This window comes from Clostridium sp. AF02-29 (assembly GCF_934835585.1).
Classification (GTDB): Bacteria; Bacillota; Clostridia; order Lachnospirales; family Lachnospiraceae; genus Otoolea; species Otoolea fessa.
Genome location: NZ_CAKVZK010000011.1, coordinates 1 through 57,671, shown reverse-complemented (window position 1 = coordinate 57,671; position 57,671 = coordinate 1). Strand labels below are relative to the sequence as shown.

Annotated in this window: 49 protein-coding genes and 1 riboswitch (1 of these 50 running past the window's edge); of the genes, 6 read left to right on the top strand and 43 right to left on the bottom strand. The window is 50.4% G+C overall.

The window, feature by feature from the left end:
• Positions 1-55, bottom strand: the beginning of a protein-coding gene (locus tag PUQ60_RS04570; RefSeq protein WP_273378925.1) for a glucan-binding protein. The gene continues 1,544 nt to the left of window position 1, outside the view; 55 of the gene's 1,599 nt are visible here — the first part of the coding sequence; it begins with the start codon at positions 53-55; its stop codon lies off the left edge, out of view.
• Between the two features lie 632 nt (positions 56-687).
• Here PUQ60_RS04570 and PUQ60_RS04565 point away from each other — a divergent pair.
• Both PUQ60_RS04565 and PUQ60_RS04560 read left to right on the top strand, forming a co-directional pair.
• Positions 688-2,475: a phosphotransferase gene (locus PUQ60_RS04565; RefSeq protein ID WP_118749653.1), complete on the top strand. Its 1,788-nt coding sequence runs from the start codon at positions 688-690 to the stop codon at positions 2,473-2,475.
• 324 nt (positions 2,476-2,799) lie between these two features.
• A complete protein-coding gene (locus PUQ60_RS04560) occupies positions 2,800-4,170 on the top strand; it encodes a cell wall-binding protein (protein ID WP_273378921.1) in 1,371 nt (456 codons plus the stop codon).
• 113 nt (positions 4,171-4,283) lie between these two features.
• Here PUQ60_RS04560 and PUQ60_RS04555 read toward each other — a convergent pair whose 3' ends face one another.
• From PUQ60_RS04555 to PUQ60_RS04455, 21 genes are all read right to left on the bottom strand, one after another.
• Positions 4,284-6,401 carry a glutamine synthetase III gene (locus PUQ60_RS04555; RefSeq protein ID WP_273378918.1) on the bottom strand — a complete coding sequence of 706 codons (2,118 nt, stop codon included), beginning with the start codon at positions 6,399-6,401 and terminating at the stop codon, positions 4,284-4,286.
• 103 nt (positions 6,402-6,504) lie between these two features.
• Positions 6,505-7,368 carry a class II fructose-1,6-bisphosphate aldolase gene (gene fba / locus PUQ60_RS04550; RefSeq protein WP_022360285.1) on the bottom strand — a complete coding sequence of 288 codons (864 nt, stop codon included), beginning with the start codon at positions 7,366-7,368 and terminating at the stop codon, positions 6,505-6,507.
• Between the two features lie 118 nt (positions 7,369-7,486).
• On the bottom strand, positions 7,487-8,971 hold the full coding sequence (thrC, locus tag PUQ60_RS04545) for a threonine synthase (protein WP_273378915.1): 1,485 nt from the start codon (positions 8,969-8,971) through the stop codon (positions 7,487-7,489).
• A 189-nt stretch (positions 8,972-9,160) separates the two neighbouring features.
• Positions 9,161-10,672 carry an SEL1-like repeat protein gene (locus PUQ60_RS04540; RefSeq protein ID WP_022360287.1) on the bottom strand — a complete coding sequence of 504 codons (1,512 nt, stop codon included), beginning with the start codon at positions 10,670-10,672 and terminating at the stop codon, positions 9,161-9,163.
• Between the two features lie 37 nt (positions 10,673-10,709).
• Complete coding sequence (locus tag PUQ60_RS04535; RefSeq protein ID WP_273378913.1) at positions 10,710-11,591, bottom strand: TPM domain-containing protein; 882 nt, start codon at positions 11,589-11,591, stop codon at positions 10,710-10,712.
• Positions 11,588-12,673, bottom strand: a complete 1,086-nt coding sequence (locus PUQ60_RS04530) for a TFIIB-type zinc ribbon-containing protein (protein WP_273378911.1) — start codon at positions 12,671-12,673, stop codon at positions 11,588-11,590. The genes PUQ60_RS04535 and PUQ60_RS04530 overlap by 4 nt, the downstream gene beginning before the upstream one ends.
• A 5-nt stretch (positions 12,674-12,678) precedes the next feature.
• Positions 12,679-14,001 (bottom strand): SPFH domain-containing protein, encoded by a 1,323-nt coding sequence (locus tag PUQ60_RS04525; RefSeq protein WP_118468366.1) that lies wholly within the window; start codon positions 13,999-14,001, stop codon positions 12,679-12,681.
• Positions 14,002-14,056: 55 nt separating this feature from the next.
• Positions 14,057-14,950: an ABC transporter permease subunit gene (locus tag PUQ60_RS04520; protein ID WP_227589753.1), complete on the bottom strand. Its 894-nt coding sequence runs from the start codon at positions 14,948-14,950 to the stop codon at positions 14,057-14,059.
• A gap of 7 nt (positions 14,951-14,957) precedes the next feature.
• A complete protein-coding gene (locus tag PUQ60_RS04515; RefSeq protein ID WP_107001433.1) occupies positions 14,958-15,920 on the bottom strand; it encodes an ABC transporter ATP-binding protein in 963 nt (320 codons plus the stop codon).
• Entirely contained in the window at positions 15,920-18,376 is a 2,457-nt protein-coding gene (locus PUQ60_RS04510) for a hypothetical protein (RefSeq protein WP_273378905.1), read from the bottom strand. The genes PUQ60_RS04515 and PUQ60_RS04510 overlap by 1 nt, the downstream gene beginning before the upstream one ends.
• A 54-nt stretch (positions 18,377-18,430) precedes the next feature.
• Positions 18,431-19,570: a HAMP domain-containing sensor histidine kinase gene (locus PUQ60_RS04505; protein ID WP_337367366.1), complete on the bottom strand. Its 1,140-nt coding sequence runs from the start codon at positions 19,568-19,570 to the stop codon at positions 18,431-18,433.
• Positions 19,560-20,264, bottom strand: a complete 705-nt coding sequence (locus PUQ60_RS04500) for a response regulator transcription factor (RefSeq protein WP_022360295.1) — start codon at positions 20,262-20,264, stop codon at positions 19,560-19,562. The genes PUQ60_RS04505 and PUQ60_RS04500 overlap by 11 nt, the downstream gene beginning before the upstream one ends.
• A 158-nt stretch (positions 20,265-20,422) precedes the next feature.
• Positions 20,423-22,552 carry an RNA degradosome polyphosphate kinase gene (locus PUQ60_RS04495; protein WP_117796048.1) on the bottom strand — a complete coding sequence of 710 codons (2,130 nt, stop codon included), beginning with the start codon at positions 22,550-22,552 and terminating at the stop codon, positions 20,423-20,425.
• Between the two features lie 2 nt (positions 22,553-22,554).
• Positions 22,555-24,120 carry an HD domain-containing protein gene (locus tag PUQ60_RS04490; RefSeq protein WP_273378899.1) on the bottom strand — a complete coding sequence of 522 codons (1,566 nt, stop codon included), beginning with the start codon at positions 24,118-24,120 and terminating at the stop codon, positions 22,555-22,557.
• A gap of 1 nt (position 24,121) precedes the next feature.
• A complete protein-coding gene (locus PUQ60_RS04485; RefSeq protein WP_273482852.1) occupies positions 24,122-25,420 on the bottom strand; it encodes an ATP-binding protein in 1,299 nt (432 codons plus the stop codon).
• A gap of 105 nt (positions 25,421-25,525) precedes the next feature.
• Positions 25,526-26,650, bottom strand: a complete 1,125-nt coding sequence (locus PUQ60_RS04480) for a bifunctional chorismate mutase/prephenate dehydratase (protein WP_273378896.1) — start codon at positions 26,648-26,650, stop codon at positions 25,526-25,528.
• 3 nt (positions 26,651-26,653) lie between these two features.
• A complete protein-coding gene (locus tag PUQ60_RS04475; RefSeq protein WP_118538551.1) occupies positions 26,654-27,397 on the bottom strand; it encodes a lysophospholipid acyltransferase family protein in 744 nt (247 codons plus the stop codon).
• A gap of 157 nt (positions 27,398-27,554) precedes the next feature.
• Positions 27,555-27,998, bottom strand: coding sequence for a type II secretion system protein (locus PUQ60_RS04470; protein ID WP_273378893.1), 444 nt, complete (start codon positions 27,996-27,998; stop codon positions 27,555-27,557).
• Positions 27,970-28,152, bottom strand: coding sequence for a DUF4250 domain-containing protein (locus PUQ60_RS04465; RefSeq protein ID WP_022360303.1), 183 nt, complete (start codon positions 28,150-28,152; stop codon positions 27,970-27,972). Before PUQ60_RS04465 ends, PUQ60_RS04470 begins: the two co-directional genes overlap by 29 nt.
• 20 nt (positions 28,153-28,172) lie before the next feature.
• A complete protein-coding gene (locus tag PUQ60_RS11450; protein ID WP_337636924.1) occupies positions 28,173-28,508 on the bottom strand; it encodes a hypothetical protein in 336 nt (111 codons plus the stop codon).
• A gap of 67 nt (positions 28,509-28,575) precedes the next feature.
• Positions 28,576-29,529, bottom strand: coding sequence for a hypothetical protein (locus PUQ60_RS04455; RefSeq protein ID WP_273378888.1), 954 nt, complete (start codon positions 29,527-29,529; stop codon positions 28,576-28,578).
• 697 nt (positions 29,530-30,226) lie between these two features.
• Here PUQ60_RS04455 and PUQ60_RS04450 point away from each other — a divergent pair.
• Positions 30,227-31,171: a D-2-hydroxyacid dehydrogenase gene (locus PUQ60_RS04450; RefSeq protein ID WP_022360306.1), complete on the top strand. Its 945-nt coding sequence runs from the start codon at positions 30,227-30,229 to the stop codon at positions 31,169-31,171.
• Between the two features lie 120 nt (positions 31,172-31,291).
• Here the strand turns inward: PUQ60_RS04450 and PUQ60_RS04445 are convergent, their stop codons facing one another.
• From PUQ60_RS04445 to PUQ60_RS04405, 9 genes are all read right to left on the bottom strand, one after another.
• Complete coding sequence (locus PUQ60_RS04445; RefSeq protein ID WP_022360307.1) at positions 31,292-31,726, bottom strand: protease complex subunit PrcB family protein; 435 nt, start codon at positions 31,724-31,726, stop codon at positions 31,292-31,294.
• A gap of 55 nt (positions 31,727-31,781) precedes the next feature.
• A complete protein-coding gene (locus PUQ60_RS04440) occupies positions 31,782-32,924 on the bottom strand; it encodes an ABC transporter ATP-binding protein (RefSeq protein ID WP_118570281.1) in 1,143 nt (380 codons plus the stop codon).
• A gap of 28 nt (positions 32,925-32,952) precedes the next feature.
• A complete protein-coding gene (locus PUQ60_RS04435) occupies positions 32,953-34,029 on the bottom strand; it encodes an iron ABC transporter permease (RefSeq protein WP_337955587.1) in 1,077 nt (358 codons plus the stop codon).
• Between the two features lie 36 nt (positions 34,030-34,065).
• Positions 34,066-35,415 (bottom strand): ABC transporter substrate-binding protein, encoded by a 1,350-nt coding sequence (locus tag PUQ60_RS04430; RefSeq protein ID WP_273378883.1) that lies wholly within the window; start codon positions 35,413-35,415, stop codon positions 34,066-34,068.
• On the bottom strand, positions 35,412-36,206 hold the full coding sequence (locus PUQ60_RS04425) for a sirohydrochlorin cobaltochelatase (protein WP_118481931.1): 795 nt from the start codon (positions 36,204-36,206) through the stop codon (positions 35,412-35,414). The genes PUQ60_RS04430 and PUQ60_RS04425 overlap by 4 nt, the downstream gene beginning before the upstream one ends.
• A gap of 219 nt (positions 36,207-36,425) precedes the next feature.
• Complete coding sequence (gene spoIIID / locus PUQ60_RS04420) at positions 36,426-36,707, bottom strand: sporulation transcriptional regulator SpoIIID (RefSeq protein WP_022360312.1); 282 nt, start codon at positions 36,705-36,707, stop codon at positions 36,426-36,428.
• An 88-nt stretch (positions 36,708-36,795) separates the two neighbouring features.
• On the bottom strand, positions 36,796-37,275 hold the full coding sequence (locus PUQ60_RS04415) for an acyl-CoA thioesterase (protein WP_022360313.1): 480 nt from the start codon (positions 37,273-37,275) through the stop codon (positions 36,796-36,798).
• A 244-nt stretch (positions 37,276-37,519) separates the two neighbouring features.
• Entirely contained in the window at positions 37,520-38,734 is a 1,215-nt protein-coding gene (locus tag PUQ60_RS04410; protein WP_022360314.1) for a cytidylate kinase-like family protein, read from the bottom strand.
• Between the two features lie 13 nt (positions 38,735-38,747).
• Complete coding sequence (locus PUQ60_RS04405; RefSeq protein ID WP_243022798.1) at positions 38,748-40,193, bottom strand: sodium:proton antiporter; 1,446 nt, start codon at positions 40,191-40,193, stop codon at positions 38,748-38,750.
• A gap of 798 nt (positions 40,194-40,991) precedes the next feature.
• On the opposite strand from PUQ60_RS04405, the gene PUQ60_RS04400 reads away from it, so the two are divergent.
• The 3 genes from PUQ60_RS04400 to PUQ60_RS04390 all read left to right on the top strand — a co-directional run bounded on the left by PUQ60_RS04400 (position 40,992) and on the right by PUQ60_RS04390 (position 43,979).
• Positions 40,992-41,885, top strand: a complete 894-nt coding sequence (locus PUQ60_RS04400; RefSeq protein ID WP_273378879.1) for a glycyl-radical enzyme activating protein — start codon at positions 40,992-40,994, stop codon at positions 41,883-41,885.
• Between the two features lie 252 nt (positions 41,886-42,137).
• A complete protein-coding gene (locus PUQ60_RS04395; protein WP_273378877.1) occupies positions 42,138-43,673 on the top strand; it encodes a BCCT family transporter in 1,536 nt (511 codons plus the stop codon).
• 48 nt (positions 43,674-43,721) lie between these two features.
• Positions 43,722-43,979, top strand: a complete 258-nt coding sequence (locus PUQ60_RS04390) for a DUF4177 domain-containing protein (RefSeq protein WP_022360320.1) — start codon at positions 43,722-43,724, stop codon at positions 43,977-43,979.
• A 56-nt stretch (positions 43,980-44,035) separates the two neighbouring features.
• On the opposite strand, the gene PUQ60_RS04385 is transcribed toward PUQ60_RS04390, so the two are convergent.
• The 12 genes from PUQ60_RS04385 to PUQ60_RS04330 form a co-directional block, all read right to left on the bottom strand.
• On the bottom strand, positions 44,036-46,294 hold the full coding sequence (locus PUQ60_RS04385; RefSeq protein ID WP_273378873.1) for an excinuclease ABC subunit UvrA: 2,259 nt from the start codon (positions 46,292-46,294) through the stop codon (positions 44,036-44,038).
• 146 nt (positions 46,295-46,440) lie between these two features.
• Entirely contained in the window at positions 46,441-47,034 is a 594-nt protein-coding gene (locus PUQ60_RS04380; RefSeq protein WP_107001407.1) for a TetR/AcrR family transcriptional regulator, read from the bottom strand.
• A 204-nt stretch (positions 47,035-47,238) separates the two neighbouring features.
• Positions 47,239-47,994, bottom strand: coding sequence for a HesA/MoeB/ThiF family protein (locus tag PUQ60_RS04375; RefSeq protein WP_182434540.1), 756 nt, complete (start codon positions 47,992-47,994; stop codon positions 47,239-47,241).
• Positions 47,995-48,014: 20 nt separating this feature from the next.
• A complete protein-coding gene (thiS, locus tag PUQ60_RS04370; protein WP_022360324.1) occupies positions 48,015-48,212 on the bottom strand; it encodes a sulfur carrier protein ThiS in 198 nt (65 codons plus the stop codon).
• Positions 48,213-48,251: 39 nt separating this feature from the next.
• Positions 48,252-50,462 (bottom strand): aldehyde ferredoxin oxidoreductase C-terminal domain-containing protein, encoded by a 2,211-nt coding sequence (locus tag PUQ60_RS04365; protein WP_273378866.1) that lies wholly within the window; start codon positions 50,460-50,462, stop codon positions 48,252-48,254.
• Positions 50,463-50,477: 15 nt separating this feature from the next.
• Positions 50,478-50,864: a 4Fe-4S binding protein gene (locus PUQ60_RS04360; RefSeq protein WP_022360326.1), complete on the bottom strand. Its 387-nt coding sequence runs from the start codon at positions 50,862-50,864 to the stop codon at positions 50,478-50,480.
• A complete protein-coding gene (locus tag PUQ60_RS04355) occupies positions 50,864-51,316 on the bottom strand; it encodes a hypothetical protein (protein ID WP_273378862.1) in 453 nt (150 codons plus the stop codon). Before PUQ60_RS04355 ends, PUQ60_RS04360 begins: the two co-directional genes overlap by 1 nt.
• Positions 51,317-51,329: 13 nt before the next feature.
• On the bottom strand, positions 51,330-53,237 hold the full coding sequence (locus tag PUQ60_RS04350) for a molybdopterin biosynthesis protein (RefSeq protein ID WP_273378860.1): 1,908 nt from the start codon (positions 53,235-53,237) through the stop codon (positions 51,330-51,332).
• Between the two features lie 74 nt (positions 53,238-53,311).
• On the bottom strand, positions 53,312-54,541 hold the full coding sequence (gene glp / locus PUQ60_RS04345; RefSeq protein WP_273378857.1) for a gephyrin-like molybdotransferase Glp: 1,230 nt from the start codon (positions 54,539-54,541) through the stop codon (positions 53,312-53,314).
• Between the two features lie 249 nt (positions 54,542-54,790).
• A riboswitch (molybdenum cofactor riboswitch) is annotated at positions 54,791-54,931 on the bottom strand.
• Between the two features lie 142 nt (positions 54,932-55,073).
• Positions 55,074-55,784 carry an ABC transporter ATP-binding protein gene (locus tag PUQ60_RS04340; protein WP_273378855.1) on the bottom strand — a complete coding sequence of 237 codons (711 nt, stop codon included), beginning with the start codon at positions 55,782-55,784 and terminating at the stop codon, positions 55,074-55,076.
• Positions 55,771-56,454, bottom strand: a complete 684-nt coding sequence (locus PUQ60_RS04335) for an ABC transporter permease (RefSeq protein ID WP_022360331.1) — start codon at positions 56,452-56,454, stop codon at positions 55,771-55,773. The genes PUQ60_RS04340 and PUQ60_RS04335 overlap by 14 nt, the downstream gene beginning before the upstream one ends.
• Before the next feature lie 209 nt (positions 56,455-56,663).
• On the bottom strand, positions 56,664-57,584 hold the full coding sequence (locus PUQ60_RS04330; RefSeq protein ID WP_022360332.1) for a substrate-binding domain-containing protein: 921 nt from the start codon (positions 57,582-57,584) through the stop codon (positions 56,664-56,666).
• Positions 57,585-57,671 lie beyond the last annotated feature (87 nt).

Genomic DNA, 57,671 nt, shown 5'->3' with positions numbered 1-57,671 from the left:
TAGCGAGTAAAGCTGCTGCAGAAAGTACTGCAACTAATTTAGTCTGCTTTCTCATAATTAATGCACTCTCCTTTTTACTTTTTGAAATATTTTTCTCGAAATCCTAACTGCATTACCAGGTCATTATACTTCGGATATGGAAAATTATCAATAGTTTTTTTACAGAATTTCCAACTTTTTATTTTGAAGTGGAATATTGTCTGTATTTCCTATGTTTCTCTTCCCTGTGAAGTACTGCCTTTCTCCGATACACCCACATTATAATACACGTTTTTCCAAAATACCATAACATTTATCTGTGCATTTTCTTACGGATTTTTTACGAAAATTCTTTATAGTTTCGTAATTGTATTTATATTTGTACAATCCTGTTTTGACCGCCAAAATGCCTGTATTTCCAGTATTTTTTACGTTTCTTATTTCCCACAGACCACCTTATCAAGCCTTTCGTCACTGTTCACGCATACGTGCCCAGTAACAGTCTTTATTCTCCCCCCCCCGCAGCATTGCTTTTTTCGTTTACTTTCTCTGTGTTTATGCTATAATGTTCATATATCACTTTTAATTTTATTTTTTGAACATACAACAGCTAGAACCTATTTTCACTCTTATCCATCTATAATGATGACGAAATACGTGAATATATAAGAGAAAAATAAAAGAATTTAATAATTCAGGAGGTTTTATATGGATCGCTATGGACTGATCTGCCGGAGTTTCTATGAGAATCCGGATGTGACCCAGCGGGAGCTTGCTTCGATTTTGAATCTTTCCCTGGGGACTGTGAATAAATTGCTTGGGGACTGCCTGGAGGAGGCATTTCTCATGACGGATATGGATACGGGGAAATATCTGCTGACCGAACAGGGGCTTAAGTATCTGGAACAATTTAAAGTGGATGGCGCCGTCATTACCGCCGCCGGGTTTGGCTCCCGGTTTGTGCCGCTGACGTTTGAGACGCCGAAGGGGCTTCTGGAAGTGTTTGGCGAGCGGATGATTGAGCGTCAGATCAAGCAGCTCCATGAAGCGGGGATCACGGATATCACAATTATCGTCGGTTATTTAAAGGAAAAGTTTGAATATCTGATCGACAAATATCAGGTCAAACTCCTCTATAACCCGGAGTACGCCACCAAAAATAATCTGGCTACGATCTACCATGCCCGCGAGCTGTTCCGCGGTCGCAATATGTATCTGCTTGTCTCGGACAACTGGATTCGAAATAATATGTACCATAAGTATGAGTGCGGCGCGTGGTACTCTTCCGTTTACATGGATGGTGAAACGTCAGAGTGGTGTCTTTCTTCTAATAAAAAGGGACGTATCACATCGGTGCAGGTCGGTGGGCATGATTCCTGGGTCATGTATGGACCTGCGTTCCTCTCGCGTGATTTTTCCAACCAGCTGATTCCGCTCATTGAGGAAGCCTATCATCAGCCTGGCACAGAACAATGGTACTGGGAACAGGTTGTCGTCGATCATATCAAAGAACTGGATTTTTCGATGAACTGCCAGCCGGCGGATCAGGTCTATGAGTTTGAAAACCTGGAAGAACTGCGCCTGTTTGATCCGAAATATCAGAATCATTCGGACAATGCCGCCATGCAGCTGGTCGCACACGTTTTCAATGTAAAAGAGGAAGCGATACACAACATCCGCTGTCTCAAATCTGGTATGACAAACCAGTCGTTCCTGTTTGAACTGGATGGAAAACATTATATCTGCCGCATTCCGGGTCCGGGAACAGAATTTCTGATTAACCGGAAAGAGGAGGAGGCTGTTTACAAGGCGGTCACACCGCTTGGCATTACCGAACATATTTTGTATTTTGACGGAAAAACCGGCTACAAGATCGCCCAGTATTATGAGGGCGCTCGGAATGCGGATGCAAAGAACCCGCAGGAGATGGCCGCCTGCATGGAGATGCTGCGGAAGCTGCATCATTCCGGCGTGACGGTTCCGCACACGTTCCGCATCCGGGAACGGATTGATTTTTATGAGAGGATCTGCCGCGGACATGAGGAAATGCTGTTCGAGGACTACCCAGCGGTCCGCGCCCGGATGAATGAACTGATGGATCGGCTGGATACACTGGAACGTCCTTGCTGCCTCTCCCATATTGACTCGGTTGCGGACAATTTCCTGTTTCTGCCGGACGGCTCCCTGCGTCTGATCGACTGGGAGTATGCAGGCATGTGCGATCCGCTCATTGATATTGCGATGTGCAGTATTTATTCATATTATTCACAGGAAGAGCTTGACCACCTTCTGGAAGAATACCTCCAGCACGCCCCATCGGACGAGGAACGCTTTGTCACGTATGCCTATGCGGCGCTCGGCGGTTTCCTGTGGGCGCTCTGGGCGGTCTTCAAGAGTATGGAAGGGCGCGAATTTGGCGATTACACGATCGTGATGTACCGGTATGCGAAAAATTATTATCGAAAAATTGTTTCCGAGGGCTTGTTAAAATTGTAATATTTCCGTTAGGTATTTTACATTTTTCTATGTTATACTTATAAAGTAATTTGATATGATACCAGGGTCAAAAGGTCAGAAGTTCGACGCAAGCTTGCTTGCAGGAGAATTTTTGACCTTGGGACCCGCCAAAAACATGAGTAAGTAGCCATTTTTCAAAGAAAAATGAGCGAATTACGAATGTTTTTGAAGATTGCGGGAGCATATAGTGCGGAGCAATCTGGTATCAGAGGGGTCAAAATGCTTTTTGCCCCCAACATCTTTGATATTAATTTCTACTGTAATCATAGATAACGATAAATCACATTGCAAGGGGGATACGCGATGCGGAAAAGATATGCAAAACTGCTTGGGCTTGCCTGCCTGATCGGTGCCATGGGGCTGCTTCCTTCTTCCCAGAGCCGTGCGGCCGGATGGCTGAAGGACGGAAACTACTGGTACTACATGACCGACGACGGTCAGAAGCATACCGGATGGGTACATATCGGAGAGAAATATTATTATATGGATGATTCGACCGGCAAGATGGTGACCGGTTGGCGTCAGGATTCATCCACTTCCGCCTGGTATTATTTCAACCAGAGCGGCGAGATGATGACCAAATGGCAGAAAATCAACAACTACTGGTACTATTTTAACCAGTACGGTGTGATGCAGAAGGGCTGGCTCCAGCTTGATACGGTCTGGTATTACCTGGGTGAGGATGGACGGATGTTTACCAACTGGCAGAAGATGGACAACGGCACCTGGTACTATTTCGGCACGGACGGGGCGATGCGGACTGGCTGGCAGAAGGTAAACAGCACCTGGTATTATCTCGACGAAAATGGAAAACTGCTGACCGGTTGGCAGCTCATCAAAAATGAATACTACTATCTCCATGAGGGCAAGATGCTGACCGGATGGCTCAATGACAGCAACGGAAACACCTACTACATGGACAAGACAGACGGCAATATGAGCCGCGGATGGAAGCAGATCGACGGCACCTGGTACTATTTCAATGAGTACGGACACCGCCAGAAAGGCTGGATTAAGGTATCCGGCACCTACTATTATCTGGATGAGAACGGTAAGATGGCTTCGAACACAACCCGGACGATTGATTCGGTGAAATACACCTTTGCCAAGAGCGGTGCGTGCCAGAATCCACCGTCCAGTCTCTCCGGCATGAGCGACAGCTATTTTGACCCAAGTGCTTCACAGGGAACAGGGACTTCGTCTGGCAGTTCTTCTTCAAGCAGCACTTCGGGGCCAGGCGGAACGGCTTCGAACAATTCCAATTCAGGGACCTCCAGTTCAGGTAACACCAACAATTCGAATCGTTCCGATCCTTCGACCAGTTTTACTGCACCGGGAAGTTCCAACAGCTCCAGCTCGTCAAATGGTTCTTCGTCGGGCACAACCGTTCCGATTCCTGGAAGCGGCTACAGCAGCTCCACTTCCACGCCGGGCGGGACTTCCAGTTCGTCAGGCTCTTCGAAAAACCAGACAAGCAGCAGTTCCACCAGCGATACCGGCAATGTACCAAGCCGCATCTACAGCAACGGCACGACTTACACCGCACCGACGACATCAAGCTCCAGCTCGTCAGGCTCTTCGTCAAATTCGTCCGATAAACGGATTAACGGATTTACCTCCAATCAGGGCGATACGATTCAGGAGGGACAGACGCAGGGTCCTGGACGGAAATAAACCGTATTTGCAAAATATATAAGTGTTGTTAAAAAAAGATTTTGACCAACGATTCATAGCCTATATCGATGGTCAAAATCTTTTTAATTAAAATCATACCTTCTAAAAGCTGCCTACACCTCAAACACCAAATCCCCATAACTCGGGAACGGCCATAACTCTTTATCTACCAGCATTTCCAGCTCGTCTGCCGGTTTACGGAGAGCTACCATCGCCGGGCATACCTCATGCAGATAGGCAAATGCTTTTTCTTTGTTATCCTTGATCGCAGATGCCTTTGCCAGGATATCTTTGAGTGCCGCCAATGCCACCTTCATCTCTGAGAGTTTATCAGAGGTCTCTAAAAGCAGTTCTTTCTGGACACTGACATCGGCTTCCTCACAGGCAGTCCGTACGGCTGTCAGGGAGGAAGCAAGCTGGGTCGTATATTTGACAACCGCCGGGATGATCTGCTTGCCCGCCATGTCGATCATCGTCTTTGCCTCGATGTTGACGGTCTTGGAATATGCCTCATACTCAATCTCGGCGCGGGATTCCAGCTCGGTCCGGGTGTACACGCCAAATTCTTCAAAGAGCTTGATCGCTTTCTCTGTCCGGATTGCCTCGACAGAATCGATACCTGCTTTCAGGTTCGGGAGTCCACGGCGCTCTGCCTCTTTAACCCATTCCTCAGAATAACCATTTCCGCTGAAAATGATGCGGCGGTGCTCTGCAAACAGGCGCTTGATCATGTCATGGACTGCGCTGTCAAAATCATCGCTGTTTTCCAATTCGTCCGCAGCCTCTTTAAACGCCTCTGCCACGATCGTGTTGAGCACGACGTTCGGGGATGAAACAGAATCCGAAGAACCAACCATACGGAACTCGAATTTATTACCGGTAAACGCAAACGGTGAAGTACGGTTGCGGTCGGTTGCATCCTTGACGAAATCCGGAAGTGTCGCTACTCCCGTCTGAAGTACCTCGCCCTGCTTAGAATGTGCGGCTTCGCCCGTGCTGCACAGCTGATCGATAACATCCTCCAGCTGCTCGCCCAGGAAAATAGAGATGATCGCTGGCGGCGCCTCTGCCGCACCCAGACGATGATCGTTGCCCGGAATCGCGGTGGACTCGCGCAGCAGATCCGCGTGTCTGTCAACTGCTTTCATGATGCACGCCAGAACCAGAAGGAACTGTACATTTTCGTGCGGCGTCTCGCCCGGATTCATCATGTTGATGCCGTCGTCGCTCGTCAGGGACCAGTTGTTGTGCTTACCGGAACCATTGATTCCATCAAATGGTTTCTCATGCAGCAGACAGGTCAGACCGTGATGTCCTGCGACACGCTTCATCGCCTCCATGACCATCTGGTTGTGATCGACTGCCAGATTGACCTGACAATAGGTTGGTGCCAATTCATGCTGTGCTGGTGCAACTTCGTTGTGCTGTGTCTTTGCACTGACACCCAGACGCCACAGTGTCTCATTTAACTCTTTCATGAATGCACCGACTCTCGGACGGATGCTTCCAAAATAGTGATCATCCATCTCCTGCCCTTTCGGCGGCATCGCGCCAAACAGGGTACGACCGGTGTAGATCAGGTCTTTTCTCTGTAAATATTTGTTCTTATCAACCAGAAAATACTCCTGCTCCGGTCCCACATACGGAATCACCCGGTGGGAAGTCGTATTTCCAAACAGGCGGAGAATCCGGAGTGCCTGCTCGTTGATTGCCTGCATGGAACGCAACAGCGGTGTCTTCTTATCCAGTGCTTCGCCGCGGTACGAACAGAATGCGGTCGGTATGTAGAGTGTCACGCCCAGCGTATCTTCACGCAGAAATGCCGGGGAAGTACAATCCCAGGTTGTATAGCCGCGTGCCTCAAAGGTGGAACGAAGTCCGCCCGACGGAAACGAGGATGCATCCGGCTCGCCCTTAATCAGCTCTTTACCGGAAAACTCCATGATAACGCGTCCGTTGGAATCCGGTACGGAGATAAACGCATCATGTTTTTCTGCCGTAATGCCGGTCAGCGGCTGGAACCAATGGGAATAATGCGTCGCACCGCGCTCGATCGCCCAGTCTTTCATCGCGTGTGCGACAACATCTGCGATGGACGGATCCAGCTCAGCTCCGTCTTCAATGGTTTTCTTCAGTTTTTTGTAAACACTTTTCGGAAGGCGTTCCTGCATCGCCTTGTCATTAAACACATTTTTTCCGAAAATTTCCGGTACGTTGATAATCTCGCTCATTCAATCCCTCACATTAATATGAAAACAGACCGGACCGCCGGTATGTATATCCGCGTTGCGAAATGTACATCCCTGCAGTCCGGTCATGAACCTTACTTATTCATCAGGCTTTTCCGATAGAACCGAACAGTTCCATCTTTGTCTTAACCGTCTCTTTGATCGCCTCAAAACCAGGTGCAAGAAGTTTACGCGGGTCAAATCCTTTGCCCTGCTGATCCTTACCAGCCTCGATATACTGGCGGGTTGCCTCTGCAAATGCCAGCTGGCACTCAGTATTTACATTAATCTTCGCTACACCTAAAGAAATGGCTTTCTTGATCATATCTTCCGGAATACCGGTACCACCGTGAAGAACCAGCGGCATATCGCCTACTTTTTCTTTTACGGCTGCCAGCGTCTCAAAGCTTAAGCCTGGCCAGTTTGCCGGATATTTGCCGTGGATATTGCCGATACCTGCTGCCAGCATATCAACTCCGAGGTCTGCAATCGCCTTGCACTCGTTCGGATCTGCACATTCGCCCATACCGATCACGCCGTCTTCCTCGCCGCCGATGGAACCAACCTCAGCCTCCAGGGAAATACCTTTCTCCGCGCAGACTTTGACTAATTCTTTGGTTTTCTCTACGTTCTCGGCGATCGGATAATGGGAGCCGTCAAACATGATGGAAGAAAATCCAGCATCGATACATTTGTAGCAGCCCTCGTAGGTGCCGTGATCCAGATGCAGCGCAACCGGAACCGTGATGTTCAGCTCTTCGATCATCGCTTTTACCATCGCAGATACTGTCTTAAAGCCAGTCATATACTTGCCTGCGCCCTCTGAAACACCTAAGATAACCGGTGAGTTCTGCTCCTGTGCCGTCAGTAAAATCGCTTTGGTCCATTCAAGATTGTTGATGTTGAACTGACCAACCGCATATTTTCCATCTCTTGCCTTCTGAAGCATTTCCTTCGCACTAACTAACATATACAAACCTCCTCGTTGTCTCTTTTTGATCTAACCAGAGTCTATTATATACCATAATTCAGTATTTGCCTAGCCTGTCAAAAAAATAACAGGCAATTATTTTAATATTTTGTAACTTTTACTGTAAAATCTCCGAAACAGTCTTCTCCATCTCCTCCGGATTGCACTGGCGGTTGTGACGGATCTCTGCCTTGCGGATCTCCTCGATCGCCTGCGGGATCTTCACGCCGGATGCTTTCTCCATCTCGTCGATAAGCTCGAACTCGCCCTTGCCTTCTTCGCTGCCGAAGATTGCCTCCATGACGCTGCGGGAGAATTTATATGGGCTTGCCGTCGATGCGATAACTGTCTTCTTGGTATCGCCTGTCTCCTTCACATAGTTATGGTATACGCAGGATGCAACGCCGGTATGCGTATCGATCATATAACCGGTCTCATCGTAGAGACGCTTGATCTCGGCTGCATTTGCCGCCTGATCGGCATAACCGCCGACAAAATCTGCCATGCGCGCACGCATCTCACCGGTAACCGAATATTTGCCATCTTTCGAAAGCTCTTCCATGCGTTTCTTGGTCTCCTCCGCATCGCAGCCGGTGGAGAGATAAATCAGACGTTCCAGGTTGCTGGAAATCAGAATATCCATCGACGGGGAAGAGGTCAGGATGAATGGACGGTTCTTGTCATATACGCCTGTCTTAAAGAAGTCGTACAGAACTTTATTGTCATTGGACGCGCAGATCAGCTTGTCGATCGGCACACCCATCTGTTTTGCAAAATAAGCCGCTAAGATATTGCCGAAGTTTCCGGTCGGAACGGTTACATTGATCTTCTCACCGTTCTCGATCTCGCCATTTTCAAGCAGTTTTGCATACGCATATACATAGTATACAACCTGTGGTACGAGACGACCGATGTTGATGGAGTTTGCGGAAGAGAGCTGATAGCCTCTGCCTGCTAATTCTTTGGCAAATTCTTTGTCACCGAAGATTTTCTTGACACCGCTCTGTGCATCATCAAAGTTTCCGGAAATACCGACAACGCTTGTGTTCGCGCCCTTCTGGGTCAGCATCTGCAGCTCCTGCACACGGCTGACGCCGTCCTTCGGGTAAAATACGATAATTCTGGTTCCCTCAACGTCTGCAAAACCAGCCATCGCTGCCTTTCCGGTATCGCCGGAGGTTGCGGTCAGGATCACGATCGTGTTCTCCGCATGGTTCTTCTTCGCCGATACGATCATCAGATGCGGCAGGATCGAGAGCGCCATATCCTTGAAGGCAATCGTGCTTCCGTGGAACAGCTCCAGATAATATGCTCCGTCTGCTTTGACAAGCGGCGCAATCTCTTCCGTATCAAACTTACTGTCGTAAGCGCGCTCGATACAGGTTTTCAGCTCTTCCTCCGTGAAATCAGTCAGGAACTGCTTCATAACTGCATAAGCTACTTCCTGATATGTTTTATGGGATAATTCTTCCAGGCTGCAATCTAACGCCGGGATATGATCCGGCATGAACAGGCCGCCGTCTGCTGCCAGTCCCTTTAAGATCGCCATCGAAGCCGTTACGTTGTTTTCACCGCCACGGGTACTGCTGTAATTGATTGCCATGATTTTCATCCTCTCTTTTTATCTTTCCCCGTCGTCCCCATCTTTGCAAAGGATGCCGGAGTCAAACTTTCTGCCATGTAAGTGTTCTGTGTGGTTTTGCAGTTCTCCCGCAAAGTTACGGAACCCCCTGCTCACTTTAGTTAAAAATTCTATCATACTTTATGGCACAGCGCAAGAAAAATTCCCCCCTTAATACGTGATCTTCCAGCGCCCAAACAATCCCTTCTTAAAATGGGAAAACCGCCGTGAAGCACTCTCATTTCCCATCTCGATCGCCTTCTGGTAGCACTGTGCCGCCCGCTCGAGATCTTCCGGGGATTCATTTTTCCGTTCGTAGATAAATCCAAGCTCATAGAGTGCATATCCGTCACATTCCGTCTGTGCCGCCCGCTCAAAAAGCTCCTTCGCCTTATTTTCATCGGCGGTGCAGCCTTCTCCCTTCATATAGAGATAGCCTAACTTGGATGCAGACTGCAGACTTCCGGCTTCTTCGCACCGGTTCAGCCACTCAAATGCTTTTGCATAATCGCGGTCTACTCCCTCTTCGCCCTGGAAATACAGGCATCCAAGAATCTCCATGCACTCTGGATTTCCCTGCGAAGCGCCTTTTTCGTACCAGGAAACTGCCTGCTTCATATCAATCTCGCCGTTCAGACCATCCCGATAGATATTTCCAAGCGCCAGACTTGCCTGTCCGTCCGTCTCGATCCCAGCTGCCTCCCGCAGAAGTTTTTCTGCCCGGACAGTGTCCTGCTCGTCGGACGGGCGCAAATACAGGCGGGCTAACGGAAGCGCCGCCTCTTTGATGCCTGCCGCATATGCTTTTCCATACCAGTAAAACGCTTTTTCATCATCACGCTCCACCAGTTCATCCTGATAGAACAGATTTCCAAGTTCTTCAAAGCTCTCCGCCTCGTTCCGCGCCGCGGCTCCTTCCAGCGCCTGGACGGCCGCCTGGATATCGCGCTCTGTGCCCTGTCCGTTTAAATACATCTGCCCCAGATACAGCATGGCGCGGGAAGACCCCTGCTTTGCCGCCGCATAGTCATATTGGAATGCAGCTTCCCAGTCTTCTTCCTGGCGGTAATGTTCCCCCATCTGGAAGAGTCCCCAGACCTCCCCGCTGGCGGCGCACTGATTCGCCCAGCGAAGTGCCTCTTTTTCATCTTTTTCCCGGTATGTACCATTCTGGCAGCATTTTCCCATCTTAACCATCGCCGGGATAATGCCGCCGTCCGCCGCCCGTTCGTACCAGAAGAGGCACTGCTCGCGGGCGCTCTCAGTCTGCGGCATATAATCGGCCAGATCTTCCCACTCAACTGCCTCGCCCATCTGCCACGCGGCATAGACATCGCCCATCTCAGCGGCATCCCGCACCTGACGGTAACTTTCCTCGATGGAATAACGTGCCGACTGCTTCATCTGTTCGTCATACTGACCGGCGCGCAGCGCTCCTAACACTGCCCGGGCACTTCCCGCCGAAGCCCCCCGCAGGTAACATTCATACGCTTTTTTCTCATTGAACCCGACAGCCCCGTCCCCCCAGCTGTAACAGTGTCCTAAAAAGAACCATGCTTCTGCATCGCCCGCATATGCCGCCTCTTCCAGCCAGGTAACTCCCTGGGCGTACATCGCATCGTTACACTGTTTCCAGATCTGGTCTGCACCTTTCTCACATAAGCCTGTCATCAGGATTGTCATATATCATTCATCCGCCTTCCACACGAAATTGTATCAATTAAAACTTTCTGCCTCCGCCGCCGTGCATCCTTCCGCTGCTGCCCTGATGTATGGTCGTCCTTCCAGCCGAACCGGCCGAAGCGCCCGGACCCGGATTTTTCGGAATCCGTCTGGTCACTACCGACCGGTTTACAAACTGCTCCTCATTTTGGACAAAATGCAGCGCACTGTCCGCCCGGTATGCCATATGGAAACCCAGCGACTGACGGTGTTCTTTCTGCATCTTATACTGGCGCATCACCGAAAAGCACGGGAGTGCCGCCACGATTGCAGCCGCGACCGCCGCAAACAGCACCTCATACCATTCCAGGGAATGTTTTTTCTCCTCGCGCACCTGCGTATACTGTCCCGCCGGAACGCCCATCTCCAGATAATTTTCGATGCTGTCGATCGCCCCCAGCGCGCCTTCCGCATAGTTTCCATCCGCCACGCTGTCATATGCCGCATCCAGCACCTTCTCTACCCGCGCATCCGTCAGCACTTTCATCGCATACCCGGTGGTAGAAACGTATATCTCCCGGTTGTCCATATCGATCGAAAGCAGAATACCACTCGCATCGTCCCCGACGCCCAGTCCGTGAGTGTCATAAAAATCATCGGCATAGCTTTCCGCCGATTCTCCCTGTGCGTCCTCGACTGTCAGTACCGCCAGATCGGCATCCTGTGAATCACGCACCTCATCGATCCGTGTCTCCAGCTCCTGCACTTCTTCCGCACTGAACAGTCCCGCCTCGTCGAAGACGCGCGTGCCTTCCGCCGCCCATATAGGGCTGACCTGTGAAAATGAAATAAATGCTGCAACAAAGAAGCATATAAAACCTTTCAGCCGTCCATATTTCTTCTTTTTCTGTGTGACTCCCGCATTTTGATTCTCTATCATATCAGGTATCCTCCCAGCAGCAAAAGTACAAACACAGGAATGAAAATCGTCAAAAACAGGCGCACCAGTTTTTTCGAATCAACCGGCAGGACGCCGCAGACCTTTCCATTTTCCCCATTCATCGCAAAATAGTACATCTGACCGCTCTTCGGATCCGGATAGGTCATCATCCACACCGGAAGCATGGCATAGTTCCATTTTTCCCCCGTGATGGTCTCCCGATGGTTCCGAATATCCACATGATCGTAGCCGGAGACGCTATTTTGCAGGGATTCTCTCGTATACTGCTTGATCTCCTGCTCAATCTCCTGTGTAAATTCTTCCTTTTCCCGGTCGCGCCGCTCCGCTCTAAATCCCAGAAAATAGCCTGCCTGAAACGGGCGCAGCTTCTTCATATCAAACGGAAGCACGGTCTCGGCAAGGCTGCGGTCCGCCTGCTTTAACGCGTTGCGCGCCACATCCTTGATAGGAAGCTCCGCCTTTTTCTCCAGATGGTAACGGCTCGTCTCGATATACTCGATCTCCCCCGCCACCGTCACGCGTTTCCGCAGCGCCTCCGCCTGCATCTCACCGGATACCTGACAGCTATACATCCAATATGGATAATAAATTCCCTCCAGATAGTCCATCTGACGCGGCGAGTAGAAATCATCCGGCACATACTTTTTCTTCTGAATCCAGTTTTTAAAGATTTCTTTTGCCTTTTTCTTGTCGATCTCAAACGGAATCAGACCGTCCGGGCGGTATTTACCGTCCAGACTTCCCGAAAGAACCACCGGATTGTGACAGTAACAGCAGTACGTGGACGCCGTCGTCTCCTGTGCCACAATCTCCGCGCCGCAGCTCGGGCAGGTATAGAGAACCATCTTGGACTCCGCCTGCTTCTGGCTCTCTATCTTTTCCGCTTCCGGCATTTCACCCGGCTTCGAAGCTTCCTCTGACTTTCTGGCTGCCTCTTCCATCTCTTTCAACGTCTCTTCCGTAAACGCTGAGAGGCAGTATTCACATTTAAATTTCTGCGTCTTCGGATCAAACACCAGCCCGCCGCCGCAGTTTGGACACTTATATGATTGTATCTCCATACGCCCTATGACCTCGGTTTTCCGCATTCAGAACAAAACTTACCTGTATTGACCGTTCCGCAGCTGCAGGTCCACGGACCGGCTGGTCTTGGCTTGCCGCACTCGGAGCAGAACTTTCCGTGGTTGACATTGCCGCACTCACAAGTCCAGGATTCCGCCGGAGCTGCCGCACTGCCCTGAGGCGGTGCATTCTGTCCTGCCGGTTGTGCATAACCGCCCTGTGGTGCCGCATCCATCTGTCCCGGCTGCTGTGCATAACCACCCTGCGGCGCTCTATTCGCCTGCCCCGGCGCATAACCGCCCTGCGGTGCCGCATATCCCTGCCGCGCCGCCTGCTGCATCTGCATCTGCTGCAGGTTGGACGCCGATGCGGCGCCCATAAATCCGCCGCCGAAGTTCATGCCGGCGCCCATTCCCATGAAGCCTGCCATCGCACCGCTTCCGTTGGAACCGGCTGCCTCAAAGCCGCGTGCCATCGCGCCCTGTACATACCCCTCGCGCACCGACGGGTCGCCGAGCATCGCGCCCTGATTCCGCATATTGATGAGTTTCTGCGATTCTTCATCATAGGAAATGCTGGCGATACCGACTGACTGGATCTCCATGCCACGCAGACGGTTCCACTCTTCATCCAGCGTCTCCGCCATATATCGTCCCAGTTCCCTGCCTTTGGAGGCTACAAAGGAAATCCGCACGCCATCCGCCGACATCTGGTTGATCGAGGTCTGCAGCGCTTCCAGGAACTCCGCTAAATACTGCTCATTGATGGAATCAATCTCCACCTGATCCTGATTTTTCGGAATAGCCTCCGCATAAAATTTCAATGGATCCGTGATCTTGATGGAGTAAGTTCCATGTGCGCGCAGAAACAGCTCGGAATTATAGAATAAATCAAAATAGTTGATCGGCGTCCGTGTGCCGAACTTGATTCCCTTGATCTCCTGGAGATTAATATAGTAGACCTTCTGTGCATACGGCGTCTGTCCGCCATAGCGCACACGGTTGAAGGATTCTTTCAGCGCATCGCCGAACTGTCCGTTAAACAGAGACGGCAGGGATGAATTCTGCACTGTATAATAACCCTCTTCCGCTGTATAATCAACGACCTTACCGCCGTCCACCAGCATCATAAACTGATTCGGGTACACATGGATCACAGAACCATTGGACACCGTTTCCGGCGTTCTCTTCCGGTTCTCCCCGCGGCGTGTCTGCACACCCGCTGAAAATACGGTCTGTTCCCCCATATTTTCCGGTTCAATCACTTCCAGCCACTGATCTGCCAGCCCGCCGCCGACCGCGTGTGCCGCTGCTCTGATAATTCCCATACTCTCTGCCTCCTTGTCCAAATTCATAGTCTCTCTGTTTTTCTGCTTTTTCTATCTATCGGTTATCCTTCCCTTTATTTTTCCCATGCCGATTCCATTTTCCCGGCGTGATCGCCCAGACTGCTGCCGCGATCAGCACCATCGCCAGTATACACTGCAAAATCAGGCTGCACGCCGTCCAGTGTGCTGTGATCGCATTGTCTGGAAATACGCCGAACAGCGGCTCGAACCATTTTCTCATGTCACCGCTTCCCGCCTGTCCGTTAATTACATTATAAAACGAGACAGCCGGATTGAAAAGAAAGAGATAGCGTAAAATGCCGGAACTTGCCATTTCCGATGCATTGAGATTAGATGCATACGAATTTGCCGCCCGGAGCGCCATCCGGTATGCAAACAGATTGACTGCCATCGTTCCCGCCGTCAGCGCCACCACCGTCACATAGGAGCAGACGGTCGATACCGTCGAGCGGCGCAGCACCGATGAATAAAAGATCCCGATACTGCCCGTTAAAATTGCCACAACGCCGTGGCACAGGAACAGCATCCCGATGTCCTGCAGCGTAACGCCCCCGTAGACAAATACGAGCGCCTGTACCGGAAGTGCCGAGACCGCCAGCACCAGCATCGTCACCAGCGAGGACGCCAGTTTTCCAAGCACCATGTCACGCGGCTCCATCGTGGTCGTCAGCATCAGTTCCAGCGTCTGGCGTTCCCGCTCGCCGCTGATACTGCTGGCAGTCAGCGCCGGCATGATGAAAAGCAGCATGATAAATTCGATCGAGGAGACGAACGTGTAGAGATCCAGAAACTGCGAATACTGGATCTCCGCCGTCGTCCTGACCTGTTCCGCCACCGAATACATATTAAACAGCGCCACCGCCGCCAGAATACTGTTAAAAACAAACAGAATCGCCATCATGCGAATGCTGCGGCTTCCGACTGTCATTTCCCTCCTAAATACCGGATTCCATCTCATGTTTCAGCACCGCCCTCTCTTCTTCATGTCCTGTGATCTGCATAAACAGTGATTCCAGGCTTCCCTTCTCGCGCATAAAGCTGCTGACCATCACATCCGCATCGATAAGCTGCTGCAAAAGCAGCGCCTCATCCTGCCGATCCCCCAAAAAGCCCAGCTTGATCTCATCCCCCTGCACCGCGATCGTCTGCACGCAAGGATGGCTTTTCAGGATCGCAAGCGCCTTTTCTTTCTGACTGAAAATCGAGATCAGAAGCGGATTGGACGAGTTGATCCGCGCAAAAATCTGATCCATGCTGCCCTGCAGGACCGTTCTTCCCTGCTCAATGATGCCGATCGAGGTACAAAGCTCTGACAATTCCGATAAAATATGGGAGCTGACGAGCAGCGTTTTTCCCTGATCGCGCAGTTCTTTCAGAATCGCCGTATACTCCACCCGGGTGCGCGGATCCAGCCCGGAAGCCGGTTCATCCAGGATCAGAAGATCCGGATCGTGGATGAGCGCCCGCGCCAGACAGAGGCGCTGCTTCATACCTCTCGAAAGCCCGTCCACGAAAAAGTCCTCTTTATCTTCCAGCCGCACCTGTTCCAGAAGCGTATGGCAGCGCGTCCGCGCCTGCAGCCCCGTAATTCCGTAGCAGGATGCAAAAAATTCCATATATTCCGATACTTTCAGGTTATCATATACTCCGAAGAAATCCGGCACATAGCCGATCCGCCGCCGGAGTTCTTTTCCGTCTGAGTAAACATCCAGTCCGCCGATCTCCACCTCGCCCTCATCGGGAACGAGAAGTCCCGCAAGAATCTTGAGCGTCGTCGTCTTGCCTGCCCCATTGGGACCCACGAATCCAAAGAGTTCCCCGTCCGCGACCTCCAGATTCAGCCCATCCAGCGCTTGAAAATTGCCATATCGTTTTCTGAGGTTTTTAATCGTCAGCATCACTCTCTCCTCCCTACGACATAGATTCTTGGAAGCTGGCTTTCCCAGCCATACTCTCCCGTCTGTTCCGGCACATATTTGACGGTCAATGTGTTCGACGGAGACAGGTACGGCGAAAGCTCCTTTGCCGAATACTCTGATTTCAGCTCGATCCGGTCATTGCGCCCGGTCTCATAGTTATAGAAATACATGCTTCCGGAGAAGGATGACATATACGGATAGAGCGGATTTTCCGAAAATCGCGGTGACAGAGTCTCAAACGTAAGCTTTTCAATGACAAGGTCACTTCCCAGCGAATATTCGACCGTCGCAGCCTCCGCTGTTTCCCCGCTATACATTGTGTTGTACGCCGCCTCATAATTTCCGGCGAGCACCGTTGGATCTTCCTCAAGCGCCGAACAGTAAAGTTTTCCGTCTTTTTCACGGTTCAGCGGGATTGACTCGGTCACCATGCAAAATCCTTCCCGAAGTGTCCTCGCATCCGCCAGAAAATCTTCCTCTCCCTGGAGCTTCCGGGTTGAAAATGCCACCAGGCACGCCTCAGACGGATTGCGCCCCGCGCCGGAATCCAGATAAAAGCTCAAAAGTCTCGTCCGCTCCTGCGCCTTTAAATAGTCCGGATCCTCAATCTCCGCTTTCTCATACTGATCTGCCCCGGTTACCATCTGTGCTGCCGCATACGAATAGCTGACCGGATAATTGCAGGTTTCCTTTCCATCCAGAGAAACCGTCTGCCCAGGCTCTAAACTTCCCAGCAGCACCGCTTTCCCATTGATGAGCAGAGCCGCATTCTCCAGCGGTTCCTCAAAACAGTTTTTTACCGTTCCCGACACCACGCCGTCAAAATAGGAAATATTTCCCTGAACGCCCATCGAGTCCGTTTTCTCCAGCTCACGACGCAGGGTAAACAGATTCGGTGAAAATGCGACCGTATCCCGCATTTTAATTTCGACCCGTTCCGGCTGATAAACAAAGTTTGTATGATACTCTTCCTCACCGGTAAAGCGCACCGCCGAAACCGCATCGTAATAGTAACTGCGCGTCATCGGGCGCACCTCATAGCCCGGCTTTAAGCTCACCGAATACGGCTTGTTATAAGGGCTTCGGATGTTCATATAAGTGGCTTCTTCCGCCTCTTCTCCCGAGGTATCCAGAATCGACGCATACGTCACAAACGGCTCCCGGAAGCGTGTCTTTACGCCCAGCGCATAAATAATGCCAGTAAACAAAAACGCCCCCAGTGTCACCGCCGGCAGATAATACCGGTAAATTCCTCGCCTTTTTAAGTAGAAATAGATGCCCGGACCGATCAAAAGCAGATAGACCACCACGATCACCGTATATGCCGCAACCTTCGGAAGCCGCCCCGCATTGCCGGTGTTGACCAGCCCCTGTACGCTGAAATACGAGCCCGAATAACCGTAGTAATCCTCCTGTGCCAGCTCGTCCACGGTATCACTTCCCAGCACCAGCGTATACAGCTTTTCAAATGAGGATGGATTGGTCAGACACAAATCGCTGATCGCATCCATCGAAAAGGCAGCTGCCACGATCCGCCCCTGTTTGCAGTTCGTATGGGATAACAGCGGGAACACTTCCCCCGCCAGCAGAGTGCTGCCGTTCTTCAGGTTCACATCGACGCATTCTGCCTGGATCTCCCCCGTCTGCTCGCCCGGTGCCGTCTCCCCGCCCAGACTGACCGGAACGGTTACCGCATCCAGATACGGCGGCTCCAGCACCTTCTCTGCAAACCTGCCATAATTTCTCGCACAATCCACACCGCCGCCAAAGAGGATCGTACCGCCGTCTTCCACCCAGCGCCGCAGCGCCTCATACTGGACATCGCTGAGCGAATCCAGGTCAAATCCAGACACAATTACCAGATCCAGCGGATCGTAACCCAGCCGGTCATCCGGTGCCTGCTCGGCATCCAGAAAAACCGCCCGCGTCCGAAGCGTCCCATATCGGATGCCCGCGCCGTCTAAATAAGAAAGTGCCTCCGGCGTATCCGTCAAAATTCCGATATAACTCTCCGCAACGTCCTCCTCAGAACCAAGTTTCAGACGTTTCCGGATGACCGTTTTCCCGTTTACATCCTGTACCGATACAAACATCTGATCCGCCCGCACACCCAGCGGGATATAATATTCTTGTTCAAACTTCTCCCCCGCTGCCAACGATAACGGATAGGAATACTGGTACGCCTCCAGACTGGACTGCGCGGTCAGAAACTCCAGCGTTCCCTCAAACGGCGCTGTATCATTATTCAGAAGGACCGTTACCCGAAGGTAACGGTCGCTCTTTGCCGTATTGTCAAATCCATAGGAAACATCCATCGACAGCGGCGCATCTGCTTCCTTCTGTGAGGCATATGCGTACCCTGCAGGAAGGCAGAATAGTGCCATCCATCCGATCAATATCGCAAAAAAGAACTGTATTCCCCTCTTTTTCTGCATCCTTTCTCTCCCTATCTTTCTAATGTACTATCGGATTCTTTCCCACACTCGCCTTTACGGCATCTGGAAATTTTCCCTGTTGATGTCAAAATTCGTCCGCAGGCGCACCGTAAACACCGTTCCATTCAGATCGCTCGTTACCTGAATCGTGCCGCCGTGCATATCGACGATATTTTTGGCGATCGCCAGACCTAACCCTGTGCCGCCCGTGTTGGTCGATCGCGACTGTTCCACGCGGTAGAATTTATTAAATAAAAGAGGCAGCTCGTCCGCCGGAATCACGTAGCCGTAGTTCGTCACCGAGACGGTCACGACCTCTTCCTCCGCATGAATCTGCACCAGCACCCGTTTTCCGTCCGCACCATACTTGATCGCGTTATTGATCAGGTTGTCAAAGAGGCGCGCCAGAAGATTTCCGTCTGCCGTGATAACCTTGCCCGGGACATTGCTCTGCAGCTCGTAGGAGAGGTTTTTGTCCTTGAAGCTCGGATAAAACTCCTCCAACAGCTGGCTGAGCAGTTTAACGATGTCCACCTTCGACACGTGCATTGCCACTTTTCCATAATTCATTTTAGTAAAACCAAACAAATCTTCGATCAGTTTTTCCAGACGTTTCGATTTTGCATAGGCAATATCAATATATTTTTTCTGCATTTCTGCAGGAATCTCCACCTTGCCGGACAGAAGTTCAAGATAGCCGATGATCGAGGTCAGCGGTGTCCGCAGATCGTGTGCCACATTGGTAATCAACTCGTTCTTCGTGCGCTCCGCCTCGCGCTCCTTGTCCATCAGATTCCGGATATCCCCGACCATCTTATTTAAATTGACCGCCATCGCCGTAAACTCGTCGTCGCCCCGCACCTCGATCGCCGTATTCAAATCGCCCTCGGAAATATTCTGAATCGCGGACGAGATCCGGCTGATATAGCGCATGGACCGCTCCTGGAGGGCAAAAAAAGTGACTGAGAAGATCGCGATGCCCGACAGAAGATAGACAAATGCCATCAGTGTCTCTGTCTCCGTCAGGCGCAGGAAAAAAGAATCCCGGTACCGCGTCTCCCGCAGATAGCTGCTGATCATCGAAACATTGGCAATCAGAAACACCTCCACCAGGCATGCCACCACGGTGCTGTAAACGATGTTCATGACCATCCGTGTCCGGAATCGGCGACTCATATCTTTTTTATTTTTCAATTTTGTATCCTACCCCCCAGACCGTTGTAATGATCTTGTTCTGTCGGGTGTCCTCCTTCATCTTGCCGCGAAGCCGTCTGATATGTACCATAACCGTGTTATTTGCCTCGTAGACTTTCTCATTCCACACCTTCTCAAAGATTTCATCGGTGCTGAAGACCCGCCCCGGATTGGATGCCAGCAGATACAGAATGTCAAATTCGATCGGCGTCAGCTTGATCTCCTCGCCGTACACCGTCACTTTATGATTATCTTTGTTGATCGTGAGTCCCTTGATCGAGATCTCATTTTTAACCTGGTTTCCTGCACCGCTCTGCGGATTTAACTGCGTGTAGCGGCGAAGCTGTGATTTGACGCGCGCCGTCAGCTCCAGAGGGTTAAATGGTTTCGTCACGTAATCATCCGCGCCGGTTCCCAGTCCCAGAATCTTATCCAGATCCGCTGAGCGCGCGCTCAGCATGATGATCGGGATATTGTTCGTCTCCCGGATCTTGCGGCACATCTCCAGACCATCCATCCCCGGCATCATGATATCGAGAAGCACCAGATGAATCGTCTCCTTCTCCAGAATCTCCAATCCCTCTAACGCATTGGATGCTTTATATACTTTATAACCATCACTGACCAGATAAATCTCCACCAGATCGGCAATCTCTTTCTCATCATCCACCACCAGAACGTGTATTTCAGACATAAAAAAACCTCCCTCATATGTAATGCAGGTTCCCGGTATCTCTATGCGAAATACCAGACGAATATACCTGTTTCCAGTTTACCATATGGGGAGGATTTATGCTTTAAAAATTTATTACATTTTTGGAGAATTTTGCTTATCTGCGAACTGCAATTTCTTTATTGTTCCAGCGGAATAAACACCCTCATCGCCGCCGGATCCTGCTTTTTTCCAGCTTCCTTCGCCGCCTGTACTGCCTCCGCACAGAAGGTATCCTGCGCGCAGACCGGCTCTTTGCCGCGGCGGTTGCGTTTAGCGTAGGTTCCGTCCGGTCTCAGGTACTGCGCCTTGACATTGTCGGCAAGCTGTACCTCTAAGATGTGACAGATGCGTGCTTTCAGCTTCTCATCCTCAACCGGGAAGAGAATCTCCACACGACGGTCGAGGTTTCGCGGCATCCAGTCGGCACTTCCCATGAAAATCTGCGGTTCACCGTCGTTCTCGAAGTAGAAAATACGGCTGTGCTCAAGGAAATTTCCAACGATCGAGCAGACCGTTATATTCTCGCTTAATCCCGGAATCCCGGCGCGCAGACAGCAGATGCCGCGGACGATGAGTTGTATTTTTACCCCCGCATTGGACGCCTCGTAAAGACTCGCAATGATCTCACGGTCGCACAGGGAGTTCATCTTTGCCACGATCCGCGCTGGAATACCTTCGCGGGCGTTGCGCGTTTCCCGCTGGATCAGGCGCAGAAAACGTCCGCGCAGCCACAGCGGCGCCAGCGACAGCTTGTTCCAGCCAAGCGGCTCCGAATAACCCGACAGCATGTTAAAGACTGCAGTCGCATCCTCACCGATCAGCGGATCACAGGTTAAAAGACCGCAGTCGGTGTAGAGTTTTGCCGTCGAATCGTTGTAATTTCCAGTTCCCAGATGGACGTAGCGGCGGATGCCCTCTTCCTCGCGGCGCACCACCAGCGTGATCTTACTGTGTGTTTTCAGCCCCAGCAGACCGTAGATAACGTGGCAGCCGGCTTTTTCCAGCATCTTCGCCCAGAGAATATTGTTTTCCTCGTCAAAACGGGCTTTCAGCTCAACCAGAACCGACACCTGTTTTCCATTGTCCGCCGCTTCGGCGAGCGCCGCGATAATCGGGGAGTTGCCACTGACACGATAGAGTGTCTGCTTGATCGCCAGCACCTCTGGGTCGCGGGCAGCTTTCTTGATAAAATTGACGACCGGCTCAAAAGTCTCAAACGGGTGGGTCAGCAATATATCGCCTTTGCGGATATTGGCAAAAATATCATCCTCATTCATCAGCGCCGGAACCGGCTGCGGCGTGTACGGCGGTGTCTTAAATTCATCAAAGCCCGGCAGACCGAACACCTTCATGAGGACGGTCAGATCAAGCGGTCCGTCAATCTCATAGATCGCGTGCCCGCCAACGTGCAGCTCCTTTTTGAGGATGTCTAAGAGGCGCTTGTCCGCCTTTTTCTCGATATCCAGGCGGATAACCTCGCCCCACTGGCGTTTCTTGAGCTTCTGCTCGATCTCCTTGAGCAGATCCTCCGCCTCATCCTCGTCGATACTCAGATCGGCATTTCGCATGACACGGAACGGATGACAGCTGATAATATCATAATTTAAAAACAATTTGTCGATGTTCCGCTCAATGACTTCTTCCAGATAAATGATAGATTTGCCCTCCTGGCACGGCAGCTCCACCACGCGTGGAAGCCCGCCCGGCACGCAGACCATCGCAAATTCCAGCTCGCCGTCTCCCTTTTTCTTGCGGACCAGCGCGGCGATATTTAACGATTTATTGTGAATAAGCGGGAACGGGCGGGAGGAATCAACCGCCATCGGCGTGAGGACCGGGTAGACCGATTCCTCAAAATACCGATCAACGTACACCGCTTCTTCCTTCGTAAGCTTCTCATGCTCGGTGACCACGCGCAGACCGTGCTGTTTTAAGAGCGGCAGGAGCATCCGATTGTAGGTCCGGTACTGATTCTCAACCAGCTCATGCGTTTTTCCATCGATCGCATCCAGCTGTTCCTGTGCCGTCATACCCGCAATATCCCGCTTCGTATAATTGGCGTGAACCATGTCCTTGAGGGATGCCACGCGGACCATGAAAAACTCATCCAGGTTCGACGCCGTGATGCTTAAAAATTTCAGGCGTTCAAACAGTGGGGTCGTCTTATCGCGCGCCTCACCCAGAATCCGGTAGTTAAATTCCAGCCAGCTCAGTTCACGGTTTACATAATTTTCAGGTTCTCCGTATTTCAACACTGCATCCGACATCCTTATACCCCTCTTTTCTGCCTGAGTACAGGCCGTATTCCAAAGACTTCCTCAAAGAAATCTGCCTTCTGGTCAAATGAATACTGCTCCAGCACGATACTCTCCGGACAGTCCGTCGTAATCACCAGACTGCCGTTCCGCACAGCGATGCGGCTGTCGCTCAGCTTCTGGCGGTGGCTGCGGTCCATCGAATTGGCCAGACGCAAAATTGCCGTCAGCTTCGCAATCAGGATCGTCAGCTCTCTCCGGGAGGTTCCAAGCCCCGCATACTGGGACAGATCCGACTCCAGGATGACCTCATCGTAGGCATATTCCTGAATGTTGTAGCGCACGATATTGGCTACAACCTCGCGCTCCAGATGGGAAATTCCGATGATCTCCGTATCCATGATGATCTGGTACGAGCTTTCCGAACCGCGCGTGATGCTGACAAACTTGCCGCAGTCATGCAGGGTCGCTGCGATCTTTAAAAGCAGGCGTTCCCGCGCTCCCAGACCATGGTATTTTTTCGTTGCATCAAAGATCATCTCCGCCGACCGCTCTACCTCGCGCACATGTGCGCCGTGGCAGCGGTAGCGCTTCGCCATCTGGCGCGCCGTTGAGAGAATATCTGCCTCAAAATCATGATGGAAGCGGACCAGACGGTTTTCCTGTGCGTACTCTGCCGCGATACCATCGCAGAGTGTCGTCCCCGGTGCCCAGATATAGGAAGCACCCGTCATGTCTAATACCTTCCGGTAGAGAATCGCACTTGGAATCAGCACTTCTGCGTAATCCTGCGGCAGCTCATAGCGCTCCTGAATCTCCTCCGAGGACATTCCAATCAGCTTCTCGCAGAACACGCCAAATTCCTTTGCCGTGAACCGCGCCCCGCCTTTTTCATGCATACCGCGGCTGATCATATAGTTCATTGTCTCGCCGGTCGCAATCAGCGTCTCGATCTGATGCTCTTTTAAAAATATCTTCCGGAATGTGTATAATTCATTTTCTACCAGCTCGTCGATGATCGCCGGGATCTTCCGGTAATCGACGCGCCAGTGTGCTGACATTTCGCTTAAGCGCAGCACGCCGAGCAGAAGGTTCTGCGTCGATACCAGTACCTCCTCATTAAAGAGGGAGATCTGGGTGCTTCCGAATCCGACATCCATTAGCGCCGCGCCGTTTTTCACGGTGCGCTGGAATTCTTCCTCCCTGGCTGCAACGGCTTTATAACTCTTAAAACGAAGCTCCGAGTTGTTCATCGTGCGGACCCGGAGTCCGGTACGCACCAGAATCCGGTCCAATACCATCTGGCTGTTCCGCGCCTCCCGAAGCGCACTGCTCGCAAATGCCCGGTAATCCGATACCCGGTATGTTTTCATCACTTCCCGGAACTTATTCAGGACCTCGCACATTTCCTCCACGATCTCGTGGCTCAAACGTCCGTCATTGTACGTGTCTTTGCCAAGCGCCAGCGCATGGCGCACATGATCAATCTCGCGGATTCCGGCGGAAGCAGAAATCTCGAAAATTCCCAGCTCCAGTTCGAAGGAACCCACATCAATAGCGGCAAAGGTTTTAACGGTCATATTACTTGATCTCTCCTTTCAGCTTGCTGCGTAAGTTTGCAATAAACTGGGTGGCAGTACGTCCGGACAGCCCGCCGTGGCTTAACTCCCACTTGTTGGCTTCCAGAAGCAGATCTGCCTCCGGCATATGGATGTGGTATTTGTCTGCCAGTACGCGGACGATGTTCTGGAATTCTTTCTTGTCCGGTGAGCCATAGTAGATCGTGACGCCAAAACGCGCAACCAGGGACAGTTTTTCCTGCACCGTATCGTTGGAGTGCAGATCGTCGTCCAGCTCGCGCTTATCGCTGAATTTTTCGCGGATTAAGTGACGGCGGTTCGATGTCGCATAAATCAGGACATTCTGCGGCTTAATGCCGAGACCACCCTCAATGATTGCTTTCAGATATTTATATTCCAGCTCATATTCCTCAAAGGAAAGATCGTCCATATAAATGATAAATTTGTAGTTGCGGTCTTTGATCTGCTCCAGGACATCTGACAGTCCGCGGAACTGGTGCTTGTACACCTCGATCATGCGGAGTCCGCGGTCATAATACTGATTTAAGATCGCCTTGATACTGGATGATTTACCAGTACCGCTGTCACCGAAAAGCAGGCAATTGTTTGCCGCGCGCCCCTCGATAAATGCCTCGGTATTCTCAATCAGCTTGGCTTTCTGCAGCTCATAGCCGACCAGATCGTTCAGCTCGATATGTTCCACGCGCGTGATCGGCTCGATATCGACCTGCTTTGCCTCGTCATCCATGATAATATGGAATGCTTTGTTAAGACCAAACTTGCCGACACCAAATTCTTTATAAAATTCGGTCACGATATCCTGAAATTCCTGATCACTCTCCGCATTCTCCAGTGAAACCGATAATTCAACGATCCGGTCGCGGATGCGGTGGTTGAACGCCTTGCTGTTTTCCAGCGCATTTTCGTAATGCTTCATCTCCGACCAGATGCCGTTTTCAGCCTCGTCCAGACGGGCAATATCCAGGGAAAAAAGCTCTCTGACCTGTGCAAAATCGTGACGGGCAAGCTCGCTTAAGCTGCCACCGACCGGTCCGATGATCTCGCAGGATGTGCTGTAGGCATTTTCATTGTTTGCCATGCAGAACGCCAGGAAACAATGCCACAGGTTTCCGCGGAATCCATAGGTCACTGCCAGATCGATGAGCTGGCTCGCGCATGCATACGCATCCGGGCGTGCCCCGCCTTCCTCTGGTTTTAAGAGGCTGCACATATCGTCAAATAACTGCTGATACCGCAGGTTGCGGTATAAAATCATCGTATTTTTTCTTCTTTCTTCCATCATTTTGCCTTTCCGGTTACCATCACATTCTTTTGCGGCACTTTCGGTTCCAAAAATGCCTCCCGCGGACAGTAACCCATTTCATCTTGTCCTAAGCTAAAGAGTCTAGTAATTTCCTAATATTTTTACATTTTTCGCTTCGCGCATGATTCCGTACAGTGCATTCTGCACACCGGCATCCTCCAGGTTTCCCTCGATGTCCACGAAGAAGCGGTACTGCCAACTCTCCTCCGGGATCGGGCGGGACTCGATCATCCGCATATTGACATCATTGAAAATAAAATTGCCGAGCATGCTGTACAGCGTACCGCTGCGGTGCGGCAGCTCGAAGCAGAGGCTGATTTTCTCCGCGCCCGCCTGATAGACGCGCTCCTTCGCCAGAATCAGGAAACGGGTCGTGTTGTCCGGACAGTTGTTGATCGGACCTGCCAGCTTTTTGAGTCCGTAAATCTCTCCTGCTACCTCACCTGCGACTGCCGCCTGTGACGGATCCTTCTCATCGCGTACCTTCTGTGCCGCCACAGCATTATTTTCCATGCTTAGCTGCTGCCAGTCGTGCTGGTTTAAGAAGTCGCTGCTCTGCATCAGCGCCTGCGGATGTGCATAAACACGCTTCACATCGGAAAGTTCCGCATCCGGTGTGCCAAGCAGGTAGTGGTGTACCGGCAGAAATGTCTCCGCCACAATCACATTGTCGTATTTTAAAAGCAGATCATAGTTGTCCGTCACGGCACCGGCGGAAGAATTTTCAATCGGGAGCACCGCAAAATCAGCTTTTCCCTCCTGAATCTCCACCATCATATCCTCGAACCGGCGTACATGATGGATATCCGCGTCTTTTCCAAAGAACTGCAGCGCCGCCGCATGACCGTAAGCGCCCTCTAATCCCTGGAACACCACGCGTTTTCCGGCTGTTTCAAGCTTCTCCACCTTATGGAAGCCCAGATCCGGACCGCCGACGCGCCCTGCGATCGTCTGATACTGATACCGGCGGCTCAGCGTCATCATCTGCAAAAACAGCTCGGCAACCGCCTGCTTGTTGAACTCGCCCTCTGCCATCGCCTGAACTGACTCGATCTTCTGTTTCTCACGTTCGGCATCGTAAACCGCCTTTCCGGTCGCGATCTTATACTCTGCCACCTCGCTGCAAAGGCGCATTCTCTCCTCAAATAACTTTTCTATCTGGGTGTCAATCTGATCCAGACGCCCTCTTATCTCCAGCAAATCCATCTCTTAGTTGTTCTCCTTTTCCATCTCTGAAAGCATCCCTGCGATCTTTTCTCTCGTATATGCGCCGACAAACTTCCGGTTCTCCGGATCCAGCTCTTTCACGATGAACGGCTCGCCGAACTCAATCACGACATGGCTCGGACAAATAAGCGGAATATGCTTCTCAAAGACCTCCGCTGTTCCCTTGATCGCCACTGGAACAACCGGACAGCCAGATTTCTCTGCAATCTTTAAGCTTCCCTCTTTAAATGGAAGTAGATCGGAAAGCTGTTCATTTTTATTGCGGGTTCCCTCCGGAAAAATCCAGACAGAAACGCCGCGGCGCACCTTCTCGATCCCCGCCAGAATCGTTTTTAAACCTTCTTTTATATTATTCCGATCTAAAAACAGACAGTTGACATTGAGCATCCATTTTGACAAGAGCGGAATCTTCTCCATCTCTTTCTTTGCCACAAATCCCATCAGTCCCGGAACCGTCGTATAGCCGACCAGGATATCAAAATAGCTCCGGTGGTTTCCAACATAGAGCACCGGGCGATCCTGCGGAATATTTTCATATCCGCGCACCTCTACCGTCACACCTGCCATTTTGAGCAGTTTTTCAAAAATATTACGCACCATCTGGGTGCTTTCTTCCTCCACTGCGACCGGATCTACCTGTCCCTGTTTATCCATACGGTGCAATGTGCCGATGGAACCAACAAGGAAGCTGACGATCGTTCCTACTATCTTTATCGCGCGAAACATACTGATACCTCTCTTTTCTCTTGTATCTGTCCGAAACCGTCTGGTTTTTATCCTGCTATTTTCATTTCCAGACAGACAGCTTTACTGTCTCATTATATAGAAAGAAGCAGGGTTTTACAAGACTTTCCTTGTAAGACATCCTGCCTCTCTCTATTATCTATGGATTCACAATCTCCGTCTTTCCGCTGGTCAGCGCTTCCACCTCGATTCCACCTATCTCGCACAAGATTCCCCCATAGCTTTCCAGTGTATCGCTGTAATACACGCTGTAGATAGACACATCCTCAGAAATCTCTCCATCCAGATAGTTTTCCAGCGGATTTTCTCCCCGATCCCGGAAAGAACCACCCAGATCCATCATCAGCTCCCAGCTTTCCGGATGAATGTCCTGCTCATCCAAATCATGCAGATACATCCAGAGCGCCGTGCATAGAATCCTCGCCTCGGCTTTCGCCCGCACTTCCTTCGCTTTCTGTACCTGTCCGGACATGATCGGGATCGAAACTGCAACGAGAATCGACACAATCCCGGTCACAATCAGCAGCTCTGCCAGCGTAAAGCCTGACCGTGCCCTAGCGGAACTGGTTCTTTTCTCTGTCATAGGTATATCCCACCGCCTGCAGCTTCTTCTCAAGCTCCGACCGTTCTGTATCAAACGCACTGCATAATTCATCTAAATCCGGGTAAAAATCTCTGAGCTGTGTGTTCACAAAGCTCAGGCACATAATCGGATCGTTCGGTATTTTTCCTGCCATCTTTTTCCCTTTCTGTCCTTTTATTCATACTCAAACGTAACTGTCACATAGTAACCGCGGTCATTTTCCTCGATCGCCTTTACCACGCCGTGATCGGCGGGAATCCGATCATTCAGCTTAAAAAGCCCCGACATCGCCACCGCCGGTTCAATCATATAATTGACATTAAACGGCGTCACCGACTCCGTCACCTCTACTGTCTGTCCGACTTCTACCAGTCCCGGACGTTCCATTTTAAATACAACATCTCTTGTCACGCCGTTTTTCCTCTTCTTTCTGGTCTGATCCCCGATTCTGGCTGCCGGCATATCCTCCCATCGTGCCTCTGATTTCAAAATTTTTTTTACACGAACCATAACCGCCAGCTTACCAGTTTTCTAGTATACGGCACTTTTTTCCTTTTATCAACTGCGCCCACATAACCTACCGTTCGTTTTTTTCACGCGCCATCCGCCGCAGCTGCCGAAATCCAAGCCATGCCAGTAAAAGCAGCAGCAGACTTACACTGATCGTCAGTCCGTAGTGAATCCACCGTCTCCAGAACGGAAGCGGGAGGTTTTCCACCGGCGCAGTCTCTATTTCCACCAGAGTTCCCGGATCCGCTTCTATTTCTGTCATCTCTTCCACATCCGGTTCCGCTTTTTCATACTCCATCCGCCTCCGGTAACGCTCATATGCCGGAAGTCTGACCGTTCCCCCGTACACTGCCCGGCAGTCCCATACGCGGCGTTTTGCCTGTACCGCCGCATTGCGGCACCAGATGCCAGCCTCATCCTGATAAGCATCTCCCTCCCAGCTTGCCGACTCAATCTGCACCTCATCCTCCGATAGCCCTGCACTTGCAAGCAGTTCTTCCCTGCACGCCTCCAACGGCGGCACTTTTTCATCATGCATCACGACAGTTCCACCCAGCCGGTATGTGTCCGCCCCGTATTCGTGAAATACGACCGAAATCTCAAATCCATCCTGCCAGTGTTCGTTCTCATAAGAGGTTCTTTTCAGATCCAGCATAACCGATACCGTCTTCCGGCTCTCCCGATCCTCCACCTCCATCGGCGCTCTCGCCGGGATCTCCTGTTCCCGCGTCACGGATGGATAGACCATCTCCCCCGAAACCTCCCGCGTTCTGCCGCGCACCGGCACCGCCTCTATCTCTGTCCCCACAAGCCGATAGGTAATTTCCCCCTCTTCCAGATATTCTTCCGGCGCTTCTGGTATCTCAGCCTCTTTCAAATAGGAAGAAGAATAACGGATCCGCCGTTCTCCCACCTTATCTTCCTGTGCGTAAGCCTGTCCGCCGGTGCCCTGCAGGCACAGCAGCACAAATGTCAGCACTGCCAGCCTCCAGCCATATCTTCTGTCTTCTCTTTTCCCCATACATTCTCCCTTTCTGCCATTCCCCGGCAAATGTCTCCTGCCAGCCGAACCGCATTCTTTCGTAAGCACGTTCTAAATTTCCGTACTCCTCTCTCAACCTTCTCCATCCTTTCTAAAATTGTTATTGTTCACGCATACGTGCCACGTAACGGAATTTGCCGTGGCTTCGCATTAAATGAACAGTAACCTGAAATTTTCTGTCCTGAGTTTAAATCAGCATAAAATACCGCATCACACACAAATATCATTCAAGATATAAGATGCCATGTTTTCTAAATGCCGATATGATACTTATATTCAGCACCACGAAATCATATGACTGCTTTTTTGTTTCATAGGACGCAGTTTCCCCTGAAACAAAAAATGCATTATGAAATTTCATAAATACCCGGATATTTCTGTGAATCACAGATGCCCTCTTTGCGGGCAGAATCATCGAATGCCGTCCGGAACCGGACTTTGAACTGCATCGTACCTTTATTATAGTCTGCCCTATCTCAAAATACAATTTATAAATCGCCCTCGCGGTATTTTCTACAAAAACACCTTTTTATCCAGCATTTACTTATAAGTGTTATACAAAAAATCGAATACGAGTTTCTTTTTGGTACGGCAAAATGACTTGACTGGACAGCAGATTTTAGGTATACTTGCATATAGGTACATTTTACAAAATAAGAGCGGAGGAAATTAAACTATGAAGTGTCTTATCATTGACAAAGTATACGCTGGTATTGCTGAAGAACTCAGCAAATACATGGAAGTTAAAACTGCAGAGAATCTGCCGTCCACCAAGGATCAGTTATTAGCTGAAATCGGTGACGTAGACGTTCTGATCATGCGTGTAGATCCGAAGATCGATCAGGAGATCATCGACGCTGCTAAGAACCTGAAGGTTATCGGCGTTTGCTCCGTTGGTCTGAACCACATTGATATGGACTATGCAAAATCCAAAGGAATCCAGATCTTCAACGCACCGGGCTTAAACGCTAACGCAGTTGCAGAGCTGACCATTTCCAAAATGTTAGATATCTCCCGTGGTACTTTCACAGCTAACTACGATGTAAAAGTAAAACACGAGTGGAACAAATATAAATTCGAAGGTCGTGAGCTTCGCGGCAAGACTCTGGGCGTTATGGGCTTCGGTCGTATCGGTAAGAGAGTCGGCGAACTTGGCCGTGCATTTGGTATGACTGTCGTTGCTTACGATCCATTCCTGAAACCGGAAGATTTCGAGAAAGAGCATGCAACTGGCATGTCCGTAGACGAGATGTTAAAGGTAGCTGATTTCGTATCTATCCACGTACCGCTGACACCAGAGACAAAGGATCTGTTCAACGCTAAGTCCATCGCTGAGATGAAGGATGATGCAGTTGTTCTGAACATGAGCCGTGGTGGTATCGTAAACGAGAAAGACATGTACGAGGCTCTGAAAGCTGGCAAGATCGGCGGCTACGCAGCAGACGTTATGGAGAACGAGCTGGCTGGCAGCGGTCTGACAGGTGATGATACATTCGCAAGCCCGCTGTTCGAGTGCGACAACTTCATCGTTTCCCCGCACATCGGTGCTCAGTCCGTAGATGCTTCCAGAGACATCGGACTTCACATCATTTCCAAGGTAAAAGAGGCTCTTTCCCTGTAATCAGGAAACCAGTCTTATACTCATATAGGAAATCCTGCGGAAATCGTTCTGCAGAAACTGCATAAAGACAGGAACCGGATGATACTCTCGCCGGTTCCTGTTTTTTTGTTTCATAGGAAACTACTGGAATACCACTGGTTCCTCCAGCAGTTCCGTCCGCAGCACAATATACGGATACGACGGCTCTTCCCCGGTCGGCTCGCTTCTCTCCGGTCCTTTTAACTCGGTCTTGACGATGATCGAATTGTCCGTCAGGTACAACTCCGGAACCGTAATGCTGTAGCCGCCGGTCTCCTGCTTGCCGTACCCGGCAGCTATGTAGAGGTCATTTCCGCTTGTGTAAGTCAGGCGGAAGGAATCGTTCTTCTTTTCTTCTATGATCTGCGCCAGCTCCTGCGGCGTCTCATCGGGACCTATGACGGCAAATTCCAGATCCCGCAATTTTTCTGCCTGTTTTTCACCGCCGCATGCAACCGCATAGACCCCCGCCAGAAAGATTCCCATCACAGCCATAAGGCTTAGAAGCCATTTTTTCCTGCTTTTCTTACTTTTCATCAAATAAAAAACCTCCCGCTCCCCTGCACGCAGCCACGCGGCAAAATGCTTTGATTTACTGCATTTTATGAAGCGGAAGGTTGTGATATTCAATCTTTTTTCCTTTTTCCCTGGCATACGCCAGCAGCCGGTCGTTCGCCGCCGCCCAGCCCCCATACTGCCTGCGGCACGCTATCACGCACTGGCACGCATCCAGACATTCTCTGGCTTCTTGTTCCTTTTCCTCTGATATTTCTTCAAATGCGGGGACTGCAATCAATCTGGACGCCAATGTACAAGCCGCCGGATAATCTAAGTCGGCTTCCGATACGATCCCTGCCGCAAACGTGGTTCCAGCTCTCTGAAGCTGCCAGAAGACAGCGCGCCCGCTTCCTCCTCCTGCCAGCACAAACACCTCTGGTGCCCCCTCCGGACGTGGAAGCTCCATACTGCCGCCTGTCTGACGGAAGCGCCCTTCCTCGACCTGGAAAAGCTCGGAAAGATGTTCCGGAGTCAGCATCTCTTCCGGGCGTCCAAACTGACTTTCCTGCCCCGGGCTGACGCACAGCACCCAGTCAGAGACGCGCTCGGCCAGATCAAGTTCATGAATGGATAAAATGACTGCCACCTTCTTGCGGCGCGCCAGCTCCTGCAAGACCGACATAAATTCCAGCTTATAACGGATATCCAGATAGGAAGTCGGCTCATCGAGAAGCAGCAGTTCCGGCTCCTGACAGAGCGCCCGCGCCAGCATCACCCGCTGCCGCTGACCGTCGCTGAGCGTCTGGAAGTCCCGCTCCCGAAGCTCTGATACCTGCACTGCCTCCATCGCCTCATCAACTGCCTTCCAGTCCTCCTCCGAGAGGACACCAAACCGCCCCGTGTACGGATAACGCCCGGCTGCCACAACATCCCGGCAGGTCATCCACTCTGCATGGACCTTTTCCGTAAACATGACCGCCATCCGCCGTGCGCGCTCCGTTCCCTTCATTCCCAGAAGGTCCGCGCCGTCCAGGTAAACCGCACCTCCCAGAGGGGGAAGCTGCGCGGCGACACTCTTTAAAATGGTCGATTTTCCGGCTCCATTCGGTCCGACTAAAGTCAGGATCTCACCCTTCTTTATCCCGATCCGGACTGGATTTAAGATCTGTTTTCCACCGTATCCAACCTGTAAGTCCTCTGTATAAAAGTAGATCTTCTCCTCAGTTTCTGGATTCATGGTATTTTCTCCTCTGCTGCTCTATGCTTCAGGTGCTCTTTCGATGTTTCCGCATCATCACAAAAATCACGACCGGCGCACCGAAGACAGCTGTTACCGTGCTGATGCTCAATTCCGTCGGGGCAAAGACCGTCCGCGCCAGCCAGTCGCTGAACAGGCAGAACACGCTTCCGCCCAGGAAACAGCCCGGAATCAGCACCAGCGGTCTTGTATCGGCAAACAGCCAGCGGATCAGATGCGGAACCGCGATTCCCACAAAGGAAACCGGACCGGCAAATGCCGCTACGCAGCCAGATAAGATGCTGGACAAAATCACCATAAAGAAACGCAGATGTGCGACATTGACTCCCATACTTTTCGCATACGTCTCCCCCATCTGGTATGCGCCGATCGGTTTGGATAACAGAAACACCGCTGCCGCTGAGACAAAGGTCACGCCCACCATGACTGCCACATTTTCCCAGGTCATACCAGAAAAACTTCCGCGCGACCAGTTATGCAGGTTGACAATATCCGCATCGCTGGCGAAGGTCACAACAAAATCCGTGATTGCCGAGCAAATATAGCCGATCATCACGCCCCCGACGATCAGCATTGCCATCTGTTCCATTTTCCGCGCGACCAGGAGCACAAACAGCATAGAGAGAAGCGCTCCGGCAAATGCCGCTGCCACCAGCATCCCCGAATTGATCGTAATATTCCATTCCAGAAATCCGACCATCACAAGTGCCACCAAAAGTTTTGAACCGGAAGAAATTCCCAGCACAAAGGGACCCGCGATCGGATTGTGGAAAAAGGTCTGTAACAGATACCCTGACAGTGCCAGCGCCCCGCCAAGGATCAGCGCCGCCAGCGCGCGCGGCAGACGGATCTCCCAGATGATCGTCCACGCCATTCCACGCAGCTTAGGCTCCCGCAGTTCCTGTAAAAATTCCATGATCGGAACCGATACACTGCCTGAACAGATACTCCAGATAAGCGACAGGAGCAGCAGCATAATCAGAAGCAGAAATGCGCCTGCGATCCGCACCTGTCTGCCTGCCTGCGCCAGGTTTCTTTGTCCTTTTTCCTGTTTTTGTCTGTTTGCTACTGATACTGAACGCATCGTTTCTCCTATCTATCTTTATTACACTTTCCTTCCTCACGACTGCAATTTATACAGATATGTCCCATCTTCCTGGCTTCCGCTGAAAATCGCATGGATATCTTCCAGCATTGCTCCAACCGACATGGATTCCTGATAGAGATTCTTCGTCGTGCACCAGACATTTCCCGCCTGTACCGCCTTGAAATCCTTGAGAACCGGCGCTTTTGCCAAAAGCTCCGAAATTGAGTGAATCTCCCCGTCGATTGTACTGTTATAAATCAGATAATCGGATTCTTTCGCGGCTGCATAAAATTCTTCCATCTGCATATTGACGGTCGAAGACCGCTTTCCGTCATCCCCCAGATGCCCGAATATGTATCTGCCGCCCGCTAATTCTATCATTTTCGGTATATAATCAGAGGAACGGCGCACGTTCACGCTGCCCTGGTTCGTAATATAGAAAAATGCCGCCGACGGCTTTTCCGCCTGTGCCGTCTGTTCTGTTTTTACGCTCCCGCCTGCGTTCTCCGCATCCGAACCTTCTTCTGTAACACGCTGCAACGCCGCTTCCTGCTTTGCAAATGCCGCTTCCGCCTCTTTTTCTTTTCCGGTCAGCACTCCATACAGGCGGATCCATTCCGTCCGCCCCAGCGGATGTGCTTCGTAGCTGGAATGATCCACAAGCACCGGGATTCCGAAGCTTTCCAGCTTTTCTTTTACCTCCGGCGAATGGAGAATCATCGTATTTTCTATTGCCAGACCGCAGCCCTCCGAGACGATCCGCTCATAATCCGGTTCGCTGTACTTGCCTGCGTAGAGAATTGACCCATTCTCCATCGCCTCCTTTGCCTCCGGGATGTACCAGCCCGACGCATCGGTTCCCGAAAACCGGATATCCGGGAGCGCTCCCAGCATCCGGAACATATCCATGGTCGCGGTCGCTACCAGATAAATCTGTTTGACCGGGCGCTTAAGCACCTGGATCGAATCTGGAAGATCTTCCGGCACCTTTCCGCCCTCTGGAATCAGAAGAAAACGGCTTCCATCCGCAACCGAAACTGCTTCGTACTGCATCCCGTCCGCATCCTCATAGGTATCGACCGCAAACTGGGTCGCATAGGCAAGCTCCATCCGCGATTTCCAGGTCAGGGACGCACTGATCGCCTCACCCGGCTGTGGAAGTGATGCCTCCGCCACCTGTGCATCCACGTTTTCTGCCGGCTGGGACACTTTCGAACCTTTACCCGCCTCATTGGATGTCTCACTGGCAGATGTAGACGACGCTGCCGCCACCGCACTCTTTCCCGTATTTCCGCAGCCACTCAAGAGCAGCACCCCCATAAGCGACAGCCCTGCCAGCCTAAGTAACTTTTTCTTTCCCGTTATCCATCCTATTTTCTTCATTTTTCCCACTCTGCCTCTCTCACGTGCGCCACATACAGCTTCCGGATCGCCTCAACCTCTCCCAGTCCCCGGATGCGGCATTCCACCTGGTATCCGGCGCGTTCCAGGCGGCTCTTCCAGGAATCCTCCTCTTCACCTGCCATATCCTGATTCGCATGGTCGCCTGCAACCACCATGAGCGGCTGCAGCACTGCCCTCTGATAGTGTTTCTGCGCGCCCAATTTCTCGATCACCGCCTGTAAATCCGGCTGCGCCTCCACGGTTCCGATGTAATAATTTGCATAGCCGCCCGCGATCATCCTATCCTGCATCTTCTGATACACCTGATTGGAAGCCGCGTCTGTCCCATGCCCCATCAGACAGAGTGCCGTTTTTCCATCGTCATATCCGCCCAGTTCTCCTGCCATCGCCCGGATTACCGCATCCAGATCCGCTTCACTGGCAAGAAGCGGTGCTCCCAGCGCCAGCCGTTCAAAACGCCCCTGATTCGCTTCCACTTCCGCTTTTACATCCATGTATTCAAATCCATCCATCAGATGGGTCGGCTGCACAATCAGACTTTTAATCCCATCGGCTGCTGCCCGGTCAAGTGCCTCCTTCAAATTGTCGATCGACCGTTGATCCCGCTTTTTCAATTTATCAATGATCCTCTGGCTGGTAAATGCCCGGCGCACCTCATATGCCGGAAATGCCTCCGCCACTGCACGCTCAACCGCTCCGATCGTCTTTTCTCGGCTGTCATTGTAGCTTGTCCCGAAGCTGACTACCAGGATTGCCTGTCTTGGTTCCATCTATCCATTCTTCCTCTTTGTTTTTTATCTTTCAATTCAGAATTTTCCCGTTCCTCCTACGCTGCCATATGCCTGAATCTGGCTGACATATAGCTTTATGGATCGAAGCTACTATAGCATATTTTGAAATAGTTTGCAATGAAGCAGAAAAAATGGCACTCCGCCCGTCCAGGCGGAATGCCCCTTTTTCTGCTTTCAGCTCCAATTTTACCAGCTTTTCTATTCCTCGTCCCGGCTGCACGCGCGCAGCTGGTGCTCATGCTCATATTTTTCTTTCGTCGCCATCCCGCCCCGGATATGGCGTTCCGCTTTGTTGATGTCCAGTACCACACGCGCCCGGGATGCAAGCGGCGGATTGATATGGGAAAGGCGCTCGGCCACATCTTTATGCACGGTAGATTTACTGATCCCAAATTTCCGGGCCGCCTGTCGCACTGTCGCATTGTAGTCTATGATGTAATTAGCGATCGCAACCGCCCGTTCCTCGATATATTCCTTCATGGGAGTTCCCCTGAGAACGTTTTTTACATCTTATTACATCTGTTTCCGGTTTATGCAAATTCCCTTTCCCAAACAAAAACACTGCCGATTAGTAGTTCTCCGCACGGCGGTGTTTCCGCAAGTCGTTTCTCTTCACGCCAGCTTCCCACTCTGCCTTCTCCTCATCGGTCTCAACAAGCAGTCCCGGAACTTCCATCGGATGCTCGTTTTCATCCAGCGCTACCATAACCACATAAGCGGTATTAACCAGTTTACGCGCGCCGCTTAAAGACTCTACGAATGTATCGACGCGCACTTCCATGGAGGTTCTGCCGACATAAGTCAGCTTACCCTCGATAATCAGGGTATTGTTCAGGTGGACTGCCTCTTTGAACTGCAGGTTATCAACCGATGCAGTTGTCGGATTGCAGTGCGCGTGGCGGCGCGCAACAACGGTCGCTACAATGTCGATCCATTCCATCAGCTGACCGCCAAACAAACGACCAGCACCATTTAAGTGACTATTTAATACAAGCTGTGTCTGGATAACAGCTGAATCCGCTACGCGGCGCATCATTCTTTCTTCCATAATTTATTTCTCCTTTCGAGAAGGATGCCTCTTCCAATCTCCCGCTTTCGAAGGACTTCCCTGTGATATGGTACCTAGTATACTGGCTTTCCCTCAAATTTGCAAGTATTCCGCCGCAAAAATTCTGAATCTTTTTAGTTATACATCCTATTGGCAGTAAACTATAAATGTTAAAAAACGACCGAAGAATCTGGGAGCAGCGTCTGTTGTCTTTCGCTGACTCCCATCATCTTCAGCCGTTCTCTTATTTATCCTCTTCCCGCGCCGTGATCATCCGATAGATGAAATCCACGGTTCCATCGATACCGTAGCTGGCACTGTTGATACAGAGATCATAGTTGTTGGAATGTCCCCAGTTTCGGTTTGTATAGTAATGATAGTACTGGCTATGGACATGATCCAGATGCTTTAACATATGGCGTGCCTGCTTGACCGTCAGGGAGCTATCAATCTCCATCGCACGTTTGATACGCTGCTCAAACGGCGCCGTGATGTAGATACTGATATGCGGGATGTTGTTATTTGCCATGATAGCATCTCCGCATCGTCCCAGAATAACAAAATCTTCCTTCTTCGCCATGTCAACCAGAAGGTCGCTCTCGTTGAAGAAGACCGCATCACGCTTCGGCAATCCGTGGAAACGGCTGAACTCGCGCATGCGCTGGCGCAGGGTCAGATGGCGCTCCGGGATGAATGCCTCACTCGGGTTTACATTGGCATCCTGATCGTGCGCCGGCTCTTTCTTGATTCCCGGCTTGATTCCGTAGCTGACAGAATCCTGTATAGAATCTTTCTGAGCCTCAAGACGTTTCAGAACCGCTTCAAAGATCTCCGCGTCGTAGAAATTGATTTTCAACTTATCTGCCAGCTTAAATCCGATATTTACACCGCCGCTTCCGTAGGTCCAGCTGATACATACGATCAGGTGGTCATTTTCGGAGAAACGGTTTTTCAGGTTAAATGTATTCAGCTTCGCCAGCTCTGCGTTGATAACGTCGCCGCTCGCGAAACTGGTCGGCAGACTCATGACTTCGGTCAGAATCCGGTTGTACTCGGTCATGACGAGCTTCCGCTCTTCCTTATTCTCGATGGTACGCGCCATGTTTCCGATCAGGGCAATCTCACTTCGAACCAGGTTACCCTGCGGGCGTGTCAGCATCAGATGAGTCAGCTCATCCACGCAGCGCTTCCGGTCACGGTTGAAAACACGTCCCAGAGAAGAACCTAACTGTGCATAAACCTCCGCATCCAGATCGTAAATACTCTCCGCCAGTTCACGGATTCGTTTTTCATCTCTTCCAGGCACCGTGCTGCCCGGCTTCTTCCCTGCTGAATCCTTTTCGGCTGCATTTTCCGCACCCGTTACTTCATTCGCATACTGGGCGCTGTCCTTTTCAAGCGCCTGCTGCGTCTGATTTTCCATATTATCTGTATTGGTATGTTCCTGATTGTTGCTCATCGTCACTCACCCCCTATAAAAAGAATAACAGCATATCAAGTGCAAAGACCGGAACCAGAATACCGAGCGACCAGAGCAGATATCCGAAGAAGGACGGCATACGCACACCGTTTTCATCCGCAATCGACTTAACCATGAAGTTCGGTGCATTTCCGATGTAGGTGTTCGCACCCATAAATACCGCACCACAGGAGATCGCCATCAGCATCTTGATCGGAACCGTTCCTAACGTCGTCACCATGCCCTCCGTAAATCCAAGCGCACCTGCCGTTGTTAAAAATACCAGATAGGTCGGCGTGTTATCCAGGAAGCTGGACAGCAGACCGGTCGCCCAGAACATTTCAAATGGCTCGGAGATGCCCAGGTTCGCGCCATTTGCTTTCAGAATCATCAGGGCTGGCTGCATCGTGATGAAAATACCGATAAACAGAACTGCAACCTCCTGAATCGCGCCCCAGGTAAAGTGGTTCTCACGGCGGATCTCAACCTTCGTGGTCTTGAAGGACAGGAAGGCCGCCACCAGAATGATCACAATCTCAATGATGGCCGGATAGCTTAATTCTACCTCTCCAAACAGGTGGATGCCAAGCACCTTTCCGGCTGCATCCTGGAACTGCGGCATGGACGGTAAGGTACCGCTTAAAATAACGGCTGCCACGATCATAACCAGGAAAATCAGGTTGTGCGCGCCGCGCAGCTTCACTTCGGTACCCGGTTTGCTGATATCCGGTTTCAGACCGCTCGCGATATCCTGACGATATGCCCTCTTATCAATAAAATAGAAGATTGTCAGCAGCACCAGCATATTGAAGAATAAGATCGGCGCCAGATGTAAGCTCCAGAAGAACGGTACGCCGCGCATGAAGCCCATCAGCAGAGGCGGGTCACCGATCGGGGTCAGACATCCGCCGATGTTGGATACAAGGAAAATAAAGAAGATAATGATATGACGTTTCTTCTTTCTCCATGCATTCATCTTGACAACCGGACGAATCATCAGCATACTGGCACCGGTCGTACCGATCCAGCTTGAAAGCAGGGTTCCCAGTGCCAGTAATCCCACATTGACACGCGGAGAACCTGCCAGGTCACCGGACATCGTGATATTACCGGCAACGCAGAAAAGTCCAAATAACAAAATAATAAAGGTCAAATAGTCATTGACCAGGCATTCCAGAACCGTTTCCAGTGCTGTCCCCGCACTGTAACGCATCGCAAACGGAATGATAAAAAGAATTGACCAAAGAGCAACCGCATGAGGCTGGTGCTCTTCCCACCATTCTGCCTTCACAAGCGGCAGAATCGCAATACAGAGAAGCAGTCCCGCAAATGGAATACACATCCAGAGCGGCACAGAGGATGCCGATGCACCGCCTTCCTGTTCTGCTGCCAGAGCCGTCATCGGATTTGCCATCAAAAATAATCCCAGGCTCGCGCAAAACGCACTCAATCTTTTCACCTTCGTAACCTCCCAACTTTTTTCTTTTTTGTTTTACATTTTCCATTTCAGCCACTCATTATAACAAGTTTATTTCCTAAATACAACCGTGTTTTTCACGTTGTAAGCGTGATTTTCCGTGAATTTTTCGTTAAAAGTACCTTATATTAATTCTTATTAATAAGTGTTGTAAGCCTGTGCTCATAACATAAACAAATACCTCTTTTGTGTATAGAAATTATGTATAATACTGTAATTTCACAAATGATATATTTAATTCTACTATGAAACAAAAAACCGCCCGCCGATATCCCGACAGACGCTTCCTACATTCACATATAACTTTTTCTTGAAATATACTCTCTTTCCAGAGTTCATATTTCAATTCCATATCTTCCCCGCCATCTTCCATCTTTTTCCTGCAGCTGTTTTCGCGCTTCATTTTAAGCCAGCCGCCCGATCTCTCGCGGTATTCCTTCGTGGTTTCTTTTTCGATATGTGCCAGTTGGCAAATCTGCCGCTGTATAACCTGCTCTTTCGCAGCGTTCACACATATTCTCTCTCGAACCTGTTTTATTATAACGCTTATTTGTAAAATTTATTCCCGTTTTTTTGTCAAATCTTTGTAAAAAAATCAAGCAGCAAATTGGAGAAACTGTCTCATTTACTTTTTATCTCCTTTATGCTATAGTTAGCCTGTATTTTGCATTCAGATGTATTACGAATCCATTCGGAATTCCGGTGCCGTTCCGTGCCGGAATACTCAATGTCTTATCGTGTTTTATAAATATCAGAAGGATTTTCAGGAGTATTGTATTCATGCAGGCGAATATATTTAAGATCAAACGAAATGAATTGGCTGACGGTTCCGGGCTGCGGACTACAATTTATTTTAAAGGATGCCCCCTGCGCTGTGTCTGGTGTTCAACACCGCAGGCGCATGAGCGCCCGACCCGGATTCTCTGGGACAGCAAGCACTGTCTCTACTGCAATCTCTGTGTCAGCGAATGTCCCACCGGAAGTCTGGCATTTTCAGACAACCGTCTCACCTTTACCCCGGACACCTGTACATTCTGCCGTGCCTGTACGGATCACTGTCCGTCCCGAATGCTTCATTTCGTCGGTCAGATGATGAATATGGATGAAATCATGGAAAAAATTCTTGCCGACCGGGAGCTCTATGGAAATGGCGGCGTCATTCTCTCCGGCGGCGATCCGCTGATGCAGCCGGAAGCAGCCACCGCTGTCCTGAAAAAATGTAAAGAACACGGCATCCGCACCGCGATTGAGACGACCGCTTTCGCCAAACCGCTGGCTTTCTCCCGCTTCATCGCCAACGCGGACATGATTATCATCGATTTAAAACATTATTCTGAAAAGAAATATGTCCAGTTCACCGGTGTCTCAAATCATTCGATTCTGGAAAATCTGGACTTTGCCATCGCTATCGGCAAAAAAGTGGCGGCCCGCATTACCATTACCCCCGGCATCAACGACACGCTCATCGATGCCCGCAGGTATGCCCACCTTTTGTCTGAGCACCACATCAGACATGTAATTCTGCTCTCCTATTCAAATCTGGGGATCATTAAATATGAAAAATACACACAATCTCCGGCTCTTGCCCGCGAGCAGACCTTCTCCGGCCAGGATATGGAGAATTATGCGAACATGCTGCGCGGACTGGGGTTTGATGTGCAGATTGAGCAGTAGGGAGGCGGCAGGATTTTTCCATTGCCGCCTCCCATACATTTTTCTATCGATTCGTTACCGTTCACGCATACGTGCCCAGTAACGGAATTTGCCGCATTTTTACATCGATTCCCCTTTTTTCCCAATTTTTCATTGCTTTTTTTCCCTCCCAATGCTATAATGTGTTCAATATCTAATTTGTTTATCAAAAAATGAACACGAATCATTTGCAAAAATCCTCATTTTTACAAATGAATTAAAAGGAGGTTTCCCATGCAAAATCCACAATCCCAAACAGTGCCAGAGCCGAAACGCCTGGACTGGACCACGATGGTCGTCCCATTTCTTCTTATTATAATACTCTGTCTCTGCTTTCTGGCTGCGCCGGATGCATCCAAGGCAGTGTTGGAAAATCTCCGGGGCTTTCTCGGGGAAAACTTCGGTGTCGGCTATCTTGCCATCGGACTCGGCATCTTTCTTCTGTCAATCTACATCGCCTTTTCCCGCTACGGAACCATCCGGCTCGGAAAACCGGATGAGAAGCCGCTCTATTCCAATTTTGCCTGGGGTTCGATGATGTTTACCTCCGGACTTGCGGCGGACATTCTCTTTTACTCCCTGTGTGAGTGGGTTCTCTACGCCAATGACCCGCATCTGGCAGAAATGGGCAGTATTCAGGACTGGGCGAGCACATACCCGCTCTTTCACTGGGGTCCGATCCCGTGGAGCTTCTATGTCGTGCTCGCCGCTGCCTTTGGCTTCATGCTTCATGTGCGCGGCTGCCATAAACAGAAATACTCCGAAGCCTGCCGCCCGATCCTCGGAAAACACACAGACGGACTTGCCGGAACCCTGATTGATCTGATGGCGGTCTTCGCACTGCTGGCCGGCACAACCACGACTTTTACGCTGGCGACCCCTCTGATGAGCCAGATCGTCTCCGAACTCTTCGGATTCAGCGACACCCGCCTCATCACCATCGCGATTCTGGCAGTCACCTGCCTGGTATACACCGTTTCCGTCGTGAGCGGCATGAAGGGCATCCAGAAGCTCGCGGCGTCCTGCGTCTACCTCTTCTTCGCTCTTCTGGCATATGTGCTGCTGTTTGGCGGTGAAGCACGCTATATCATTGAAACCGGCTTTTCCTCCATCGGAAATCTGGTACAGAACTTTATCGGACTGTCCACCTACACCGACCCACAGCGCACCACCTCATTTCCGCAGACATGGACAATGTTCTACTGGGCATACTGGATGGTCTGGTGCGTCGCTGCCCCGTTCTTCATCGGAACCATCTCTCGTGGACGCACGATCCGGCAGACAATCCTCGGCGGCTACGTGTTCGGGCTTGGCGGCACGTTTGTGAGCTTTATTATCCTCGGAAACTACAGCCTGGGACTCCAGGTGTTCGGAAAACTGGATGTCATGGGACTTTATGCCGCCAGTGGCGACCTCTATTCCACAATCACTGCCATCATCCGCACGCTTCCGCTCGCCCCGATGGTCCTCGTTCTGCTCGCGGCGGCGATGATCGCCTTCTATGCCACCAGCTTTGACGCGATCGTACTGGTTGCCTCCGCCTACTCCTACAAGAACCTGACAAGCGAGGACGAACCGCACATGGCGATCAAAACCTTCTGGTCCCTGAGCCTGATTCTACTGCCGATGGTCCTCATTTTCAGTGATAATTCAATGGCAAACCTGCAGACCGTGTCCATCATTGCAGCATTTCCGATCGCGTTTATCATTCTCCTGATCGTGGCAGCGTTTTTTAAGGATGCGAAGAAATATCTTTCCAGGGAAATATAATTGTGATATCATTAAGTCAGTTTAAATATGCAAAGGAGGAGTAGCATTATGGCATGGGATGATGTTGCAGGAAAAGCTGCAGGAAATAATGGGGACAAATATGTTGTTTTACAGGTTGTTTTAACAGAAAAACTACTTGGCACTGGTTCAGGCACAGCTAGTCTTACTAATCTGCAATCAGAAATTAATAAACAAGCGGCCAAAGGATACCGGCTTCACACGATCTCAACAACATCTTCTGGCTCCAAGGGTTTTCTTGGCGGCGATAAAATTCAAGCTACCATGGTATTTGAACGAATTGATTGAGTGTTGTTAAAAATATCCCGAATGCACTTTCCGATGCATTCGAGATATTTTTTTATCTATAAGCTCTCCCGCAGATACTCCCGCGTCACACTCCGCTCCGCTTCCAGCATCTCCTTCGGTGTCCCGGCAAAGAGCAGACTGCCGCCTGCGAGTCCGCCGCCCGGTCCAAGCTCCACGATATAGTCGGCGTCCTTCATCACATCCAGGCTGTGCTCGATGATAAACAGCGTATTGCCCTGATCGGTCATCCGGTTGAAAAGCTTCATCAGACGGCGGATATCGTCGAGATGCAGCCCGTCAGTCGGCTCATCCAGAATAAATATCTGTCCCCGCTCATCCAGCTTGCTCGCCAGCTTCACACGCTGCAGCTCACCGCCGGAAAGCGTCGTCATCGACTGATTCAGATGCAGGTAACCGAGTCCGACCTGTACCAGCGTATCGAGTTTCTTCACAAAATCCGCATCTTCAAAGAACTGGATCGCCTGACGGACGGTCATATCCATGACTTCCGCAATATTCTTTCCCTTGTACTGATATTTCAGCACTTCCTCCGAATACCGCGTTCCGTGGCAGACCTCGCAGACCGTCTCGATCGAGTCCATATATGCCATATCCGATATAATCACACCTTTACCCTGACACGCCGGGCAGGCGCCCTTGGAATTGAAACTGAAATATGCCTGTGCGACATGGTTCGCTTTCGCAAAAAGCGCCCGGATCGCATCCGCGATATCCAGATACGTCGCCGGGGTCGAACGCAGATTGATACCGATATCCTTCTGCCGGATCGAGATCACCTCGCCTGGATACTGGCTCATAAAATATTCCATCAGGGAGCTTTTTCCCGAACCAGCCACACCGGCGATGACCGTCATCACGCCAAGCGGCAGTTTTACGCTCAGATCTTTTAAGTTATGAAGCTTCGCGTGCTCGACCTGATACCATCCGGTCGGCTTGCGGTACTCCATCTTCATCGGCGTTTTCGTCCGCAGCATCCGCCCGGTCACAGTGTCCGCTTTCAAAAGGTTCTCGTAGCTTCCCTGATACATAATCTGTCCACCGTTTATGCCCGCTTCCGGTCCCATATCCACAATGTGATCCGCCAGCGCAATGACTTCCCGGTGGTGTTCCACAATCATCACGGTATTTCCGTGCTCTTTCAGCTTGATCAGAGAATTTTTAAGATTCTGGATATCGCGCGAATGCAGTCCGACGCTTGGCTCATCAAGCACATACATCATATCGGTAAGCGGCGAATTGATGTAACGCGCGATCTTGATACGCTGCGCCTCGCCGCCGGAGAGAGTGTCTGTTCCACGGCTTAAAGAAAGATAGCTGAGTCCGATCTCAATCAGCGCATTCATCCGCTTCAGGATCTCGGTCTTGATATCGCGCGCCAGCGGATCATCGATCTGGCGGATAAACTCTGCCGCCTCCGGGATCGGCATATCCGAAACCTCGCAGATATTTTTTCCGTTAATCAGGCAGCTCCGGATCTTCGCATTCAGTCTCGCCCCGTGGCACTCCGGACACGTAAAGGTGCTGACAATGCGATCCAGCTCTTTCTTATGAAGCTGTCCTTCCTTAGATGTAATGATACTGCGGTACATACGCGGATAAATGCCCTCATACTTCGCGGATTTCGGCCAGTTTGCCGGCGGGTTTTTCAGGCGGATCTGCGGCGAATAGAGAAATAAATCCATCTCCTCCTTCGAATAATCCTTGATCTTCTTGTCCAAATCAAACAGACCGCTGTACGCGTACCGCTTCCACCGCCATGCGCCGGTTGTGAACGCCGGCCACTGGATAACGCCCTCATCGTTTAGGCATTTATCAAAATCCACCAGCTTGTGGATGTCCAGCTCCGTCACAACGCCCAGGCCCTCACAGCGCTCACACTTGCCGCTCGGATGGTTGAAGGAAAAGCTGTCCGAATAGCCGACAAACGGTTTGCCCACACGTGAGAAGAGCAGGCGCAGCAGCGCATAGATATCGGTGTATGTGCCGACCGTTGAGCGGGAGTTTGCCACCGGCTTTTTCTGATCGATCACGATCGTGACCGGAAGATTCTCCATGCGCTCAACCTCCGGACGACCATATTTCGGCAGAAACTGCTGGACAAAACTTGGAAATGTCACATTCAGCTCCCGCCGCGACTCTGCCGCAATCGTATCAAGGCAGAGCGATGATTTGCCCGAACCGGACACACCGGTAAAAACCGTGATTTTCTTTTTCGGAATTTTCAACGACACATGTTTCAAGTTGTTTTCCGTTGCATTCACAATGCTTATGTACTCCTGATTTTCTCGTTCCATCTGGCATTTTTCCTTTCTTAAGCTGCATTTTCCCGTCCCAGGTTCCTTTATTTTAAAGGTACTCAATGCTATCCTGATCTGTACGCGGCTATCACGCACAAAAGCAGACAGAAAATACCCCTAAGAAGCATTTTCCGTCTGCTTTTTTATTTGACTTCCTGCTTTACACGCACTCCGCCGAACAGCAAAGGCATTGTCTTTCTTGTATACTCTCCAAGCGCATAGCCACCGTCTGAAATGCAGTAATCATAGATGATTGCCCTCTCGCAGAGTGCATACATATGTGCAATCTCGTAATATGGCATACTGCGGGTAATCTGCCCCCGGCGCTGCCCCTCATCGACCAGCTGATTTACCATCTTATAGTAAAAACGGTTCTGGTTTAAAAGATGCTTATCCCCCTTTGTCACCACCTGTGAGGAATAGAGTGACGCCAGAAGCCCTACCGGGATATCCGACTCTATCAGATCATGTACACTGAAGCAGAGCGTCATAAGCTTGTCAAAGCTGTCCATCTCCGGATCCAGCGCCTGCATTACCTCTTCATACTTTGCATCAAAGATCTCTGGGAGAGATGCCAGAAGCTCATCCTTTCCACTATAATAATGATAGAAGCTTCCCTTTGATGTTCCAGACTGCAGGATAATCTCATCGATCGTCGTCTCCTCATATCCCTTCTCATGAAACAATTTCCATGCAACACGGGCAATTTTTGCTTTTGTGTTATTACCCTTCGCCATTTGCCTTTTACCTCTTAACTTCTCAATAATCGTAATTTCAGGGAAACATTCCTGGTCATCTAATTTACCTTTTTGTTTACCTGAATCCAGCCGAAAGCAGAGTGGATAATCTTCCTCATCTGCTTTCGACAATTTAATTTATTTTATCATTCTTTTCCTGTGAAGTAAAGAGATTGTTCATAGTGTCTATTTTTAATACCGTTTTCACGTCCGGTGAACTTTGGTATGTGCATGGCAGCTGCACTGGGGATGCACCGGAACTTCTATCAGATCCGTGGACCACGTTTTGGCATCAATGAACAGCATTTTTCCAATCAGCGGCTCTCCCTTGCCCAAAAGAAGCTTCAATACTTCTGCCGCCTGCATACACCCGATCATGCCGGGAATCACGCCAAGCACACCATAAGCAGCCGAATTCGGGTTTCCGGATGGGTCCTCTGCCTCCGGACAGAGACAGCGCAGACATGGTCCGTCCGATGCGAACACGGTAACCTGTCCCGCAAATTCACAGATAGCTCCATATACATCCGGCTTTCCCAGCTTCATACATGTGTCACTCAGCAGATAGCGGGTTGGAAAATTATCCGAAGCATCCACAATCACATCAAACTTTGCAAGAATTTCTTCTGCATTTTCAGCTGTAATCCCCTCTGGGTATAATTCTACCTGCACCGAATGGTTCCGGCTCTGAAGCTGCTCCGCCGCCAGTTCTGCTTTTGCCTTTCCAATGTCCTGTTCCCGGTAAAGGATTTGACGCTGCAGATTGCTGACATCCACCCGGTCAAAATCAGCAATCCCGATCGTACCGACTCCTGCTGCTGCCAGATAGAGGCTGACGGGAGATCCAAGTCCCCCCGCCCCGACTACCAGCACCCGGCTTTCCGCCAGCTTTTTCTGTCCTTCTTCTCCTACCTCCGGCAGGAGAATATTTCTTTTATAGCGTTCTTTGTCTATCTCCAAACCAGCGTCTCCTTTCTGAATCAACCGCCCCCCAGTAAATGATAAATCTTCAAATCATCTGCTTCCTCAAGTGTTACTTTATCATAGTCTTCTGGCCAGACCAGCTGCCCATTTACCTTCACGACCAGCTTGGGCCAGGTAAATTTCATGTGTTCCATCACACCCCTGATTGTCAGTCCTTCATGCCAGTCCGGATATGGACGGTTATTCAGTACCATGATATCCACTTCCTTTCTGCAACGTATTAATGAATAGTCTTACTGAAGCGGCTCAACTACTTCCAAAAGCTCCGGAAGATCCATGCCAAGCTCTTTCAGGTGTGCAATTGTCGGAACGCCGTTTAAATTCCAGCCGCGCTTCGGATATACCGCATCAATCAGCTTCTCATATTCCCCTTCTCTGTGCTTTCTGGTCGCAGCCATCTTTTCCTTTAAGGACATTTTTTCGACTTCTTCTTTTGTAAAACCAACCAGCTCTACCAGCTGACCATCGTAGCGCTCCTGACGGGACAGATATTCTTCTTCCGTAACCGGTCCCTGGGAGCGGTATGGAATCGCATCGTCCGCACGCAGTCCCTTGCCCAGACGAATGTTGAAAACACGCTGGAAATTGTAGACACGCTCGGACATTTTAATCATCTCATCCCTATCAATCTTGACTCCAGTAACACCATAATAAAGATCCAGATAGTTATCTACGTGCTCCGGTACCTTCGCCGGTTCATCGGTCAGGCTGTTGTCAGCCGGTACAATATCATTCCACGGCAGCTTGCAAAGTCCCAGAAGACCAAACCAGGTTCTAAACATCGGATAGTAATACAGCGCCTCTGCCTTATCCTCAAAGGTAGGGATCTGGTTATTTACCTGATCCATGAAAATCAGCCATGCCTCATCATGCTGCGGTCCCTTATTGGTCAGACCATAGCCGCCCTGCTGCGCCAAGGATTCTTTGGAAGCATACTCTGAATATTCAAGTCCCTTCTGTTCCATCGCAATATCATTCATGAAATCCATATCGCCCCAGCCCTGCGCTGCAAAATACTCTTTCTGCTTGTGGCTTCCAAGTGCCGCAATCTTGCCAAAGCCTTCGTTTCGCGCCATCTGGTGCAGCAGCTCCAACTCCGCCTCTGCATTGCCCCATACAAGCTCCAGACCGCCGGTTCTCTCCTTATTCAGGATACCATTTTCATAGCATTCCATCAGGAAGGCAGTCATGGTGCCAAAGGAAATCGTATCAATGCCATATGTATCACAGTAGAAATTCACTTCCAGGATTACCTGCGGATCGGTTACGCCGCAGTTCGGACCAACACCGGCTGCTGTCTCATACTCCGGACCATCCACACATACTTTATGTCCCTTATACGGACCTGTCTTTAATTCAAACTGATCGGCTGTTTTAGCACACGCCATCGAACATCCATACCAACATCCGTCCGCTCCGCCCTGGGTCAGCCATTTATTTCTCCATACCTCCGGTGCCATCTCATCGATCTTATCCGTTCCGCCATATTTATAATTGCGCGTCGGCAGAATATCATAATCGCTCATGATACGCAGGGAGTATGCTGTTCCGGATTTACGCATTGAATTCTGTTTGTCATCCTGTGTCGCCACCTCACGATGGAATTTCAGACCATCCCGGTTCAGGATACTGATATCATATACATGGTTCAGATTTGCTTTTACGCCTTTAAAATGGCATACCAGCGCTTTAATGTGCTTGTCCGCAAAGACACGTCCGATACCACCACGTCCAGCCTGTTTTAAGCGGACTACATTTCTCTTCGGATCATAGAATGTAAAATTCAGCATAGAGAGGTTGCAATGATCCGCCGCTGAACCAGAACATACGACCGCCACGTTTTTGCGATCATTGTCATCCTCCGCATACATGGTTGTCAGCTCTTCTCCCAGTACATGTGCATCTTTATGCTCTAACGGTGCTTTTTCAATTGAAACGGTTCCCTTATTGCCATCGATGACAATAATCACGTCTTCCTCCGCTTTTCCAGTCAGCTCGATCACATCAAATCCGGAGAATTTTAAGAATGGGCCAAAATATCCGCCGACGTTTGAATCAATCGGGATATCTGTCATCGGTGAAATGCTGCATACCAGGCATTTTCCGGTACCGCCGTACTGCGTAATTCCGGCAATCGGTCCTGCCGACATGGTAATGGCATTTTCCGGAGAGTTCCACTTTGTATCCGGCTTCGTTGCATCCCACAGATAACGCAGGCAATAACCTTTGCCGCCGGTAAATTTTTCTTTGACCTCCTGAGGAATGTCGATCATATCGATGGTGTTATCTGTCACATTGATTCGAAGGCGCTTATCCGTATATCCATGATACAGCGGCTTTGGCTCATATGTAACCTGATTGAGAACCGTGTGGGCCTCTTTCATTTTTTTGATTTCTTCCATATCTGCGTCCGCATAACGCGGAAGATCACACATTTTAATCATGCCTTTCTCCTCCCTTTACTCTTCTACCAGACGGATCGCTCCGGTCGGACATGCTTTTACGCACAATCCGCACGCCGTACATTTGGACGGCTCCAGATAATCATCACACTGTACCATAACATTCTCCGGACAGAATCCGACGCACATCAGACAGCCGGCACATTCTTTCTTATTCAGCCGGTAAACGCCTCTCGCATCCTCCGTAATCACACCTGTATTGCATACTTCCGAACATTTTCCACACTGTGTGCACACAGCAATATGGTGGCTTCCATCCTCCTTGTCGGTAATGCGGATGCAGGATTTCATTGGATCCGAAACCTTGTAAAATGCCTTCGAACAGGCTTCTTCGCACTGGTGGCAGCCAATGCAGAGTGATTCATCTTTCTCTAATCGTCTCATCACAGTTCCTCCTTTTTGCCCAATTTCATTATTTCATCCGAAACAGATACATACCCGTCCCGAATCACTTCCAAAAATACGGCTCCTGCCGAAAGGCGGCAGAAAACTCCTTTTTCATGGTAAATACACTCTGGAAAACACTTTTTTCCATACCCGGAGACGCGGAATACCGCCCCTCCCGCCGCCAGAAGATCCCCCGTATTTAACTGGGTGGTATCTATTCCCTCCGTTATCAGGTTTGCCTTGTAGCGGCGGAAGCAGAGTCCCGGTTCTGTCTGCTTCTCCATCCAGTCCCGGGTTTCTCCCGCCAACAGCGAAGTCTGCCTTTCACCTCCCGCTGCATGCCGGTCACCCTCCATTCCGATCCCCCTTCGGAACCAGGCGCTCTCCACGGCTTCTCCCGGCTGTCCCCTCTGCCGGAACACATATAATTCACGCACAACTGCTCCCATCTAATCCCCTCTTTTATAAATATATAATCTCTCCGGTTCTTGCCAGCCCATAACCACCGAGCTTCTCCACTCTCTCTGCAAACTCCCGGCTTTTCAAAACAGCCAGAAAATGCTGTACCGGTGGAAAATCCAGAAATCTGACCGGAATCGCAAAGTCATACTCTTCCCGTCCAATCTCAATAAAATCAAGTCCCATTGCCCTGGCTGCCGACTGGATTCCCATGCCCGCGTCTGCATCGCCGCCGGACACGGCAGCCGCCACTGCCATATGCGTTGCCGCCTCTCTGTCATATCCGTGAATCTCTTCCGGTGAAATACCGGCTTCCTTCAGCTTATAATCAAAAAGGACTCTTGTCCCCGCTCCTCTCTGTCGGTTGACATAATTCAAGCCACGCAGATCTTCAATTTTATGGATTCCAAGCGGATTTCCTTTTTTTACGATAATTCCCTGAATTCGCTCAACCCCCTTGACAAGTGCCATTTTTTCACCCGCAAACAGTTTTTTCAGGATCGCAATATTATATTCTCCTGTCTCTTCATCCAGCAGGTGGGTCGGAGCCAGATGCGCCTCCCCCCGCTTTAATGCCATTAAACCGCCCATACTGCCTACATGCGTACTGGAAAGGTAATTACCCGGGTACATACACGGCAGCAAATCTGCCATCACATCCAGAATCAGATCATGGCTTCCGATTGCCACTGCCGTACTTCCAATTTCCTCCAGGGAACGGTATAGCTCTACATCAACGGTATCTCCTGCCTCGACTCCCTCGCTGTTCTGAGGAATCACACAGAACCCGTCTGCCCGCACCAGGCTCATCGCCGCTCCTGCCCCGCGCGCCAGCGGAGACGCGACGAGCTTGTCGCCTACTTCTCCTACTTTCACCCGCACATACTCTTTATGTTTCAGGGATGATACAAGGCGTTTGGATATGACAGCACGCACCGTCGTGCCGGCTGTTTCTGTACGTCCTGCCAGTTTCTGCAGCACAGGAATCACAAAATTTTCAAAGTTGATATAGGCGGATACCGGATATCCCGGAAGTCCGATCACCGGTTTTCCATTGACAATCGCCAATATTACCGGTTTTCCCGGCTTGATTGCCACCCCGTGTACCAGAACCTCCCCCAACTCCCGAAGTACATGAACCGTAAAATCTTCGGTTCCTGCACTGGAGCCGGCATTGACAATCACCATATCATAGTTTTCAACCGCCTCTGCCACCTTTGCTTTCAATGTTTCATACTCATCCGCAATCGGCGGAAAACGATGGGGCGCACCGCCATGTTCCGTTACCAGTGCCTCAAATACTCTCGAATTCGATTCGATGATGTCCCCATCCTTGGGTTCCTGTCCCGGCTCTATGATTTCGGTTCCTGTCGGAAAAATCGCTACCGACGGCTTTTTCAATACCTCAATCTCTGTAATTCCGCCAGACAGGAGAACACCTATATCAATCGGGCGTATCTCATGATAACCGGGCATCAGCATCTCACCCGCTACGATATCTTCTCCGATCGGGCGCACATGCTGCCATGATGCAGCTGCATCCGTAATCTGCACCGAGCCATCCTCCTGCTCCAGCAGATCCTCCGCCATGATAACTGCATCACATGGCGCGTGAATCGGATCGCCCGTATCCACCACTGTAAAATCTGTACCTGGATACAGGGTAAGTGGTTTCCGCTCCGATGCTCCTTTTGTTTTCTCTGCCTCAACCGCGATTCCATCCATCGCCGCTGCATTGTAAAGCGGGGAACAATATTTCGCATAGACTGCCTCTTTTGTAATCCGGTGCAGACTTTCCGTCACGGGAATCCATTCTGCCTTGGGGCTTAATAATTCCCCCAGTGCTTTCTGGTAAAGGGCTTTTGCCTCCTCCACCGGTGTATTATTCAGATATAAATTTCTCTTTCCCATCTCTGCCTCTATTCTGTTTCCATCAGGCTCTGCCGATCCTTTATTCTCCGCCGCTCTTCTGGAAACAATTCATTTTAAAAACGGTATACCTTCACCTGCTCACCCTTCTTCAGACCCTCCTGATTCATATCAATCAGAACGTAGCCGTCTGCCTCTGCCATCGTCGAAATCAAGCCTGATTTTCCAAATATTGGTTCTGCCTCCAGCCCCTGCGGAGCCATCTGAAGCTTTACCAGCAGGCAGGTTGTTTTTCCGGGTGCCCCCGCCAGGTTCGTTGTCATAAAGGCTTCTAACGGAGGTTGATCCGGCTGACCTGTCACCTGCTTCCAGAGCCACACAAATAATAAGTGGAAAACGGCAAGTGCTGCTGCCGGATGCCCCGGAAGTCCTCCTAACAGCGTATTTTTCTCTTTATCATATCCCAGAATCGTCGGTTTTCCCGGTTTCAGTGCCAGCCCATGGGTAAATACTCCCTCCTTGGAGATGCGGTTTAATATCTCCATCGTCATATCTTTCTTTCCCTGGGAACTTCCTCCGGAGATCAGAATCAAATCACAGGCTTTGACCGCCTCCCGGATTCTCTCCTCTAAAAGTACCTCTTCATCTCTCACCGCCTCTGCCGAAACAAGCTCCAGACCTGTCTTCTTCACATAACAGGACAGCGCCCATGTATTAATATCCCGCACCTGCCCCGGTCCAGGAACCTGATCGATCCTGACCAGTTCGTCGCCCGTCGATAGAACTGCCACCTTCCACGGTTTAAAAACCGGAACCTGCACCACGCCAAGCGCTGCCAATGTTCCCGCCTGCGCCGGACCAATCCGGGTTCCCGCTTTAAGGACTATATCCCCGGTTTTTACATCTTCTCCCGGAAGCACGATGCATTTCCCATACGGAACATTTTCATACAGGGCAACCTCATCTGTTCCGAACCGTTCACTGTATTCTACCATCACCATGGCATCTGCCCCTTCCGGAACCATGCCGCCGGTCGGCACATAGGCGCAGGTACCCGGTTCAATCTTTGATACCGCCGGATGTCCTATCTCTACTTCTTCCAGCACCTTCAGAAAAACCGGGATACTTTCCGTTGCGCCCGCCGTGTCCTTTGAACAGACTGCATACCCGTCTACACTGGAACGGCGGAATGCCGGAATCATTTCCCCAGAGACAATATCTTCTGCTAAAATACGGTCAGATGCATCTGCAAGCGCAACCTGCTCCGTTTCTGGCAGGCATTCTTTTGCCGCTTTAAGCAGACGTTCCCGCGCCTGCACCAGCGTATCAACTTTCAATAACTTCATAGTTCCTCCCTTGCGGCATGATTCTTCTTTGCGAAGGTACGCATCCACGCGAAGTGCTTTTGATTCATAGACCGCCCTCTCCGAATGAAACAAAAAACGAATACAGAAAACATTCCGCTCTCTGTATCCGTTCCTGATGATGCAGTCTGCCTCTTATGGCTTTCTGCTGATATGCACTTATCTACATCAGGCTTTGCTTGCGCTGGCGGAATTTACTGCTCTTTTCCAGAACTTCCGGGTCTTCATCCCGGTCATCCGAGAGCTATTCCTTTCCAATGCATCGTCTGATGCGGGGAGGCACCCGCGTTTCCCCGGATACCCATTGGCTTTTCTTCCATCCTGTCAATCGGTTCACAGCTTAGGCAGAAAAGCTCGAAATCAACTCTGTATAACTGCCGCTCTCGTGCGACAATTCTCTTTTTCATGATTTTCTACCAGAAATTATACCACATTTTCACAAACTGTGTCAATCATCCCAAGCAAAACTCTTCCCATTTTTTTCATATTCAGCGCAATCGCCTCGCATTTATATTCATATTTCTGAATTTTTTTCATTTTCACGATATGAAACCTCCGTATCTGCCAGATACCGGCGGATGGACGGATGCGACGGGTGAAGAAGGATTTCTTCCGGTGTTCCGGACACCAGAACTTTCCCCTGCTCCATAAAATGTACCTGGTCACAAATCTTGCGGACATGCACCAGCTGATGGCTGATTAGCAGCCATGTCATCTTATTTTTCGTCTGCTGCTCCCGCATCAGCTGTTCAAACAATTCTGTACTGTCAGGATCCAGGTTGGAAAGCGTTTCATCAACAATCACAAACGCAGGGTCAAATACCAGCGCCCTGATAAATGATAATTTCTGCTGTTCTCCGCTGCTCAGGGAACGAGCATACTGATTTTTTTTCTGCAAAAGCCCACATCGTTCCAGCCAGGCATCCATCTTCGCCTCATCTGGGCGAATTCCCCGTATTTTCAGCGGATAGATCAGGTTCTGATACACCGTATCATGCAAAAGATACGGTCTCTGTGTTGTCATCGTAATATCCCGGGGTGTCAGTCCCTCGTAATCAATCCTCCCGTCATCCGGAACCAATATCCCCTGTATCAGCTTGGAAAGAGTTGTTTTTCCGCAGCCATTGGTTCCTATCAGACCATGAACTTTCCCGCTCTCCAGATACAGTTCCTCGATTTGAAGCGTAAACTGACCTATCTTCTTTTGCAGTTTAGAGATTTTCATCCGGTGTCTCCTCCTGTCTGAAATGTTCTGCCAATGTCTGTACCGCAAATGCCAGAAGCATCAGGATCACTCCCAAAAATACCCCTTCATAATAATCGCCTGCACCTTTCAGGGTTGAAATCGCAGTTGTCATTGTCCGGGTGCTGTTTTTTATATTTCCACCTACCAGAAAGACCGCCCCGACCTCACTGATGGAACGCCCATATCCAGACACAACCGCAAAATAAATTTCATTTTTCATTTCACGCAGCAGAAGCCGCGCGGTCTGATGCCGATCAGCTCCCATCGTCCTGGCAAACGCCCGGATCGAAGGTGCCGTGCGGACCGCATATGAATATACCATTCCACAGACGATCGGAGTGATGATCAGAACCTGGGCTGCCACCATTCCCTTGATCGTAAATACCCATCGAAGCGCCCCAAACGGACCTTTTTTTCTCAAAAGCATATATGTGAGCAGTCCGATGACGACCGGAGGTGCTCCCATCAAGGTCCGGTTCACGCGGACTACCAGCTTTTTTCCTGGAAATTTCGTCTGCTCCAGCACAAGTCCCAGAAAAATTCCAAGCATGGACGCAATCAAGGTTGACCAGAAAGACATCACCAGCGTTACCCGGATAGAATCTATCACTCCGACCGTACCAAAAAATTTTGAAAACAGGTTTCCCATATTTTTTCTCCCAGCATATCCACTGAAACACCTTATGTTCTGCAGGCGTTCTCATTTTCTCAATTCTTAATGACAGAAAACCGGAAAAAGTGCATCCTCCCTTCTCCGGTTTCCTGTTTATACATTATAAATTCTGCAAGGTTCAACTGCCTGCTTTATTCGTTTAAATACGCTAATTCCAGCTCTGCCGCATATCATCCGGCAGTATTCTACTTCTGCTCTGCATTCGGGAAGAATAACGGCTCGCCGTACTCCTTTACGCCGTATTCACCGATCAGCGTCTGGATTTCCGGAGAACAGATCCACTTGATAAACGTATTCGCCGCCTCGTTGTTGACATCCGGATATTTCTCCGGATTTACTGCGATAACGCCGTACTGGTTTAAAAGTTCCTTGCTGCCTTCACAGACAATATCCATATCCGGGAAATCTGCCTTCTTGGCAAGCCAGGTACCACGGTCAGACAGGCAGTAGCCGCCTTTTTCATCTGCCATCGCCAGTGTATCAGCCATTCCAGCGCCTGCCGATACATAGTTTGGATTGCTCTCATAATCTGTAATTCCCAGCTTCTCCCAGATTCCGGTCTCCTTGTTATGGGTACCAGAGTTGTCTCCACGGGACACAAATGTCAGCTGCTCGTCCATGATCTGTTTAAATGCAGCGTTGATATCATCCGTCTTTGCAATCGGACCATCCTTCGGTCCTACGATCACGAAATCATTATACATAACCTGGAAACGCTCTACACCGTAGCCGCTCTCCACGAATTCTTCTTCTTTTGCTTTGGAATGAACCAGTATCACATCGACTTCACCATCTTTTGCTTTCTGAATCGCATCACCGGTTCCTACTGCCGTCCACTGTAAGTCAATACCTGTATCCTCTAAAAAGATTGGCTTTAAGTAATCCAGAAGACCTGTATTATCGGTACTGGTCGTCGTTGCCATCAGAAGCGTCTCTCCGGATGCTTCCTTGGTCTCCTCTGCGCTGCTTTCCTCAGCAGCCTCTGCGGTTGTCTCTGCGGCGCTTTCCGCCTCCGTCGTCTCTTTTGCGCTTCCGGAGCAGGCTGTCATAGACAATGCTGTCATGGCCGCCATTGCCAATGCAATGATTCTGTTTGTCTTCTTCATGAAATTGTTCTTCTCCCTTCTTTTGTTTAAGAATATAGGCGTTTGCGAAACGCCACAAGCCGCATAAATACGGCATTTTTTGTTACC

Coding starts and splice junctions, on each gene's coding strand:
- PUQ60_RS04395 (WP_273378877.1), top strand. CDS start 42,138: ATGCAAAATCCACAATCCCAAACAGTGCCAGAGCCGAAACGCCTGGAC.
- PUQ60_RS04470 (WP_273378893.1), bottom strand. CDS start 27,998: ATGACAGAGAAAAGAACCAGTTCCGCTAGGGCACGGTCAGGCTTTACG.
- PUQ60_RS04525 (WP_118468366.1), bottom strand. CDS start 14,001: ATGGGAATTATCAGAGCAGCGGCACACGCGGTCGGCGGCGGGCTGGCA.
- PUQ60_RS04515 (WP_107001433.1), bottom strand. CDS start 15,920: ATGCTGACGATTAAAAACCTCAGAAAACGATATGGCAATTTTCAAGCG.
- PUQ60_RS11450 (WP_337636924.1), bottom strand. CDS start 28,508: ATGGTTCGTGTAAAAAAAATTTTGAAATCAGAGGCACGATGGGAGGAT.
- PUQ60_RS04455 (WP_273378888.1), bottom strand. CDS start 29,529: ATGGGGAAAAGAGAAGACAGAAGATATGGCTGGAGGCTGGCAGTGCTG.
- PUQ60_RS04500 (WP_022360295.1), bottom strand. CDS start 20,264: ATGTCTGAAATACACGTTCTGGTGGTGGATGATGAGAAAGAGATTGCC.
- fba (WP_022360285.1), bottom strand. CDS start 7,368: ATGTTAGTTAGTGCGAAGGAAATGCTTCAGAAGGCAAGAGATGGAAAA.
- PUQ60_RS04520 (WP_227589753.1), bottom strand. CDS start 14,950: ATGACAGTCGGAAGCCGCAGCATTCGCATGATGGCGATTCTGTTTGTT.
- PUQ60_RS04425 (WP_118481931.1), bottom strand. CDS start 36,206: ATGGAACCAAGACAGGCAATCCTGGTAGTCAGCTTCGGGACAAGCTAC.
- PUQ60_RS04475 (WP_118538551.1), bottom strand. CDS start 27,397: ATGTTTCGCGCGATAAAGATAGTAGGAACGATCGTCAGCTTCCTTGTT.
- PUQ60_RS04385 (WP_273378873.1), bottom strand. CDS start 46,294: ATGGAACGAGAAAATCAGGAGTACATAAGCATTGTGAATGCAACGGAA.
- PUQ60_RS04415 (WP_022360313.1), bottom strand. CDS start 37,275: ATGGAAGAAAGAATGATGCGCCGCGTAGCGGATTCAGCTGTTATCCAG.
- PUQ60_RS04530 (WP_273378911.1), bottom strand. CDS start 12,673: ATGGAGATACAATCATATAAGTGTCCAAACTGCGGCGGCGGGCTGGTG.
- PUQ60_RS04400 (WP_273378879.1), top strand. CDS start 40,992: ATGCAGGCGAATATATTTAAGATCAAACGAAATGAATTGGCTGACGGT.
- PUQ60_RS04510 (WP_273378905.1), bottom strand. CDS start 18,376: ATGCAGAAAAAGAGGGGAATACAGTTCTTTTTTGCGATATTGATCGGA.
- PUQ60_RS04565 (WP_118749653.1), top strand. CDS start 688: ATGGATCGCTATGGACTGATCTGCCGGAGTTTCTATGAGAATCCGGAT.
- PUQ60_RS04355 (WP_273378862.1), bottom strand. CDS start 51,316: ATGGGAGCAGTTGTGCGTGAATTATATGTGTTCCGGCAGAGGGGACAG.
- PUQ60_RS04540 (WP_022360287.1), bottom strand. CDS start 10,672: ATGACAATCCTGATGACAGGCTTATGTGAGAAAGGTGCAGACCAGATC.
- PUQ60_RS04380 (WP_107001407.1), bottom strand. CDS start 47,034: ATGGCGAAGGGTAATAACACAAAAGCAAAAATTGCCCGTGTTGCATGG.
- PUQ60_RS04390 (WP_022360320.1), top strand. CDS start 43,722: ATGGCATGGGATGATGTTGCAGGAAAAGCTGCAGGAAATAATGGGGAC.
- PUQ60_RS04465 (WP_022360303.1), bottom strand. CDS start 28,152: ATGGCAGGAAAAATACCGAACGATCCGATTATGTGCCTGAGCTTTGTG.
- PUQ60_RS04410 (WP_022360314.1), bottom strand. CDS start 38,734: ATGAGCAACAATCAGGAACATACCAATACAGATAATATGGAAAATCAG.
- PUQ60_RS04365 (WP_273378866.1), bottom strand. CDS start 50,462: ATGATTAAAATGTGTGATCTTCCGCGTTATGCGGACGCAGATATGGAA.
- PUQ60_RS04440 (WP_118570281.1), bottom strand. CDS start 32,924: ATGAATCCAGAAACTGAGGAGAAGATCTACTTTTATACAGAGGACTTA.
- PUQ60_RS04430 (WP_273378883.1), bottom strand. CDS start 35,415: ATGAAGAAAATAGGATGGATAACGGGAAAGAAAAAGTTACTTAGGCTG.
- PUQ60_RS04350 (WP_273378860.1), bottom strand. CDS start 53,237: ATGGGAAAGAGAAATTTATATCTGAATAATACACCGGTGGAGGAGGCA.
- PUQ60_RS04435 (WP_337955587.1), bottom strand. CDS start 34,029: ATGCGTTCAGTATCAGTAGCAAACAGACAAAAACAGGAAAAAGGACAA.
- PUQ60_RS04485 (WP_273482852.1), bottom strand. CDS start 25,420: ATGGAAGAAAGAAGAAAAAATACGATGATTTTATACCGCAACCTGCGG.
- PUQ60_RS04490 (WP_273378899.1), bottom strand. CDS start 24,120: ATGACCGTTAAAACCTTTGCCGCTATTGATGTGGGTTCCTTCGAACTG.
- PUQ60_RS04360 (WP_022360326.1), bottom strand. CDS start 50,864: ATGAGACGATTAGAGAAAGATGAATCACTCTGCATTGGCTGCCACCAG.
- PUQ60_RS04480 (WP_273378896.1), bottom strand. CDS start 26,650: ATGGATTTGCTGGAGATAAGAGGGCGTCTGGATCAGATTGACACCCAG.
- thiS (WP_022360324.1), bottom strand. CDS start 48,212: ATGGTACTGAATAACCGTCCATATCCGGACTGGCATGAAGGACTGACA.
- PUQ60_RS04560 (WP_273378921.1), top strand. CDS start 2,800: ATGCGGAAAAGATATGCAAAACTGCTTGGGCTTGCCTGCCTGATCGGT.
- PUQ60_RS04340 (WP_273378855.1), bottom strand. CDS start 55,784: ATGAAAATCTCTAAACTGCAAAAGAAGATAGGTCAGTTTACGCTTCAA.
- spoIIID (WP_022360312.1), bottom strand. CDS start 36,707: ATGAAGGAATATATCGAGGAACGGGCGGTTGCGATCGCTAATTACATC.
- thrC (WP_273378915.1), bottom strand. CDS start 8,971: ATGGCAATCAATTACAGCAGTACCCGTGGCGGTGAAAACAACGTAACG.
- PUQ60_RS04335 (WP_022360331.1), bottom strand. CDS start 56,454: ATGGGAAACCTGTTTTCAAAATTTTTTGGTACGGTCGGAGTGATAGAT.
- PUQ60_RS04555 (WP_273378918.1), bottom strand. CDS start 6,401: ATGAGCGAGATTATCAACGTACCGGAAATTTTCGGAAAAAATGTGTTT.
- PUQ60_RS04535 (WP_273378913.1), bottom strand. CDS start 11,591: ATGATAGAGAATCAAAATGCGGGAGTCACACAGAAAAAGAAGAAATAT.
- PUQ60_RS04445 (WP_022360307.1), bottom strand. CDS start 31,726: ATGAAAAGTAAGAAAAGCAGGAAAAAATGGCTTCTAAGCCTTATGGCT.
- PUQ60_RS04495 (WP_117796048.1), bottom strand. CDS start 22,552: ATGTCGGATGCAGTGTTGAAATACGGAGAACCTGAAAATTATGTAAAC.
- glp (WP_273378857.1), bottom strand. CDS start 54,541: ATGAAGTTATTGAAAGTTGATACGCTGGTGCAGGCGCGGGAACGTCTG.
- PUQ60_RS04330 (WP_022360332.1), bottom strand. CDS start 57,584: ATGAAGAAGACAAACAGAATCATTGCATTGGCAATGGCGGCCATGACA.
- PUQ60_RS04450 (WP_022360306.1), top strand. CDS start 30,227: ATGAAGTGTCTTATCATTGACAAAGTATACGCTGGTATTGCTGAAGAA.